General features: G+C 65.3%; 52 protein-coding genes (2 of these 52 only partly in view). 35 read left to right on the top strand and 17 right to left on the bottom strand.

The annotated features are described in order from the left end of the window. The 3 genes in view from O3299_RS16460 to tsaE are tightly spaced (at most 14 nt apart) and all read right to left on the bottom strand, a layout consistent with a single transcriptional unit that may run on beyond the window. Positions 1–562: the 5' portion of a D-hexose-6-phosphate mutarotase gene (locus tag O3299_RS16460; protein WP_305053109.1), read on the bottom strand. The gene continues 275 nt to the left of window position 1, outside the view; the window shows 562 of its 837 coding nt (coding positions 1–562); it begins with the start codon at positions 560–562; its stop codon lies beyond the left edge, outside the window. A 14-nt stretch (positions 563–576) separates the two neighbouring features. Beyond that, positions 577–1,977, bottom strand: coding sequence for an N-acetylmuramoyl-L-alanine amidase (locus O3299_RS16455; RefSeq protein WP_289903617.1), 1,401 nt, complete (start codon positions 1,975–1,977; stop codon positions 577–579). After that, the gene (tsaE, locus tag O3299_RS16450; RefSeq protein ID WP_034780043.1) at positions 1,941–2,429 is read right to left on the bottom strand and encodes a tRNA (adenosine(37)-N6)-threonylcarbamoyltransferase complex ATPase subunit type 1 TsaE; all 489 of its coding nucleotides are present in this window, start codon (positions 2,427–2,429) and stop codon (positions 1,941–1,943) included. The genes O3299_RS16455 and tsaE overlap by 37 nt, the downstream gene beginning before the upstream one ends. A 78-nt stretch (positions 2,430–2,507) precedes the next feature. Here tsaE and queG point away from each other — a divergent pair, with 78 nt between their 5' ends. Next, the gene (queG, locus tag O3299_RS16445) at positions 2,508–3,599 is read left to right on the top strand and encodes a tRNA epoxyqueuosine(34) reductase QueG (protein ID WP_305053108.1); all 1,092 of its coding nucleotides are present in this window, start codon (positions 2,508–2,510) and stop codon (positions 3,597–3,599) included. 7 nt (positions 3,600–3,606) lie between these two features. Here queG and O3299_RS16440 read toward each other — a convergent pair whose 3' ends face one another. Beyond that, a complete protein-coding gene (locus O3299_RS16440; RefSeq protein WP_180278693.1) occupies positions 3,607–3,951 on the bottom strand; it encodes a DUF3052 family protein in 345 nt (114 codons plus the stop codon). 146 nt (positions 3,952–4,097) lie between these two features. Here O3299_RS16440 and O3299_RS16435 point away from each other — a divergent pair, with 146 nt between their 5' ends. After that, on the top strand, positions 4,098–4,754 hold the full coding sequence (locus O3299_RS16435) for a PadR family transcriptional regulator (RefSeq protein WP_099666601.1): 657 nt from the start codon (positions 4,098–4,100) through the stop codon (positions 4,752–4,754). A gap of 22 nt (positions 4,755–4,776) precedes the next feature. After that, positions 4,777–5,604 (top strand): siderophore-interacting protein, encoded by an 828-nt coding sequence (locus O3299_RS16430; RefSeq protein ID WP_305053107.1) that lies wholly within the window; start codon positions 4,777–4,779, stop codon positions 5,602–5,604. A gap of 46 nt (positions 5,605–5,650) precedes the next feature. On the opposite strand, the gene O3299_RS16425 is transcribed toward O3299_RS16430, so the two are convergent. Together O3299_RS16425 and O3299_RS16420 are read right to left on the bottom strand one after the other, a co-directional pair. Then, entirely contained in the window at positions 5,651–6,235 is a 585-nt protein-coding gene (locus O3299_RS16425) for a response regulator transcription factor (protein ID WP_305053106.1), read from the bottom strand. 32 nt (positions 6,236–6,267) lie between these two features. Continuing rightward, positions 6,268–8,286, bottom strand: coding sequence for a PAS domain S-box protein (locus O3299_RS16420; RefSeq protein WP_257218862.1), 2,019 nt, complete (start codon positions 8,284–8,286; stop codon positions 6,268–6,270). 145 nt (positions 8,287–8,431) lie between these two features. Between O3299_RS16420 and O3299_RS16415 the strand changes: the two genes are divergently transcribed. The 6 genes from O3299_RS16415 (at position 8,432) to O3299_RS16390 (ending at position 13,536) form a co-directional block, all read left to right on the top strand. Beyond that, positions 8,432–9,424, top strand: coding sequence for a TRAP transporter substrate-binding protein (locus tag O3299_RS16415; protein ID WP_099668371.1), 993 nt, complete (start codon positions 8,432–8,434; stop codon positions 9,422–9,424). A 123-nt stretch (positions 9,425–9,547) separates the two neighbouring features. Then, positions 9,548–10,120, top strand: coding sequence for a TRAP transporter small permease (locus tag O3299_RS16410; RefSeq protein ID WP_251351765.1), 573 nt, complete (start codon positions 9,548–9,550; stop codon positions 10,118–10,120). After that, a complete protein-coding gene (locus O3299_RS16405) occupies positions 10,117–11,397 on the top strand; it encodes a TRAP transporter large permease (RefSeq protein ID WP_099666605.1) in 1,281 nt (426 codons plus the stop codon). The genes O3299_RS16410 and O3299_RS16405 overlap by 4 nt, the downstream gene beginning before the upstream one ends. Before the next feature lie 425 nt (positions 11,398–11,822). After that, on the top strand, positions 11,823–12,335 hold the full coding sequence (locus O3299_RS16400; protein WP_305053105.1) for a methylated-DNA--[protein]-cysteine S-methyltransferase: 513 nt from the start codon (positions 11,823–11,825) through the stop codon (positions 12,333–12,335). After that, on the top strand, positions 12,332–13,249 hold the full coding sequence (xerD, locus tag O3299_RS16395) for a site-specific tyrosine recombinase XerD (RefSeq protein ID WP_305053104.1): 918 nt from the start codon (positions 12,332–12,334) through the stop codon (positions 13,247–13,249). Before O3299_RS16400 ends, xerD begins: the two co-directional genes overlap by 4 nt. Positions 13,250–13,329: 80 nt before the next feature. Then, positions 13,330–13,536, top strand: a complete 207-nt coding sequence (locus tag O3299_RS16390; RefSeq protein ID WP_070257461.1) for a hypothetical protein — start codon at positions 13,330–13,332, stop codon at positions 13,534–13,536. Between the two features lie 65 nt (positions 13,537–13,601). Here the strand turns inward: O3299_RS16390 and O3299_RS16385 are convergent, their stop codons facing one another. The 3 genes from O3299_RS16385 to O3299_RS16375 are packed head-to-tail and all read right to left on the bottom strand — an operon-like array spanning position 13,602 to position 19,087. Continuing rightward, the gene (locus O3299_RS16385; RefSeq protein ID WP_305053103.1) at positions 13,602–14,879 is read right to left on the bottom strand and encodes a TolC family protein; all 1,278 of its coding nucleotides are present in this window, start codon (positions 14,877–14,879) and stop codon (positions 13,602–13,604) included. Then, on the bottom strand, positions 14,866–17,970 hold the full coding sequence (locus tag O3299_RS16380) for an efflux RND transporter permease subunit (protein WP_305062730.1): 3,105 nt from the start codon (positions 17,968–17,970) through the stop codon (positions 14,866–14,868). Before O3299_RS16380 ends, O3299_RS16385 begins: the two co-directional genes overlap by 14 nt. Next, the gene (locus O3299_RS16375; protein ID WP_305053101.1) at positions 17,963–19,087 is read right to left on the bottom strand and encodes an efflux RND transporter periplasmic adaptor subunit; all 1,125 of its coding nucleotides are present in this window, start codon (positions 19,085–19,087) and stop codon (positions 17,963–17,965) included. The genes O3299_RS16380 and O3299_RS16375 overlap by 8 nt, the downstream gene beginning before the upstream one ends. 235 nt (positions 19,088–19,322) lie before the next feature. Here O3299_RS16375 and O3299_RS16370 point away from each other — a divergent pair, with 235 nt between their 5' ends. After that, a complete protein-coding gene (locus tag O3299_RS16370; protein WP_305053100.1) occupies positions 19,323–20,003 on the top strand; it encodes a response regulator transcription factor in 681 nt (226 codons plus the stop codon). Continuing rightward, positions 19,996–21,393 (top strand): cell wall metabolism sensor histidine kinase WalK, encoded by a 1,398-nt coding sequence (locus O3299_RS16365; RefSeq protein ID WP_305062729.1) that lies wholly within the window; start codon positions 19,996–19,998, stop codon positions 21,391–21,393. The genes O3299_RS16370 and O3299_RS16365 overlap by 8 nt, the downstream gene beginning before the upstream one ends. On the opposite strand, the gene O3299_RS16360 is transcribed toward O3299_RS16365, so the two are convergent. The 4 genes from O3299_RS16360 to O3299_RS16345 all read right to left on the bottom strand — a co-directional run bounded on the left by O3299_RS16360 (position 21,385) and on the right by O3299_RS16345 (position 27,131). After that, the gene (locus O3299_RS16360; protein ID WP_305062728.1) at positions 21,385–21,693 is read right to left on the bottom strand and encodes a hypothetical protein; all 309 of its coding nucleotides are present in this window, start codon (positions 21,691–21,693) and stop codon (positions 21,385–21,387) included. The genes O3299_RS16365 and O3299_RS16360 overlap by 9 nt on opposite strands. Positions 21,694–21,695: 2 nt before the next feature. Next, a complete protein-coding gene (locus tag O3299_RS16355; protein ID WP_305053097.1) occupies positions 21,696–22,418 on the bottom strand; it encodes an MgtC/SapB family protein in 723 nt (240 codons plus the stop codon). Between the two features lie 360 nt (positions 22,419–22,778). After that, entirely contained in the window at positions 22,779–25,895 is a 3,117-nt protein-coding gene (locus O3299_RS16350) for an efflux RND transporter permease subunit (protein WP_305062727.1), read from the bottom strand. A gap of 3 nt (positions 25,896–25,898) precedes the next feature. Next, a complete protein-coding gene (locus O3299_RS16345) occupies positions 25,899–27,131 on the bottom strand; it encodes an efflux RND transporter periplasmic adaptor subunit (protein ID WP_305062726.1) in 1,233 nt (410 codons plus the stop codon). Positions 27,132–27,524: 393 nt separating this feature from the next. Between O3299_RS16345 and O3299_RS16340 the strand changes: the two genes are divergently transcribed. Continuing rightward, a complete protein-coding gene (locus O3299_RS16340) occupies positions 27,525–30,056 on the top strand; it encodes an EAL domain-containing protein (protein WP_305062725.1) in 2,532 nt (843 codons plus the stop codon). Between the two features lie 8 nt (positions 30,057–30,064). Here O3299_RS16340 and O3299_RS16335 read toward each other — a convergent pair whose 3' ends face one another. Continuing rightward, positions 30,065–31,027, bottom strand: a complete 963-nt coding sequence (locus tag O3299_RS16335) for an endonuclease/exonuclease/phosphatase family protein (RefSeq protein WP_305058675.1) — start codon at positions 31,025–31,027, stop codon at positions 30,065–30,067. Between the two features lie 37 nt (positions 31,028–31,064). On the opposite strand from O3299_RS16335, the gene ybaK reads away from it, so the two are divergent. The 21 genes from ybaK to eutC all read left to right on the top strand — a co-directional run bounded on the left by ybaK (position 31,065) and on the right by eutC (position 52,361). Next, a complete protein-coding gene (gene ybaK / locus O3299_RS16330; RefSeq protein ID WP_251351753.1) occupies positions 31,065–31,556 on the top strand; it encodes a Cys-tRNA(Pro) deacylase in 492 nt (163 codons plus the stop codon). A gap of 105 nt (positions 31,557–31,661) precedes the next feature. Then, the gene (gene plsY / locus O3299_RS16325) at positions 31,662–32,306 is read left to right on the top strand and encodes a glycerol-3-phosphate 1-O-acyltransferase PlsY (RefSeq protein WP_257218863.1); all 645 of its coding nucleotides are present in this window, start codon (positions 31,662–31,664) and stop codon (positions 32,304–32,306) included. A 90-nt stretch (positions 32,307–32,396) separates the two neighbouring features. Further along, on the top strand, positions 32,397–33,062 hold the full coding sequence (locus tag O3299_RS16320; RefSeq protein WP_099666618.1) for a DsbA family oxidoreductase: 666 nt from the start codon (positions 32,397–32,399) through the stop codon (positions 33,060–33,062). A 70-nt stretch (positions 33,063–33,132) separates the two neighbouring features. Next, complete coding sequence (locus tag O3299_RS16315) at positions 33,133–33,423, top strand: DUF427 domain-containing protein (RefSeq protein WP_099666619.1); 291 nt, start codon at positions 33,133–33,135, stop codon at positions 33,421–33,423. Between the two features lie 35 nt (positions 33,424–33,458). Then, entirely contained in the window at positions 33,459–34,424 is a 966-nt protein-coding gene (locus O3299_RS16310; protein ID WP_289911400.1) for a DUF2157 domain-containing protein, read from the top strand. Further along, positions 34,421–36,082 (top strand): GDYXXLXY domain-containing protein, encoded by a 1,662-nt coding sequence (locus tag O3299_RS16305; protein ID WP_305062724.1) that lies wholly within the window; start codon positions 34,421–34,423, stop codon positions 36,080–36,082. The genes O3299_RS16310 and O3299_RS16305 overlap by 4 nt, the downstream gene beginning before the upstream one ends. A 61-nt stretch (positions 36,083–36,143) precedes the next feature. Continuing rightward, complete coding sequence (locus O3299_RS16300) at positions 36,144–37,388, top strand: metal-dependent hydrolase (protein WP_305062723.1); 1,245 nt, start codon at positions 36,144–36,146, stop codon at positions 37,386–37,388. Positions 37,389–37,493: 105 nt separating this feature from the next. Then, a complete protein-coding gene (locus tag O3299_RS16295; protein WP_099666623.1) occupies positions 37,494–39,245 on the top strand; it encodes a cation:proton antiporter in 1,752 nt (583 codons plus the stop codon). A 92-nt stretch (positions 39,246–39,337) separates the two neighbouring features. Beyond that, on the top strand, positions 39,338–40,246 hold the full coding sequence (locus O3299_RS16290; protein WP_099666624.1) for an ion transporter: 909 nt from the start codon (positions 39,338–39,340) through the stop codon (positions 40,244–40,246). A 49-nt stretch (positions 40,247–40,295) separates the two neighbouring features. Further along, positions 40,296–41,276, top strand: coding sequence for a 3-oxoacyl-[acyl-carrier-protein] synthase III C-terminal domain-containing protein (locus tag O3299_RS16285; RefSeq protein WP_099666625.1), 981 nt, complete (start codon positions 40,296–40,298; stop codon positions 41,274–41,276). A 10-nt stretch (positions 41,277–41,286) separates the two neighbouring features. Then, complete coding sequence (locus O3299_RS16280; protein ID WP_305062722.1) at positions 41,287–42,324, top strand: NAD(P)-dependent oxidoreductase; 1,038 nt, start codon at positions 41,287–41,289, stop codon at positions 42,322–42,324. Beyond that, positions 42,317–43,147, top strand: coding sequence for an MBL fold metallo-hydrolase (locus tag O3299_RS16275; protein WP_305062721.1), 831 nt, complete (start codon positions 42,317–42,319; stop codon positions 43,145–43,147). Before O3299_RS16280 ends, O3299_RS16275 begins: the two co-directional genes overlap by 8 nt. Then, positions 43,144–44,448, top strand: coding sequence for a F390 synthetase-related protein (locus tag O3299_RS16270; RefSeq protein WP_305062720.1), 1,305 nt, complete (start codon positions 43,144–43,146; stop codon positions 44,446–44,448). Before O3299_RS16275 ends, O3299_RS16270 begins: the two co-directional genes overlap by 4 nt. After that, positions 44,445–45,083, top strand: coding sequence for a phosphatase PAP2 family protein (locus O3299_RS16265; protein ID WP_305062719.1), 639 nt, complete (start codon positions 44,445–44,447; stop codon positions 45,081–45,083). Before O3299_RS16270 ends, O3299_RS16265 begins: the two co-directional genes overlap by 4 nt. Next, a complete protein-coding gene (locus O3299_RS16260) occupies positions 45,080–46,195 on the top strand; it encodes a sterol desaturase family protein (RefSeq protein ID WP_305055874.1) in 1,116 nt (371 codons plus the stop codon). The genes O3299_RS16265 and O3299_RS16260 overlap by 4 nt, the downstream gene beginning before the upstream one ends. After that, positions 46,192–47,310, top strand: a complete 1,119-nt coding sequence (locus tag O3299_RS16255; RefSeq protein WP_305062718.1) for an acyl-CoA desaturase — start codon at positions 46,192–46,194, stop codon at positions 47,308–47,310. Before O3299_RS16260 ends, O3299_RS16255 begins: the two co-directional genes overlap by 4 nt. Before the next feature lie 186 nt (positions 47,311–47,496). Further along, complete coding sequence (locus O3299_RS16250; RefSeq protein ID WP_257218865.1) at positions 47,497–48,057, top strand: GbsR/MarR family transcriptional regulator; 561 nt, start codon at positions 47,497–47,499, stop codon at positions 48,055–48,057. Continuing rightward, on the top strand, positions 48,054–48,695 hold the full coding sequence (locus O3299_RS16245; protein WP_305062717.1) for a DUF4166 domain-containing protein: 642 nt from the start codon (positions 48,054–48,056) through the stop codon (positions 48,693–48,695). Before O3299_RS16250 ends, O3299_RS16245 begins: the two co-directional genes overlap by 4 nt. Next, the gene (locus O3299_RS16240) at positions 48,692–50,155 is read left to right on the top strand and encodes a TIGR01777 family oxidoreductase (RefSeq protein WP_305062716.1); all 1,464 of its coding nucleotides are present in this window, start codon (positions 48,692–48,694) and stop codon (positions 50,153–50,155) included. The genes O3299_RS16245 and O3299_RS16240 overlap by 4 nt, the downstream gene beginning before the upstream one ends. A 34-nt stretch (positions 50,156–50,189) precedes the next feature. Then, complete coding sequence (locus tag O3299_RS16235; protein ID WP_305062715.1) at positions 50,190–51,578, top strand: ethanolamine ammonia-lyase subunit EutB; 1,389 nt, start codon at positions 50,190–50,192, stop codon at positions 51,576–51,578. 9 nt (positions 51,579–51,587) lie between these two features. Further along, positions 51,588–52,361: an ethanolamine ammonia-lyase subunit EutC gene (eutC, locus tag O3299_RS16230; protein ID WP_305062714.1), complete on the top strand. Its 774-nt coding sequence runs from the start codon at positions 51,588–51,590 to the stop codon at positions 52,359–52,361. Here eutC and tsaD read toward each other — a convergent pair whose 3' ends face one another. Further along, the gene (gene tsaD, locus O3299_RS16225; RefSeq protein ID WP_251351735.1) at positions 52,362–53,402 is read right to left on the bottom strand and encodes a tRNA (adenosine(37)-N6)-threonylcarbamoyltransferase complex transferase subunit TsaD; all 1,041 of its coding nucleotides are present in this window, start codon (positions 53,400–53,402) and stop codon (positions 52,362–52,364) included. 209 nt (positions 53,403–53,611) lie between these two features. On the opposite strand from tsaD, the gene O3299_RS16220 reads away from it, so the two are divergent. Continuing rightward, positions 53,612–54,022, top strand: coding sequence for a nitrite reductase (NAD(P)H) small subunit (locus tag O3299_RS16220; protein ID WP_305062713.1), 411 nt, complete (start codon positions 53,612–53,614; stop codon positions 54,020–54,022). A 45-nt stretch (positions 54,023–54,067) separates the two neighbouring features. Here O3299_RS16220 and O3299_RS16215 read toward each other — a convergent pair whose 3' ends face one another. Next, the gene (locus tag O3299_RS16215; protein ID WP_099666639.1) at positions 54,068–55,129 is read right to left on the bottom strand and encodes a 3-deoxy-7-phosphoheptulonate synthase; all 1,062 of its coding nucleotides are present in this window, start codon (positions 55,127–55,129) and stop codon (positions 54,068–54,070) included. A 150-nt stretch (positions 55,130–55,279) separates the two neighbouring features. Continuing rightward, positions 55,280–55,957, bottom strand: coding sequence for a hypothetical protein (locus O3299_RS16210; protein WP_305062712.1), 678 nt, complete (start codon positions 55,955–55,957; stop codon positions 55,280–55,282). A 147-nt stretch (positions 55,958–56,104) separates the two neighbouring features. Between O3299_RS16210 and ybiB the strand changes: the two genes are divergently transcribed. Further along, positions 56,105–56,629: the 5' portion of a DNA-binding protein YbiB gene (gene ybiB / locus O3299_RS16205; RefSeq protein WP_305062711.1), read on the top strand. Its footprint extends 468 nt past the window's final position; the window shows 525 of its 993 coding nt (coding positions 1–525); its start codon is at positions 56,105–56,107; the stop codon falls past the right edge of the window.

Raw genomic sequence — 56,629 nt, 5'->3', positions numbered from 1 at the left:
CTTCCGCCTGCAAGGCGTCTTGCGGCGTCTCGTCCGAATAGCGCACGCGTTGCAGGCCGCCAATGCGCGCCTCGCTCAATTGATCAATCGCAAAATAGCTGTGCAGGGCGGCCGAGAACGGAAACGCCTGTTCGCCCGTGTTGTGCACGGACAGGTGCAGTTCCAGCGATTGCGCCTTGACGGCCACGCGCAGGTGCAGGGTGAAGGCATAAGGCCAGGCGGCGGCGATCGCTTCCGGCAAGTCAGCCTGGGTCAGGACAAATTGCGCCCAGGCTGCGCCATCGGCGTCGCCCGTCGATTCCAGCTGCCATGTCGCCACGCGCGCAAAGCCGTGGCGCATGCCCGTGCCGCGCGCGCCGAACTGGGGGAAGATCACGGGCACGCCGCCACGGATGGCGCGGCTACCATCGAGGCTCGATGCACGGCTGCAGAACAGGCGCTCCTGGCCATCGCTGGTCCGCCACGAGACCAGGTGGCCGCCGTACAGGGTGACGGTCGCCTGCGCGCCGTCGGCGGCGCGGATGGTCACGGCTGGTAGCTGGCCAAAAGTGCTGTTGCTCATGCTAGGCTTTCATGTCAGGTCAGGCGGCTTTTCGCCAGCGGCGGATTCTTGGCAAAGTAATTCTTGATGCCCGTGACGATGGCGTCGGCCATCTGGTCCTGGTAGCCGTTGTCGGTCAGCTTGGCTTCTTCTTCCGGGTTCGAGATGAACGCCGTCTCGATCAGGATGGAGGGAATGTCGGGCGCCTTCAGCACGGCGAAGCCGGCCTGCTCGACGGAACCCTTGTGCAGGCGGTTGATGCCGCCGATTTCGCGCAGCACGGCCTTGCCCAGCTTCATGCTGTCATTGATCTGCGCCGTCGTCGACAGGTCGAGCAGCACGCTGGCCAGCTGCTTGTCGTGGTTCTTCACGTTGACGCCGCCGATCAGGTCGGCCTGGTTTTCCTTGTTGGCCAGCCAGCGCGCGGCCGTCGAGGTGGCGCCCTTTTCGGACAGCACGAACACGGACGAGCCGCGCGCCGTCGGCTGGATGAAGGCGTCGGCGTGGATGGAGACGAACAGGTCGGCCTGCACCTTGCGCGCCTTTTCCACGCGCATGCCCAGCGGGACAAAGAAGTCGGCGTCGCGCGTGAGCATGACGCGCATGTTGGGCTGCAGTTCCAGCTTGGTCTTGAGGCGCTTGGCGATGGCCAGTACCACGTCTTTTTCGCGGCTGCCCCGGCTGCCCATGGCGCCCGGGTCTTCGCCGCCGTGGCCGGGATCGAGCGCGATGGTAATCATGCGCACCACTTTCTGGCCCGGCAGCGGGCGCGCTTCGGGGCGCTGCTCCGGACGGACGTCGGGTACGGGCGGCACGATGGGCGCTACCGGCGGCGCCACGGCGGCCACGGGCGGCTTGCCGCTCTCGGGCAGGGGCAGCGCGGGCGGCGGCGTATGCGTGCCGGCCATGGGCGGCTTGGCCGGGTCGCTCGACCAGTCGCCCTTTTCGATCATCTGCGCGATCAGGTCCGGCTCGCGCACGGGATACAGGTCGAAGATCAAACGGTGGTTGTAGGAGCCGGCCGGCGGCAGGGTAAACAGCTGCGGCGTGACTTCTTCCTTCAGGTCGAACACCAGGCGCACCACGTTGGGCCGGTTCTGGCCCACGCGCACCTGCTTGATATACGGGTCGTTCGACTGGATCTTCGCCACCAGGCCCTTCAGGGTGGGATTGAGTTCCAGGCCTTCGATGTCGACCACCAGCCGTTCCGGATCCTTGACGATGAAGTGGGTCGCCTTGAGGATGCTGTCATTTTCCAGGGTGACGCGGGTGTAGTCCTCGGCCGGCCAGACGCGCACGGCGAGAATTTGCGCCGCCATCGCCGACATGGGCGCGAACACGGACAACAGCAGGGTGCCGCCGGCCTTGAGCACCGTGCGCCGGGTGATGGGCGAGGAGATCAAAGGTTCGGGGCGAATTTGAGACGGTGAAGGCATGACAGACCCAATTCAGAAGACGCTTGCAATTCTACATCACGTCCTGTACCCGCAACGTTCAAATAAATATTCAGGTCCGCCGGCGGCAGCACCGGTTCGGCTTTCTCCGGCCATTCGACGATGCAGATATTGCGGCCGTCGAAGTCTTCGCGAAAACCGGCGTCGAGGAATTCCTCGGCGCTGCCCATGCGGTACAGGTCGAAGTGGATGACGTTGACGCTCTGGCCATCGAGCTGCACCGTGTACGGTTCGGACAAGGTGTAGGTGGGGCTTTTCACGTGGCCAGCATGGCCTGCCGCGTGCAGCAGCGCGCGCGTGAGGGCCGTCTTGCCGGCGCCCAGGTCGCCGTGCAGGTAGATCGCCAGGCCCGGCGCCAGCGCGCGCGCCAGCGCGGCACCCAGCGCGGCGGTGCCGGCTTCGTCGTGGAGGTGGGCTTTGAAGTGTTCGGTCATTATCTTCTGTATCGCATAAAATGGAGGCTGCTGTCATTGTAACCGCCCGCGCGCCTGCCGTTTTCCGTAAAGTCCCCTATGTCCGCCACCGTCACCGATCTCGCCTCCTTGGCGCGCACCATTAAAGAATGGGGGCGCGAGCTGGGTTTTGCCGAGGTGCGCATCGCCGACGTGGACCTGTCGCACATGGAAGCGCCCTTGCAAGCCTGGCTCGATGCAGGGTATCACGGCGAAATGGATTACATGGCCAGCCACGGCATGAAGCGCGCCCGCCCGGCCGAACTGGTGCCGGGCACGGTGCGCGCCATCAGCGCGCGCATGAATTATTTGCCACCGGCGCTGGGGCCCGACTGGCGCGAACGCGAGGCGGCGCGCGACGCCGATCCCGCGGCGGCCGTGATCTCCGTGTATGCGCGGGGCCGCGACTACCACAAGGTGATGCGTTCGCGCCTGCAGCAGCTGGCCGAGCGCATCAAGGGCGAAATCGGCGACTTCGGCTACCGCGTCTTCAGCGATTCGGCGCCCGTGATGGAAGTCGAGCTGGCGCAAAAGGGCGGCTTGGGTTGGCGCGGCAAGCACACCTTGCTGATCAACCGCCAGGGCGGCTCCTTCTTTTTCCTTGGCGAGATCCTCATCGACGTGCCGCTGCCCGTGGATCCGCCGGAAACGCCGCGCTGCGGCCAGTGCTCGGCATGCATCACGGTGTGCCCGACGCAAGCCATCCTGGGGCCGCACAAGCTCGATGCGCGCCGCTGCATCTCCTACCTGACCATCGAATTGAAGGGCGCCATTCCCGTGGAGATGCGGCCTTTGATCGGCAACAAGGTGTACGGCTGCGACGATTGCCAGACCGTCTGCCCGTGGAACAAGTTCGCTCAGCGCGCCGTGGTGCCCGATTTCGACGAGCGCCACAGCCTGGGCAGCGCCGGCATGGTGGAGCTGTTCGCCTGGACGGAAGAAGAATTCAACCGCCGCATGGAAGGCAGCGCGATTCGCCGCATCGGCCACGAACGCTGGCTGCGCAACCTGGCCGTCGGCATGGGCAACGCGGCCGCCAAGGCCCGGGGCCAGGCCGACATCGTCGCGGCCCTGCTGTCGCGCCGCGAGCACCCATCGGCCATCGTGCGGGAGCACGTCGAGTGGGCGCTGGCCTTGCACGGCGTCGTTTAACCCCCTATCAAGCCTGCTTCAGGCGCAGCGCCGACCAGTTTGCATCGATGGCGATCATTGCCACGCTGTCGAGTCCCATGGTTTGCGCAAAATTGCGGATATCGTCGCGGTGGATGTCGCTGCCCGCCTTCACGCCACCCTTGCGGTACGCCACCCAGACCGCGCCGCCGGGCGCCAGGCGCGCCTGCGCCACCGGCAGGAACCGTTCCAGTTCCGCGCGGCTGCGCGCGAACAGCACGATCCAGTCGGCGCTTTCTCCTTCACTCACCCGCCGCTCGGCCGGCAGCTGCGCCAGCAGGGCATCGTGCTCGCCGCCGTCATTTAGCACGGCCAGGGCTTGGGCATTTTTCACATACATTTTGTCAGCGGTGGTTTTGTCAGGCATGGCAGGGACGTGTCGATTGAAGAAAGACGAGCATAACAAATTTCTCCTTGACTTATCGATATATCGTTATAAAATGGCGATACCTACTAACGATATATCTTTAAAGAGAAAACATGAGAAACTCACACCACGCAGAACACGGCCACGGCGGCCACCATCATCATCACGGTCATTGTGGCCAGCACCACCATCACGGCGAACACCGCCACGAACACTACCTGCACGGCCGCGGTCCGCGTGGCTTCGACGAGCGCGGCGACGGCATGGGCCCTGGCGGCCCCGGTGGCCGGGGCGGGCGCGGCGAACGGGCCGAGCGCGTCTTCGGCCGCGGCGACCTGCCCCTGATCGTGCTGGCGCTGATCGAGATCAGCCCCCGCCACGGCTATGAAATCATCAAGGCCATCGAAGAGCGTTGCGGCGGCGCCTATGCCCCCAGCCCGGGCGCCGTGTATCCGACCCTGACCCTGCTGGAAGAGCAGGACCACGTGACGTCCTCCGAAAGCGCCAGCGGCAAGAAGCTCTACACGATCACGGACCTGGGCCGCGCTTACCTCGACGAGAACCGCGCCCAGGTGGACGGCATCCTGGCGCGCCTCGACATGTTTGCCCGCGTCCAGGCGCGCAACGCCTTGCCCGAGCGCGTGCGCCAGGCCATGCACACCCTCAAGCATGCGCTGTTGCTGAACAAGACCAACTGGAGCGACGCGGAAGCCGAGCGCGTCTCGGCCGTGCTGGAACAGGCGGCCAACGCCATCGTCGACGGCCACTGAGCCTACTTTACAAGGATAAGCCATGACTACTGCATCACCAGCAACACCACGCCCGCATGTCATCGAGCGCGTGCGGCATGACTTGAAACTGCGCGTGCTCACCGTCGTGCGCACCGAGCAGCTGACGCCGCACATGCGCCGCATCACCCTGGCCGGCGACGACCTGGACGGCTTTGTCTCGCCGGCGCACGACGACCACGTGAAGCTGTTCTTCCCCGCCTCCGGCGAAACGGTGCCCGTGTTTCCCGTGCTGGGCAATGGTTCGAATCCCATCCAGTACGCGGAAGGCGCGCGTCCCATCGCTCGCAACTACACGCCGCGCCGCTACGACGCGGCGCGGCGCGAGCTGGAAATCGACTTCGTGCTGCATGGCGACGGCCCCGCAGCCAGCTGGGCGGCGCAAGCTGCACCCGGCCAGACCCTGGGCGTGGGCGGACCGCGCGGCTCGATGCTGGTGCCGCTTGATTTCGACTGGTATGTGCTGGTGGGCGACCAGACGGCCTTGCCGGCCATTGCCCGCCGCCTGGAGCAGCTGCCGGCCACGGCGCGCGCGACGGCCGTGATCGAGATCGTCGAAGACGGCGAACAGATCGCGTTGGAGTGCGCGGCGCAGCTGGATGTGCGCTGGGTGGCGCGCCATGGCCGCAAGGGACCGCTGCTGCTGGAAGCGTTGGCGCAGGTCGCCTTGCCGCAGGATGGCGATGGCTATGTGTGGGTGGCGTGCGAGCATGCGCAGGTGCAGGGCTTGCGCGGGCATTTCATCGACGCCGGGGTGCCGAAGCAGCATCTGCACGTGGCCAGCTACTGGAAGCATGGCGTGGAAGAGCACCATGAGCATCACGACGACTGATTAGATACTTGAAACCTCGATCCGGGGTCTGACCCCGGATTTCAGTCTACTTCAACAACCCCGCAAGCTCCACCGCCGTCTTGACCTGCATCTTGTCGAAGATATGCGCGCGGTGGACTTCCACGGTGCGCATGCTGATGCCCAGCTTGTCGGCCACCACCTTGTTCATCTTCCCCGCCAGAATCAGGTCCAGCACTTCGCGCTCGCGCGTCGACAGGGTGGCCAGGCGCGCGTGCACGGCAGCCAGTTCGCCTGCCTGGCGCGAGTTGGTCAGTCCCTGCTGCACGCGGTCCATCAGGTCGTTGTCGTTGAACGGCTTTTCAAAGAAATCGAAGGCGCCCCGTTTCAGGCTGTCGACGGCCATCGGCACGTCGCCGTGGCCGGTGAGGAAAATCACGGGCAGGCGCGCTGTCAGGTCGCGCTTGACCAGCTGGTCGAACAGGGCGATGCCGTTCATGTCGGGCATGCGCACGTCAAGCAGCACGCAGTCGCCGGCGGCGTCGAAGCTGCCGTCCAGGCTATCGAGGAATTGCTGGGCGCTGGCGTAGTTGCGCGCCTCAATGCTGCGCGAGGCGGCCAGCCAGGACAGGGAGTCGCGTACGACCTCTTCGTCGTCAATAATGTGCAGCATGGTGTCTCCGGATTGTCGTTATGCGTTATTCGTTAAGGCGAGTGCGGCGCGCGCGGCGCGGCCGGCACGCTGAATGTAAAGATCGTACCGCCAGCGGGGTTGGCGCCGAAGGTCAGCGCGCCGCCGTGAAATTCGATGGCGGTGCGGCAGATGTTCAGGCCCATGCCCATGCCTTCGGACTTGGTCGAGAAAAACGGCGAAAACAGCCGCTCGGCCACGTCCTGCGGGATGCCATGTCCATGGTCGATCACGTCCACCGTCACCATGCCTTGCTGCGCGTCGTGGCTGGCCCGCAGGCGCATGATACGCCGTCCCGGCGCCGCATCCTGCATAGCCTCGATGGCGTTGCGCGTCAGGTTCAGCAGCACTTGCTCGATCATCACGGGATCGGCACGCAGCAGCGGCAGGTCCGGCGGCAGCTCTTCCTGGATGGTGACATAGTATTTGCGCGCCTGCAGGTCGATCAGCGCGCGGATGCCGTCGATCAGGGTGCGGATGGCGATATCCTGGCGCTGCGGCTCGCTCTTGCGCACGAAATCGTGCACGCTGCGGATGATCTGGCCGGCCCGCTGCGCCTGCGCGCTGGCCTGTTCCAGCGCCGGCTTCAGGGTATTCGGCTCGACGGGCGCGCCGCTGTCGATGGCGCGGCGGATCAGGTTCAGCGCGCCCGTCGTGTAGCTGGAAATGGCCGCCAGCGGCTGATTTAATTCATGCGCCAGCATCGACGCCAGCTCGCCCATGGTGGCCAGGCGCGAGCTCGTTTGCAGCTTTTCCTGCTGCTGGCGATTCAGTTCCTCGACCCGCTTGCGGTCCGAGATGTCGAGCACGGAACCCATCCAGCCCGTCTGCTGGCCGTTCTTGTCCACCAGCGGGGCCTCGAAGATCAGCACGGGCACGCGCGTGCCGTCCGGGCGCTGGAAATAGGTCTCGAACTGCGGCGTGGGATTGCCGGCCAGCGCCTTGACGAAGCGCTGCTGATATTCTTCCAGCGCCTCGGGCACCCAGTAGGGCATGGGGGGCAGGCGCCCCAGGATTTCCTCGGGCGGATAGCCGACGATCTGGCAAAACGCGGGATTGACATAGGTGACGCGGCCTTCCAGGTCGCGCGCGCGCATGCCCGTCACCAGCGAGTTTTCCATCGCCGTGCGAAACAGCATCTGCTGGCGCAGCGCGCCTTCGGCCACCAGGCGGCGCGAGATGTGCCGCCACAGGGCCAGCAGACTCCATAATAAACCCAGCGACAGGGCGATGACGGAGCCGACCAGCAGATTGGGCAGCAGCTTGGGCTGGCTTTTCACGCTGTCGGTAAACAGGGTGATGGTGGCGCCGGGCACGTCGAGCGCGCGCTTGTGCGTGTACACGCCGTGGCCGGGACCGGCGGCGGCGCGCCGCGCCAGCACCTTGTCGTCGCGGTCGATCAGCGAAATCTGGTTATCCTGCGCAAACCACCACGGCACCATTTCATCGAGCAGGCTGCTGATCTGGTAGGTGGCCACCAGGCTGCCGACATAGCGCTGGCCGTCGAACAGGGGCTGGTGGTAATCCATCAGCATGGCGCCGGGCGGAGCGTCGGGAAAGCCGCTTTGCTGCGAAGGCTGGGCGTACTGTCCCCGGTGCAGGCGGCGCGCATTGTCGGCCGCCGTCAGAGAGGCCGGCGAAAACGACAACGCATGCGGCAGGCTGTTGTCGCTGGTAGCCAGCACCTTGCCGCTGGTGTCGAGCCACAGCACGCGCTGCAATTCGCGGCCATTGCGCAGCATCTGCTGCAGCCGTTCGTGCACTTTTTCCGCGCCCAGCGAGGCGCTGGCGATGTCCACGCCCAGGTTGAACAGGCTTTCCTCGTTGCGCGCCAGCTGGAAGCGGATGGTTTGCTCCACCCACAGGGTGTCGGCGATCAGCTGCTCCTGGCGTTCGTTGCTTTCCATCTGGCGCGCCTGCCAGGGCAGCCAGAACAGGATGGACAGGAACAGCAGCAGCAGGATGACGGGCAGCAGCCAGCGCATCGGGCTCGATAGCTTGAAGCGGCGCGCAAAGGTGGGGGGAGTCGGCATGGCTGGCAGGGTAGCGGCTTATCGGGAGCCGGCTATTGTGGTTAACCACAATAGCCGGAGTAGTTTCTTTGGCACAATATCCAAGTAGACAAAAAATAAAGTTTTTTAAAAAACCACTCAGGAGACAAAAATGCAACTGCCGCCAATGAAAACCCTGTTCGTCGCGCTGTGCGCCGCCATCGGCGCCACCGCTGGCGTCCACGCCTACGCGCAAGCGCCCATCGTCATCAAATTCAGCCACGTCGTGGCCACCGATACGCCGAAAGGCCAGGCCGCCGAGCGCTTCAAGCAGCTGGCCGAGAAAGCCACGAATGGCAAGGTCAAGGTCGAACTCTACCCGAACAGCCAGCTGTACAAGGACAAGGAAGAACTCGAAGCCCTGCAGCTGGGCGCCGTGCAGATGCTGGCGCCGTCGCTGGCCAAGTTCGGCCCCCTGGGCGTAAAGGAATTCGAAGCGTTCGACCTGCCCTACATCTTCCCCACCAAGACGGCGCTGTACAACGTCACCGAAGGCGAAATCGGCAAGAGCCTGCTGAAGAAACTGGAACCCAAGGGTATCACGGGCCTGGCCTACTGGGATAACGGCTTCAAGGTGATGTCGGCCAACAAGCCGCTGCATACGCCGGCCGATTTCAAGGGCCTGAAAATGCGCATCCAGTCGTCCAAGGTGCTCGACGCGCAGATGCGCGCGCTAGGCGCCAACCCGCAGGTGCTGGCCTTCTCGGAAGTGTATCAGGCGCTGCAGACGGGCGTGGTCGACGGTACGGAAAATCCGCCATCGAATATGTACACGCAAAAGATGCATGAAGTGCAAAAGCACGTGACCGTGTCGAACCACGGTTACCTGGGCTATGCCGTCATCGTCAACAAGAAATTCTGGGATGGCTTGCCGCCCGAAATCCGCGGCCAGCTGGAAAAAGCCATGCGCGAGGCGACCACGTTTGAAAAAGCCATCGCCCAGCGCGACAATGACCAGGCCCTCGACGCCATCAAGAAGGCGGGCAGGACGCAGATATATACCCTGACGGTGCAGGAGCAGGCCGAGTGGCGCAAGGCGCTGGCGCCCGTGCAGAAGGCCATGGAAGGGCGCATCGGCAAAGATCTGATCTCGGCCATCAACAAGGAAAGCGCGAAGTAAGCCGCAGGCTGTAGCGCGCCGCGCCGCCTGGCGCGGCAGGCAGGGCACCCTGCCAGTCCGTTTGAACGACTCCTGCGCGTCCTGCGCGGGAGTGCGTGTACCCGCATTCTTTGAAAGTCCACCATGAAATTTCTGGATCACCTGGAAGAGTGGCTGATCGCGACCCTGATGGGCGCGGCCACCTTCATCATCTTCGTCGCGGTCGTGCACCGCTATCTGGCCGGCTTGCCGATACCGGTCGTGCAAGACTTCCTGATTCAAATCAATACCAGCTGGGCCCAGGAACTGTGCATCTACATGTTCGTCTGGATGGCCAAGTTCGGCGCCGCGTACGGCGTGCGCACGGGCATCCACGTGGGCGTCGACGTCTTGATCAACCGCATGAATCCCCGCTGGCGCGACCGTTTCATCGTCTTCGGCCTGGGGGCCGGCGCCCTGTTTACGGGCATCGTGGGCACCCTGGGCGCCAGCTTCGTGTGGTCGATCGGCCACACGGACCAGACGTCGGCCGACATGGAAGTGCCGATGTGGCTGGTTTACCTGGCCGTCCCGCTGGGTTCCTACCTGATGTGCTTCCGCTTCCTGCAGGTGATGGTGCATTTCATCAAGACGGGCGCCTTGCCGAAACACGACCATTCGCATGTCGAGGGGCTGGAAGACGAATTGACGGCTGAAGAAAAAGGAGCCAAGGCATGAACGCGCTGATCATCTTTGTATTGCTGCTGGCGCTGATGCTGACCGGCATGCCCATTTCCATTTCGCTGGGCCTGACGGTACTGACGTTCCTGTTTACCATGACCAGCGTGCCCATCGAATCGGTGGCCCTGAAAATTTTCACGGGCATCGAAAAATTCGAAATCATGGCCATCCCGTTCTTCATTTTGGCGGGCAACTTCCTCACGCATGGCGGGGTGGCGCGGCGCATGATCAACTTCGCCAGCTCCATGGTGGGCCACTGGCATGGCGGCCTGGCGCTGGCCGGCGTGATGGCGTGCGCGCTGTTTGCCGCCGTCTCCGGTTCCAGCCCCGCCACCGTGGTGGCGATCGGTTCCATCATCCTGCCGGCCATGGTCAAGCAGGGCTATCCGCGCGGTTTCGGCGCCGGCGTCATCACCACCTCGGGCGCCCTGGGCATCTTGATACCGCCATCGATCGTGATGGTGATGTATTCCGTCAGCACCAACACGTCCGTTGGCAAACTGTTTATGGCGGGTGTGATTCCCGGCATGATGCTGGCCATGCTGCTGGGCCTGACCACGTGGTTCTTGGCGCGCAAGCACAATTATCCGCGCATGCAGAAGGCCAGCTGGGGCGAGCGCTTTGTGACGTTCAAGAAAAGCGCCTGGGGCTTGTTGCTGATCGTCATCGTCATGGGCGGCATCTATTCGGGCGCCTTCACGCCGACGGAAGCGGCCGCCATGGCCGCCGTGTACGCCTTCATCATCGCCGTCTTCGTCTACAAGGACTTGAAGATCAAGCAAGTGGGCAAGGTCTTGCTCGATTCGGCCGCCATGTCGGCGATGCTGTTGTACATCATCACGAATGCCGTGCTGTTCTCGTTCCTGATGACCAGCGAAAACATCCCGCAAGCGATGGCCGAATGGATCACAGGCAAGGGCCTGGGCGTGATCAGCTTCTTGTTGGTGGTCAACGTGCTGCTGTTGTTGGCTGGTAACGTCATGGAACCGTCGTCCATCGTGCTGATCATGGCGCCGATTCTGTTCCCCGTGGCCATGAAGCTGGGCATCGACCCTGTGCACTTCGGCATCTTGATCGTGGTCAACATGGAAGTGGGCATGTGCCATCCGCCCGTGGGCCTGAACCTGTACGTGGCGTCCGGCATCACGAAGATGGGCATCTCGGAGCTGACCGTGGCCGTGATGCCGTGGCTGCTGACGATGCTGGGCTTCCTCGTGCTGATTACCTACGTACCACAAATCTCGCTGTGGTTGCCAAATTTAATTTACAACTAAAACAGTTGTCCCCGTCATGGTGCAAAAAAAGTCGATCCGGCCGAATAAATGCGCTATGATGGGCAGCCTTAAGGGGAAACACGTATATGCATATGCGCCCTGGTAGCAAGGCTGAAATACAGAATTGGTAACAAGGTTAGTGGGGGAGTGGTCTATAAAAACGGTATTGATACCGGGGATATATTGAGGAGACACACGTTTCACAGAAGTTGTTGAGTCATAGCTGTCTGCGGCCACAAGCCGGCACCGGCGGACCCAAACGACCGGGAACGTGAAGCAATATTTGAAGCGCACCGACTGGTGCGCTTTTTTTTCGTGCGGGGGAAACGTCCGCCGGCACGCCCAAAGTCGGTGCATAATCACTAGGGCGCAGCCAGATGCGCCGGCAGGTTGTATATATGCCACACTTGAACTTTGATCAGCAGATGAAAAAACAACAGGGCAGTGAACTGTTCAGCGCCATCGTGGCCGCACCGTTCGGCGCCATGGGCGTGCGTGCGCAGGAGGGCCAGGTATGCGAACTGGTGTATTTGCCGTCGCACTTCGCGGAAAAAGATGCGCAGGATGCCGTCTCCGAGCGGGCGTGCCGGCAACTGGCGCGCTATTTCCTTGATCCCGATTATGTCTTCGACCTGCCACTGGCAGACGCGGGCAGCGCCTACCAGCAGCGCGTATGGGCGGCGATTGCCGGCATTCCGCGCGGCCAGGTGCGCACGTATGGCGACGTGGCGCGCCTGATCGGCTCGGCCCCGCGCGCCGTGGGCCAGGCTTGCGGCGCCAACTGGTTTCCCGTGGTGATCCCCTGCCACCGGGTCACAGCCGCGGGCGGCCTGGGCGGCTTTGCCCACCACGACGATGCGACAGGCTTCCACCTGGGCGTCAAGCGCTGGCTGCTGGCGCATGAAGGTGTCGAGAGCATGGGATGGTCCAAACGATGATGAACAGCCTGCTGGCGCCCGACAACACTACCCTGATCGATGAATTTTGCGACAGCCTGTGGCTGGAAGACGGCTTGTCGAAGAACTCGCTCGATGCCTACCGGCGCGACATGCGCTTGTTTGCGCGCTGGCTGGAAGTGGCGCGGCCCGGGCGCGAGGGCCTGTACGAAGTATCCACGGCCGATATCGACGCGTATTTCGCGGCCCGCCACGACGAGAGCAAGGCGACCTCGTCGAACCGGCGCTTGTCCGTGCTCAAGCGCTTTTACCAGCTGGCCTTGCGGCACAAGCATATCGCGGCCGATCCGTGCCTGAAGATGGTCTCGGCCAAGCAGCCGGCGCGCTTCGTGCACACCTTGAGCGAAGCGCAAGTGGAAGCCTTGCTGGCGGCGCCCGACGTCAGCACGCCGCTGGGCCTGCGCGAACGCACGATGCTGGAGCTCATGTATGCGAGCGGCTTGCGCGTGTCGGAGCTGGTGGACTTGAAATCGGTGGAACTGAGCCTGAACGATGGCGTGCTGCGCATCACGGGCAAGGGCAGCAAGACGCGCCTGGTGCCGTTCGGCGAGCAGGCGCGGCTGTGGATCGAGCGCTACCTGAAGGAAGCGCGCGGCGTCATCCTCGATGGCCAGATGGACGATGCCCTGTTCGTCACGCGGCGCGGCGGCGCCATGACGCGGCAAATGTTCTGGGTCATCATCAAGAAACATGCGTTGAGCGCCGGCATCACGGCACCGCTGTCGCCGCATACCTTGCGCCATGCGTTCGCCACGCATTTGCTCAACCATGGCGCGGACTTGCGTGTTGTGCAATTGTTACTGGGGCACTCCGATATTTCCACCACGCAGATTTACACGCATGTGGCCCGCGAACGGCTGAAACTGCTGCATGCGCAGCATCATCCGCGCGGCTAAAAATTTTGTATTTGCTCCAACTGCGTCATAATGTGCCCTATGTGCTTATCTGTAACAATAAAAAACTAAAGAGGTAGTAAATGGCCAAGACAAATTTCCAATACGAAAAACGGCAAAAAGAGCTGGAAAAGAAGAAGAAAGCCGAGGAAAAAGCCAGACGCAAGCTGGAAGCGAAGAACAATCCGAAGCCGGCCGACGGCGGCGAAGGCGATGAGCCGGAAGCGGACGACGCCGACGTCGATGCAGATCCGGCCGCCGAGGGCGACGCACCCGCCCAGCCCCAGTAACTCCCCGTTCCTGATGACCGGTGCGGCATCGCCGCGCCGGTATCTCCTCGTTTCCCCTTCCCCCGCTACAAGTGCGGCCGCTGGCCAAGCGCCAGTTGCAGCTGCGTGCTGGCCATGGCCGCATCGGCGCGCGCCTGCACATAGCCCTGGTACGCGTCATCGGCCGAGCGCTGCGCCGCCAGCCATTCCAGCAGCGAGGCATTGCCGCTGAAGTAAGACAGGCGCACGCCGTCGACTACCTTTTGCGCATCGACCAGCACGCCGTCGCGGTAGCGCGCCAGCCTGTCCTGCGCCGCATGCAGCTGCCGCTGCGCCGTGCGCACTTGCGTCTCCGCCTGTAATTCGGCCTGGCGCAGGGCCAGCATCGCTTGCGTGACCCCCGCTTCGGCCTGCACCACGTCGCCCTTGTCACGCCGCGACAGGGGAATCGGGATGGCCAGCGAGATGGACAGCGCACGGGAGCGGGGCGCGCCATCGACGGGATTGCCGCTGGCGTCGATGCCGTCATGGTAGCCGCGCGCGGCGGCCAGGCCCACGGTCACGGTCGGATCGACGGCGCGGTTGGCGCGCACCAGCGCCGCACCGTCGCGCAGGTTGTCCAGCGTGGCGCGGGCGATGCGCACGTCGTTGCGGGCCTCGAGCGCCTGCGGCACCAGCACGCCGGCGTCGCCGCCCTCGTACGCGGCGAAGTCGCACGCCAGCTGCGCTTGCGGAAACAAGCCATCGAACTGGCGCCCCAGCGGCGGCGACAGGGCCAGCATCGCGCTATCTGCCTCGCTGCGCGCCTGCGCCAGGTCGGCCTGGAACTGGTCGCGTTCCACGCGCGACTGCAGCAGCTCGATGCCGCCCACGTCGCCCGCCTTGCGCCGCACGGTATTCGCCTCGACTACCTTCGACAGGGCCGCCATGGTCTGTTCCTTGCGCGCGAGGACCTCGCGCGTGCGGCACGCTTCCGTGAACGCGGCGGCGGCCGTGCCATACAGTTCGCTCCTGAAGCCGGCCACCGTTTCCTCGGCCAGCGCGACATTGCTGTGCGCCGCCTTCAGGCGCGCGGCGCGCTTGCCGCCCGTCTCGATGGCCATGCTGATGGCAGGGTTCCACGTGACGGGACGGTGCTCGACGCTGCGCACCGTCTCGCGCGTGGCGCCCAGGGTGAACTCGGGATCGGGACGCAAGCCGGCGATGCCGATGCCGGCCTTGGCCGAGGTGATGCCCTGCTGCTGCGCCTGCAGTTCCAGGCTGTGGCTTTCCACGGCGGACAGATAGGTTTCAAAGCTTAAGGGCGCGGCAATGGCGCATGGAGCAATCAGCCAGGCCGCCAGCAGTACATTAAAACGTGTCATGGGTCTCTCCTTCGGTGTCGGTCCGGCGTTGTTGCAGGTGCGCCTCGATCAGGTAATACAGGGCCGGCAACAGCAGCAGGGTGAGCGCGGTTGCCGTCACCAGGCCGCCCACCACCACGGTGGCCAGCGGGCGTTGCACGTCGCTGCCCAGGCCTGTCGCCAGCATGGCCGGCGTCAGGCCCAGGGCGGCCACCGTGGCCGTCATCAGTACGGGACGCATGCGGTCGCGCGCGCCTTCCAGCACGGCCTCGCGCAAGCTTTTCCCCTCGTCGCTGCGCAAGCGGTTGATCTGCGCCAGCATCAGGACGGCATTCAGGACGGCCACGCCGAACAGGGCGATGAAGCCGACGGCGCTCGACACGTTCAAGGTCATGCCGCGCAGGTGCAGCGCGGCCAGGCCACCGAGCATGGCCAGCGGCACGGCCAGCAAGACCAGCGCGGGCTGGCGCAGGTTGCGGAACTGGCCAAACAGCAGCAGGAACATGGCGCCCAGGGTCATCGGCAGAATCAGCGCCAGACGGCTTTGCGCGCGCTGCAGGTTTTCGAACTGGCCGCCCCATTCGACGCTGATGCGCTGGTGCTCGTCGGCCACGGCTTGCGCCACCAGCGGACGCGCTTCGGCCAGGAAGCCGGCCAGGTCGCGCCCGCGGGCATTCAGGCGCACGATGATGTGGCGCCGTCCCATTTCGCGCACGATCACGCTTTCGCCCGAGGTGGTGCTGATGGTGGCCACCTGCGCCAGCGGAATCCTCGCACCGTTGGCGGCGTTGAGCTTCAAGTTGGCGATGGCGTCCGGGCTGGAACGCGTGGCCGGCGGGAAGCGCACGGCGATGTCGTAGCTTTTCTCGCCGACATACACCTGGCCGATGGGCGCGCCGCCGATGCCGGTGGCGATCAGGTCGGCCACGTCGGCCGCGTTGATGCCGTAGCGGGCCGCCTTTGCCCTGTCCAGTTCCACCTTCAGGTTGGGCAGCGGCGGCTCCACGTCCACCGCCACGTCGGAGGCGCCAGAGATAGTCTTCAGGACATTTGCCACCTTGCCGGCGATGCCGCGCACCTCGTCGAGGTCATTGCCGAAGATTTTCACCGTCAGGTCGCTGTGCGCGCCCGACAATTTATCCTGCACGCCGTCGATCATCGGTTGCATGAAAGCCACGGTGACTCCGGGCATGCTGGCGAAGCGCGCGTTCATTTTGGCGATCAACTGCTGCTTGCTCATGCCCGACTTCCAGCTCTTGTATGGATGCAGGCCCACGCTCGCTTCGATGTGCGACGGCGTCCAGTAATCGGTGCCGTCGTCGTTGCGCCCCGTCTGCGTGACGATGGTCGACACTTCGGGGAATTCCAGCGCGGCGTGCCGCAGTTCGCTGGCCATCTCGGATGCCTTGTCCAGGGTGATCCCGGGCGGCATCTGCACCTGCAACCACAAGGAGCCTTCATCGAGGTAGGGCAGGAAGTCGCGCCCGATGCTGCCGCCCAGCAGCGCCAGGCACGCCAGCGAGGTGGCGCACACCATCGCCACCCAGCGCTTCCTGCCCACCATGCGTTCGAGGAAACGCCCGTACGCGCCCGCCAGCTTGTCCAGCGCGCGGTTATGGAAGGTGCGGCGCGGCTTGCGCAAGGCCAGCCAGGCCAGGCCCGGGATCAGCACCAGCGCCACCACCAGCGCGCCCACCAGCGCCGCGCCCACCGCATACGCCATCGGCGAGAACAGCTTGTATTCGATGCGCTGGAAGGCGAACAGGGGTAAATAAGCGGCGATGATGACGGCCATGCCGAACATGATGGGACGTGCCACCTGCAGGGTCGCATCGATGGCGTCCTGCAGGGTGAGAGGCCGTTCCTGTTCCCGTTCGCGGCGGCGCAGCATGTTTTCCAGCACCACCACGGAACCGTCGACGAGGATGCCGAAGTCGATCGCCCCCAGCGACAGCAGGTTGGCGGGAATTTTAAAATGGTGCATGAAGATGAAGGCGATCAGCAGGGCCAGCGGAATCGTCAGCGCGACGATGGCGGCCGCGCGCGGGCTGCCCAGATACAGCAGCAGCACGAGGGCGACGAGCAGCATGCCTTCGCCCAGGGTGTAACTGACCGTGTGCAGGGTGGCGTCGATCAGCGAGCTGCGGTCCAGGTAGGGCACCACTTTCACATCCTTCGGCAGCACATTGGCATTCAAGTCATCCACGGCAGCATGGATGCCGGCCAGCGCTTCGGACGGATTGAAGTCCTTCAGCAGCAGGGTGATGCCTTCGATAGTGTCGGGATTGTCGTCCTTGCCCAGGATGCCGCGCCGCTCCACGTTGCCGTAGGCGAGCTTGCCCAGGTCCTTCACCAGCACAGGCACGCCATCCTTGCTGCTGACGACGACGTTGCCCATGTCATCGAGCGAATGCAGCAAGCCCACGCCGCGCACCACGTACGATTGCTGGCCGCGGTCGATGACGCTGCCGCCGCCGCTGATGTTGTTGGCGTTGATGGCGTCCTTGACCTGCGCCAGCGAGAAGCCGTAGCTGTCGAGTTTTGCGGGGTCGAGTTCCAGCATGAATTGCGTCGTCAAACCGCCGAAATTGCTCACATCGGCCGCGCCGCGCACCTGCTGCAGGCGCGGGATCACGGTCCAGAACTGCAGCTCGGACAGTTCGCGCAGGCTGCGGCTTTTCGATTCCAAGGTGTAGCGGTAGATCTCGCCCGTGGGCGAGGTATAGGGATCGAGTCCCGGCTTGGCGTCATACGGCAGGTTGACGCTGGCGAGGCGTTCCTGCAGCCGCTCGCGCGTGAAGTAGCCGTCGCTGCCATCCTCGAACACCACCGTGATCAGCGACAGGGCGAACAGACTGCGCGTGCGCAGCACGTGCATGCCGGGCGTGCCGAGCAGCGCGCGTTCGAGCGGAATGGTGATCTGCTGCTCGATTTCCTCGGCGCCCAGGCCCGGCACCTGCGTGACGATTTGCGAGGTGACGTCGGCGATGTCGGGATACGCTTCGATGGGCAGCTGCTTCCAGCAGTAGACGCCATAGGCGGCGACGAACAGCAGCACCAGCCAGACGATGCCGCGCCGCTGGCAGCAGGTGGCGATGAAACGGTCAATCATTGAGCAGCACTCCTTCCTTGACGACGATGCGTTCGCCCGCTTTCAGGCCGGAGACGATTTCCACCTGGTCGCCATGGCTGGCGCCCACTTCCACCGCGCGCGGCGAGAACACCAGCGCGCTGCGTTCGACCATCACGCGCGTCGAGGGCCCGCTTTGCAGCAGGGCGGACGCGGGCACGAGGAGGGCGCGGCGGCTGGCGCCGGCGAACCCCGCGTGGGCGAACATGCCGGGCTTGAAGGCGCCGCTGCGGTTGTCGATGGCCACGCGCACCCTCACCGTGCGCGTCTCGGGGTCGAGCACGGCGCCCACATACGCGACCTTGCCTTCGAAAGCCTTGCCGGGCCAGGCGTCGACGGTGATGCTGGTCGTTTGTCCCACGGCGACCTGCGCCAGGTCCCTTTCGGCCACGTTGGCCGACAGCCACACGGTGGACAGGTCGGCCACCGTCATGACGGGCGCGTTGATATCGTTCCAGTAGCCGCCCTGGGCGCCTTCCATGGCGATCACGGTGCCGGCGATCGGCGAACGCAGCACATAGTCGCGGCGCGACCCGCGCGCTCCTGCTCCGTACTGCGCCAGCTTGTCGGCGCTGGCCTGGGCGTCGCTGCCGGCTTGCGCAAAACTGGCCTGCGCCGCTTCGTACTCCTTGCGCGCGGCGATTTCCGCCTCGAACAGGGTTTTCTGGCGTTCCAGTTCCTGGCGTGCCTGCAGCAGGGCGGACCTGGCTTTGCTGTCGTCCGCGTAGGCGGCGCTCAGTTCCGCCGAGTCCAGCGTGAACAGCGGATCGCCCGCCTTCACGCTGTCGCCCAGGGCGCGCTGCAAGCGCGTGATGCGCCCGGCCAGGGGCGGCGTGATCTTCACCAGCTTCTCCGGCATGGCCTCGATGCTGCCCGGCGCCTCCGTCTGCGTGGCGATGTTCTGTTCCAGTACGGCGGCGATCTGCAGGCGCTGGCGCAGCGGCGACATCTTGTCGACGGCGATGCTGCCGTCGTCCTGATGCATCGATTGGGCGACAGGCGTGGCTGCCGCCGTCGGCTTGGCGCAGCCGGCCAGGGCCGAGCAGGCGAGAGCGAGGGCGCAGCTGGCGCCCAGGGCGTTGCGGGTGGTCGTGTTCATCCCGTGTTTCCTTGTTATTGATGGTGAAGGGGCATGCATGGATGCCGTGCCCAGGCGGGCAATGAGAGGGGCGCAGGTGGCGCAGGCAGCGTCACAACAGCGCCGGGAAAGCATAGCAATGTGGTCCTGAAGAAGCGCCCAAGAACGCCTGAATCATTCTTCAGGTTCCGTGCGCGTACGGTGCGGCGCGGTAAAATGCCAGCATGGAAAACACGGCGCAATGCGAAAGGCAGGCATGAGAATCCTCCTGGTGGAAGACGACCGCAAGGCGGCGCGCCTGCTGGCGCGCGGCTTGCAGGAAGAAGGCTTTGTCGTCGACGTGGCCCACAGCGCGGAAGAAGGCGAAGAGGAAAGCTACGCCGTCGATTACGACCTGATCGTGCTGGACTGGATGTTGCCGGGCAAGCAGGGCATCGATTTTTGCCGCGACTTGCGCGCGCGCGGCATCCAGACGCCCGTGCTGATGCTCACGGCGCGCGACGCCACGGCCGACCGGGTGACGGGCCTGAACACGGGCGCCGACGATTACCTGACCAAGCCGTTCGAATTCGAGGAGCTGTTGGCGCGCATTCGCGCCCTGTTGCGCCGCTCCGACATCAGCCGCCCGCTGGTGCTGGCGCTGGCCGACCTGACGCTCGATCCCGTCAGCCACCAGGCAACGCGGGCTGGCGTGCCGCTGGTGCTCACGCCCAAGGAATACGCGATCCTGCTGATCCTGCTGCGCCAGGCGGGCGAAGTGGTCAGCCGCGCGCGCCTGGCCGAGCAGATATGGCAGGCGGACCTGATCGGCATTGACAACCTGATCGACGTCCACGTGCGCAACCTGCGGGGGAAAGTGGATGCGCCGGGCTTACCGCCATTGATACACACGGTGCGCGGACGCGGCTTCCGCCTGGCGGAAAACAACGGTGGCTAGCTTTCGCAAGCGATTGCTGCTGGTGCACCTGGCCGTCATCCTCGCCATCGTCGCCTGTACGGCGCTGGCCGGTTACTGGGGCCTGTCGCGCGCCGTGCACGGCCAGCTCGATGCGGCCCTGCTGGCGCTGGCCGAGACGGAAATGGCCATGCTGCCGGCTGCGCCGCGCCAGCCCGTGCAGGTGCACGAGGTGGCGCCGGGCCTGGCGCCGCCGTCGTTGACGCGCCTGGACCGCCTGGTGCAGATCATCGATGGCGAAGGCCGCGTGCTGGCGCGCAGCCGCAACCTGGAGGCGGCGCAATTGCCGGCGCCTCCCGCCTTGCTGGCGCGCCTGGCGGCCGGCGAGACCATTTTCGAGACCCTGCCGAAGTTCGGCGAAGAGCCGCTGCGCATGGTCTCGATTCCCCTGCCTTCGTCCGGCGCGCGCCTGGCGGTGCAGGTGGCCGGTTCGCTCGACGATACCAATCACGTGCTGGCCGCGGCCACCGTGCTGTTTGGCGCCATGGCGCTGGCCCTGCTGGCGGCCGTGGGCCTGGCCGGCGAAATGCTCACGCGCCGCGTGCTGGGCGCCATCGACGACGTGGTGGACCAGGCGCATTCGATCGGCGAAGCCAGTTTGCACCAGCGCCTGCCCCATCCCGGTACGCAAGACGAGATCGGCCGCCTGGTCGATACCCTGAACGCCATGCTGGACCGCCTGGAACACGGCTACGATGCGCAGCGCCGCTTCACGGCTGACGCTTCGCACGAATTGCGCTCGCCCCTGTCGCGCCTGCGCACGGAAATCGAAATCACCCTGCGCCGCCCGCGCGAGTCGCCCGAGTATGTCGATGCGCTGGCATCGTGCCTCGATGAAGTGCAGCGCCTGACGACCCTGGTGGAAGAGCTCTTGATGCTCACGCGTCTGGACGTGGGCCAGGAGCGCAACGCGGTGGAAACCATCGAGCTCAATCCGCTCGTGCGGGCGGCAGCGCAGCGCCTGGAAAAGGCGGCAGCGCAGCGCGGCATCCGCATCGTCTTCGATGCAAGTGCAGACGTGCAGGCCAGGGTGGCGGCCGGCCCGGTCGACCTGGTGCTGGCCAATTTGCTGGATAACGCCGTGAAGTTCTCGCCTCCCGACAGCGTCATCAGCGTGCACGTGGCGCGCGATGGCGCGCATGCGATCGTCGGCGTGGCCGATGCGGGGCCGGGTATCGGCGTGGAAGACTTGCCGCACCTGTTCGAGCGGTTTTACAGGGGCGCCCAGGCGCGCGCGGGCGAGGCGCCCGGTTTCGGCCTGGGCCTGGCCCTGTCGCAAGCCATCGTGCACGCGTATGGCGGCAGCATCGAGGCGCAGAACCGCCCGCAAGGCGGCGCGCTGTTCCTCATGCGCCTGCCCGCCTCAAGCTGAAGGCGCGACGCCTTCCCAGCGCACTTGCCGCACCTGCGGCCAGGCGCCCGCGCGGTTGACGAAGCGCACCAGCACGGCGCGCTGCACGGCCTGGCACAGCACCGTGGCGATCAGCTGCACCACCTGCCTGGCCGCGTCCCAGCTGCGCAGCATTTGCGACGGCGCCAGGCCCGCGCCCTTGAGTTCGGCCAGCAGCAGGCGCACGACGTGGTCGGCCTGCGCTGCGGGGCAGGTGACGGTCAGGCGGTAGGTGGCGACAGCCGGACCACGTTTGACAAACCACAGCATCCATTTTTTCATCATCACACTCCCCGTTCGGCGACAAATTCCGCGTTGTTCACCAGCGCCCAGCGCACGGCCGAGACGCTGCCTTCCAGGCTGACCTGGCTGACGATCTGCTCCAGCAATCCCAGGCTGGACAGGGGCGTGAGCAGGTCGGCCCGCACTTCGATGCGTCCGGCGTGCGCGGTATCCTCGCTGTGCAAGGATTGCAGCATCAGGGCCGGCATGCCGCTGATCATGCGCAGCATCAGGTTGCGCACGAGGATTTCCTGCTCCGCCTCGCATACGGCCGTCACGCGGTAGATGCTTTCCGTCTCGATGCCCGCTTCGCCGCCGTGCGCGTTGATGCGTTGCGCCAGGTGGCGCAGCACCAGGTTGGCCACCAGGACAAATCCCGTGCCGATGGCCGCTTCCAGCGCGAACCCCAGGCCGCACAGGATGCCGATGGCGGCCGAGCACCACAGGGTGGCGGCCGTGTTCAGGCCGCGCACCGTCATGCCTTCGCGCATGATGACGCCGGCGCCCAGGAAGCCGATGCCGGAGACCACCTGCGCGGCGATGCGCATATGGCCGGCGCTATCGCCTTCGAGCACGGAAACCATCACGAACAGCGAGGCGCCGACGGACACCAGCGCGTTCGTGCGCAGGCCCGCCATGCGCTGGCGCAGCTGGCGTTCGGCGCCGATCATGGCGCCCAGGGTCAATGCCGCGGCAACGCGCAGCGCAAAGTCAAATACCACCATCAGTTTCTCCCGGCTGGGGAGGAACAGGCGAGTGCGGGGGCGAAGACAATTCGCCCCGAAAGGGGGCAGCAGACGATAACGGTGGAACGATGAGGAGGGAAGTGGCGGCGAGAGAGTACTGCCGCTGATAAAACCGCACCTTGCCATGGGCAGGGCGGGCGGAATGCGCGCGTCTTGCCTAAGGCCGATCGCCGATGGTCAATCGACTACTGTCACTGGAACAAGCACCCACGAGTCACTCCATATCATTGATAACGGGGACAGTCTAGCCAGTGGGGCAGCTTTGGTCAACTGAAGCTCTCTTCAGGAAGCCGCCGCGTCGTCCCCGCCAATGCGGGGACGGTGAAGGCGACCGGTCAATCAGTGGGCGTGTGCCTTGCCGTCGTCGGCGGATTCGGCGTGCTCGCCGCTGCCGCCGAAAAAGCGCGCGGCGCGCTTGCCCAGGCTGTCGAGGTAGGTGTAGGCGACGGGCACCACCACCAAGGTCAACAGGGTCGAGGTGATCACGCCGCCGATGACGGCGCGGCCCATCGGCGCCTGCGATTCGCCGCCGTCGCCCATGCCGATGGCCATCGGCAGCATGCCGAAGACCATGGCCAGTGTCGTCATCAGGATGGGCCGCAAGCGCACTTGCCCCGCTTCCATCAGCGCCTCGAACTGGCCCAGGCCTTCGCGCTGGCGCTGGTTGGTGAAGTCCACCAGCAAGATCGCATTTTTGGTGACTAAGCCCATCAGCATGATGAAGCCGATCACGGAGAAGATGTTCAGGGTGCTGCCAGTAATGAGCAGGGCGGCCAGCACGCCGATCAGCGACAGCGGCAGGGACACCATGATGGCGATCGGCTGCAAAAAGCTGCCGAACTGCGACGCCAGCACCAGGTAGATGAAGATCACGGCGATCCCCAGCGCCATCATCGCGCCGCCCATGGTTTCGGCCATCTGCTGCGCATTGCCGGCCACGTCGAAGCGCACGCCGGGCGGCAGGTCGATGGACTTGATGGCTTTCTGCACGTCGGCGTCGACGTCGCCTGCAGGGCGGCCCTGCGTGCCTGCATAGATGGCGACCCTGCGCTGCAAGGCCTGGCGCTTCAGCACCTGCGGGCTCGATGACGGCACGAAGTCGACCACCTGGCGCAGCGGGATCATGACGGGCTTGCCGTTCGCGTCAAGCTTGCTCGAGGCCAGCGACAGGTCGGCCAGGTCGGCCACCTTTTGCCGGCCCGACTTGGGCAGCTGCACGTTGACGTCGTAGTTTTGCCCGTCGCCGGCCAGCCAGTGGCTGACCGTGTCGCCCGCCACGAACGGGCGCAGGGCGTTGCCGATCTGCTGCACCGACAAACCCAGGTCGCTGGCCAGTTCGTTATTGATCTTCACGGTGGTCGACGGATTGGCGCCTTCCTGGCTGTACTCCATGTCGGCCAGGCCCTTGATGCCGCGCATCTTGTCCATCAGGGTGTGCGCCACCGCATCGAGCTTGCCTTCGTCCGTGCCGAGGATGGCGATGAAGATGGGGCGCTGTCCGACGGACAGGGTGATGCCGGCAATCGGCGCCAGGCGTTCGCGGATCAGCTTTTCCAGCTCCTGCTGCGAGCGACGCTTGTGCTTCTTGATGTCCGTCAGCTTCAGGTTCACCTCGGCCGTGTTGCGCCCGTCCTGCGTGCCGACATTGGCCACCAGGCTGTCGATTTCAGGGAATTCCTTCAGCGCCGTTTCGATCTGGCGTACCTTGGTATCCGTGTATTCGAGGCTGGAGCCGACGGGCGTCTTGAAGCGCAGGTTGACCCATCCCTGGTCCGTTTCCGGGAACATCTCGCCGCCGATCATCGGCACGAGCATCAGGCTGCCCGCGAACAGGGCGACGGCCGTAGCCAGGGTCGTCTTGCGCCAGCGCAAAGCGACAGCCAGCACCTTGCCATACCATACATGCAGGCGGTCGATGCCCGTCTCGATCCAGGCCATGAAGCGGCCCAGCCACGGCGCGTACTTGAAGCGGTCCTTGACGGGGTCGCGCCAGACGGACGACAGCATGGGGTCGAGCGTGAAGCTGACGAACAGGGAGACGAGAACGGCGACGGCCACGGTGATGCCGAACTGCAGGAAGAAGCGGCCGATGATGCCGTCCATGAAGGCGACGGGGACGAACACGGCGACGATGGCGAAGGTGGTGGCCATCACGGCCAGGCCGATTTCATTGGTGCCGTCGTTGGCCGCCTTGTAGTGGTTCTTGCCCATGCCCAGGTGGCGCACGATGTTTTCGCGCACGACGATGGCGTCATCGATCAACAGGCCGATGCACAGCGACAGCGCCATCAAGGTGAGGAAGTTCAGGGTGAAGCCGAAGGCCTTCATGGCGATGAAGCTGGCCAGCACGGAGATCGGCAGGGTCAAGCCCGTGATGATGGTCGAGCGCCACGAATGCAGGAACAGGAAGACGATCACCATGGTCAGCACGGCGCCTTCGATGATGGTGCGCTTGACGTTATCGAGCTGGCTTTGCACGCGCTCCGATTCGTCGTCCAGCACGCGCAGGGTGATATCGGGCGGCAGGGTCTTTTGCAGGTCCGCCGCCACTTTCAGGATGCCGGTACCCACTTCGACCACGTTGGCATCCTGCACCTTGGTGATTTCCATGGTCACGGCTTGCTGGCCGTTCATGCGCGAGATCGACAATTCTTCCTGTTCGCCGTCGACCACGGTGGCCACCTGGTCCAGGTAGACGGGACCGATGGCGCGGCGCGCGACGATGATCTTGCCGAATTCGCGCGCATCCTTGATCTTGCCTTCCACGCGCACCAGCTGTTCGGCCGCGCCATGGCTGATGGAGCCGGCCGGCAAATTGGTATTCGTCGCCTGGATGGCGCGGATTACTTCATCGACGCCGATGCCCTGGGCATTGAGTTCGATCGGCTTCATGCTGATGAGGATCTGGCGCGCGCGCAGGCCGCGCAGCTTGACTTGCCCCACGCCGGCCACGCCCTGGAAGCGCTTGCTGATGATCTGTTCCGTCATGGTCGACAGCGAGCGCAGGTCATGCCCGGTGGACGTCAGCACGATGGTGGCGATGGGGCGCTCGTTGTCGCCCTCGGCACGGGCGATGAACGGGTCCTTGGCTTCCTTCGGGAAGCGGGGACGCACCAGGGCCACCTTGTCGCGCAAGTCCTGCATGGCCTTGTCCATGTTCGTCGACAGCTCGAATTCCAGGTAGACGCCGGCGCGTCCTTCCCACGAGTTGGCGCGGATGGTCTTGATGCCGCTGACGGTGTTGACGGCATCCTCGATGGGGCGCGTGATGTCGTTTTCCACGGCTTCGGGCGAGGCGCCCGGGTAGTTCACTTCAATGGCGGCGAACGGGAACTGCACGCTGGGCATGCTTTCCACGCCCAGGCCCCGGTAGGAGAAGATGCCCAGCACCACCAGCGCCACCATGACCATGGTGGCGAAGACGGGGTTCTGGATACTGACTTTGGTCATCCACATGGCTTAATCCTTCCGTGCCAGTACGGCTGCCGGCGCGGCAGGGGCGGCGGCGGGTGCGGCGAAAGTCACGCCATGGCCCGGCTTGACGCCATCGAGCCTGGCGATGATGACTTTCGTGCCCGGCACCAGGCCGGACGTCACTTCCGCATAGCCTTCATCCTCGTTGCGCAGCCCCAAGGTGACGGGCTGGGCGACCACCTTGTTGTTCACCAGCGCGTACACGACGGGGCCCTGCTTTTCGTTGCGCACGGCCGTCAGGGGCACCAGCGGCGCCACGTTTGACCGTTCGGTGACGATGCTGCCCTTGGCGAACATGCCGCCGCGCAGCGCGCCATCGCCATTGTCGACGGCGATGTAGACCAGCATGGCGCGCGAGCCGCTCTCGGTGGTGGGGTTGATGCGCGTGACCTTGCCGGCGAAGTCGCGCGCGCCGAAGCCGTCGACCTTGAAGTGGACATCCTGGCCCAGCTTGATGCGGGGGATTTCCGCGCTGGGCACGGGCGCTTCCAGGGTCAGCTGCGCCAGGTTGACGATGGTGTAGACGGGCATGTCGGGCGAGACTTTTTCCCCGGCCTGCAGGTGGCGCTTGCTGACGATGCCGGCCATCGGCGCGCGGATCACCGCATCGGCCAGCGCGATGCGGGCGATATCGACCATGGCGGCGGCGGACTTGACGTTGGCGCGCGCCAGCTCGACCGAGTTTTGCGTCGTGTCGTACGCCGTCTGCGAGATGTATTTTTGCTTGAGCAAGGCCTGGCTGTTCGCTTCATTCTTGCTGGCCATCGACAGGCGCGCCTGCGCTTCGTCGAGCATGGCTTGCTGCTGCGTCAGGCGGGCGCGCAGGTCGGCCGCGTCCAGGCGCACGAGGATTTGCCCATTCGCCACTTGCTGGCCTTCCTGCAAGGTCGTTTCCTGGATCACGCCGGAAACCTTGGCCTTGATGGTGGCCTGGGTCACGGGCGCCAGCGAGCCGGACAGGGGCAAGCTGATGCTGAGCGCGCGCGCCGCGATGGCGGCCACGTCGCCCTGCGCCAGTTCATGCACGGGCGTCTTGGCCTGCTCCTTCTTCTTGCTCGCTTGCAGTTCGGCTGCCTTGGCGGCTTGTTGCTTCGATTGCATCACCGTCCAGCCGCCGCCGGCCAGGCCCAGCACGACCAGGATCAGCACGGGGGTGCGCCAGCGCCGACGGCGCGTGGCTGCAAGGGGAGAGGCGGGGGGCAGGGTCTCGTTTTTCATAGGTATTTTTGGTCAGGAGCGGCGCAGGGGTTCGGCGCCAGGTCTCGGTGCGGACCCGGCCTGTCGCTGGCCGGGGGAATTCGGGTAGCGCATCACCGTGGCGGCCGCAGACAACACGCCTGCCGCTGCAGCCGTTCACGGCGATGCGCATGTTGCCACTTTAGGAAGAATCCAGCCCGGCCGCCATCGCCGTGCGACAGATTGCACAAAATCGGGGCTGGAATGCAAAAAACGGCGACCAAAGACACTGCCGGCATCGACGCCTTGCACGTCACGATGCTTGCGCATCCTCAAGAAGCCGATTCGCCGGCGCGCAAGAATGGGTGGGATGGTTGCGCCACCGGACAGGCCATTCGCCCGCCGGTTGCCGTGCGGCCGCGCCACGGGGGGCTGATGTCTGAACGGATTGCCGGAGCCGCCCCGTCGCCGGGCCGTTTGCTGGCCGCTGCCGAACCGCAGGCGGGAGCGGCCGGCAAGGCGCTCGATCTGCTGGCCATCATCGTCGCCGCCGTCGAGCAGGCACCGGGCCTGGCCGTGCGCGGCATCGACCGCGATGGCATCGTGCGCTACTGGAGCTTGGGTGCGGCGCGCCTGTATGGCGTCACGGCCGAGCTGGCGCTGGGCCAGCCGTGGGCCAGGGTGGCCGCCTCGCTGCCGGATGCCACCCTGGCCGAGGAGGTTGCCGGCGAACTGGCGGCCGTGTGGGACAGCGGCAAGGCGCGCAGCACGCGCCTGTGGAAGCTCGGCGCCGATGGGGCCGCGCCGCGCTGCATCTGTTCCACCGTGTTTCCTGTCATCCAGTCCGGGCGAGTGCGGCAAGTGGTCTGCATCGACGTCGACATCACGGCCAGCGGCCAGGATGGCGCCGCGCAGGGCGCCTTGTTGCTGATGGGCGACAATTTCCGCCAGTTGTACGAGAAATCCGCCGATGCCATCCTGCTGCTGCGTGACGAGCATATCGCCGACGCCAATCCCGCCGCCATCGTCCTGTTTCAATGCGAGGACCGGCCACGGCTGCTGGGGCGCCGCCTCAGCGATTTTTCGCCCTTGCGCCAGCCCGATGGCGAATTGTCAGCGTTGCGCGGCACGCAACTGGCGGCGCAGGCCCACGCGGACGGCAATTGCCGCTACGACTGGCGCTACCAGACGTGCGCGGGCGAGCTGTTCTGGGGCGAAGTGCTGCTCACTTCCGTCACGCTCGACCACACCTATCTGTTTTACGCCGTGATCCGGGATATTTCCTCGCGCAAACTTGCCGAGCGGGCCCTGTACCTGTCGGCGCAGGTGGTCGAGCATGCGCGCGAAGCCATCGTCGTGCTCGATCCGCAGCAGCGCGTGGTCAGCATGAATCCCGCGTACAGCGAGATCAGCGGCTACAGCCTGGACGACATGCTGGGCAAGCCCTTCGTCCTGCACGGCGCGGAGCCGGACGCGCCAGCGTTTTTCGATCACGTGTGGGACGAAGTCGGGGACAACGGATATTGGCAAGGCGACATCGTTGGCCAGCGCAAGGCGGGCGGGCGCTACCCGGCCTGGCTGTCGCTGACGGCCATCCGCGATTCGCAGGGGCAATTGAGCAATTACCTGGCCATCCTCAGCGATATCAGCGAGCGCAAGAAAAACGAGGAACACACGCGCCACCTGGCCGAGCACGATTTCCTCACCGACTTGCCGAACCGGGTGCTGTTGCTGGACCGGCTGTCGCTGGCGCTGGCGGCCGCGCGGCGCAAGCTGAGCATGCTGGCCATTTTGTACCTGGACCTCGACCATTTCAAGCACATCAACGACAGCATGGGCCACCACGTGGGCGACTTGCTGCTCAAGGAAGTGGCGCGGCGCCTGGTGCGCTGCGTGCGCGGCGTCGATACCGTCAGCCGGCATGGCGGCGACGAGTTCGTCATTATCCTGGCCGAGGTGGGCGGCATCGACCAGGTGGCCCACGTGGCGTCCAGCCTGCTGCATGCCGTCACGCAGCCCTATCAGCTGGGCGAATACGAATTGCATGTGTCCACCTCGATCGGCGTGGCCATCTTTCCCAGCGATGGCGACAGCATCGATAGCCTCGTGCATAACGCCGACATCGCCATGTACCACGCCAAGGAAAGCGGGCGCAACAATTTCCAGTTTTTCAATGCCGAGATGAATGCGCAAATCGTCGAGCGGGCCAGCCTGGAGCAAGGCTTGCGCGAGGCGCTGGGTCGCGAGGAATTCGTGCTGGAATTCCAGCCTGCGCTCGATGTCGCCAGCGGGCAGATCGTCGGCGCCGAAGCGCTGTTGCGCTGGCGCCACCCGCAACTGGGCGTGCTGCCGCCCGAGCGCTTCATCGCCGTGGCCGAGGAGTGCGGCTTGATGGTGTCGATCGGCAACTGGGTGCTGCGCCACGCCTGCCTGCGCGCGCGTGCCTGGCACGACGCGGGCCATGCCTGGCGCGTGGCCGTGAATCTGTCGCCGGCGCAATGTCTGCACAATAACTTGTTGCTCAGCGTACAAGAGGCGCTGGCCGTGTCGGGCTTGCCTGCCGGCTGCCTGGAACTGGAAGTGACGGAGTCCTTGCTGATGAAGGGAGGTGCGCGCCTGGCCGGCGTGCTGGCGCAACTGCGCGCGCTGGGCGCCAGGCTGGCCATCGACGACTTCGGCACCGGCTATTCGCGCCTGGCCAATCTGCGCCATTACCCGGTGGATAAGCTCAAGATCGACCCCTCGTTCCTGCCCGCTGCCGCGGACGGCGCGGCAACCGAGTCCGACACGGCCGTGGCCGCCACAATCATCGCCATGGCGCGCGAGCTGCAATTGACGGTGATCGCCGAAGGCGTGGAAACGGCGCAGCAGCTGGCGTATCTGCGGGGGCAGGGCTGCCAGCAATACCAGGGGCGCTATGCCAGCGCGCAAGTGGAGGGCAGCGCGCTGGCGAAGTTGCTTAATTAGCAGCTTATTTAGTCAATATTTCCCAGCAGCTTGATGCGTGCCAGCACCTGGCCATGGTCGGAGGCGTGCCGCAAGCCCAGCAGCAGATGGTCGTTGAGATAGGTTACTTCCTGCAGCACGCCGATGGCGCGCGGCGAGGCGGGGTGGAAATGTTCGGACACGAGGATGTGGTCGATCGTCATGTAGGCGCTGTCGTGGATATTCGTGTAGCCCACGTGGCGCAGGGCGTCCTGGCGCTGCTGGATGGCGTTGGCGTCGTACAGGCGTTCGCGCATCTCGGCACCCGCTTCGCACGGCGCGCCCGCCCCCATGACGATGGCCGTGGTGACGGCATTGGCGATGTCGTTGAAGTCGCCCAGCACGATGCGGGGACGGCCGCTGTGGCCCAGTTCGCTTGCCAGCACGCGCAGGGCCACGGCTTCTGCGCCGCGCCGCTGCAGCGAGCGCAGGTTGGCCAGCGCGTAGGCGGTGGCATCGTTGCCGTCGCCATGGCGGTAGTCGGGGCGGCGCGATTTCAAATGCACCACGACCACATCCGTGAGTTGTCCACCAGGCAAGATGACCTGGACATGCAGCGGCGCTCGGGCGAAGCGGCCAGCATCGTCGTCGGCAGGCACGCTCACGCCGGCGGGAAAATTCGCCCAGGCAACACCTGCACCAGCCAGCGGCAAGCGCGACACGAGCGCCACAGTGGGCAGCATGCGTCCGGCGGCATCGATGGCATCGTAGCCGGCCAGGGTGGCTGCGCGGTAATGGCGCGTGCGCGACAGCACGTCGCGCAGGGCCGCTTGCGAGAAAATTTCCTGGAAACCGATCACGTCGGCGTCGAGCAGGTCGATTTGCCGCGCCGTCCATTCCGCCTTGGCTTCGTATTGCGCCGGGCTCAACGGTTCCAGGTTGTCATACAATTTCGCCCCGGCGGGGGCAAGGTTGCAGACATTGAATGTGGCAAAGCGGATTTCTTCCTGCATAATTAGCACTCCTCACTGAACGATCAGCGTATCACGCATGGCTAAAAAAGAGCATATTTCCGAAACCCAGGCGACGCAGTTGCTGCGCAAGCATCAAGTTTCCTTCGAAGAACATCCGTATCCCTACGAGGAGCACGGCGGCACCAGCGTCTCGGCGCGCGAATTGAACGTGCCCGAACATGCGGTGATCAAGACCCTGGTGATGCAGGACGAGGCGGCCAAGCCGATGATCGTGCTCATGCATGGCGATTGCAAGGTGTCGACCAAGAATCTGGCGCGTGGCATCGGCTGCAAGTCCGTCGAGCCGTGCAAGCCCGAAGTGGCGCAGCGCCATTCCGGCTACATGATCGGCGGCACCTCGCCCTTCGGCACGAAGAAGGCCATGCCCGTGTACGTGGAGCAATCGATCCTCGCGCTCGAGCGCATCTATATCAATGGCGGGCGGCGCGGTTTCCTCGTCTCGCTGGCGCCGCAGGTGCTCGTTGATTTGTTGCAAGCCAAACCGGTGCAGTGCGCCTTGCAGGATTAAGAGAGCAAGAAAGCGGGGCTCCGCCCTGTCCCTGGACGGGGCGCTGGTGTATATTCTGCTGCGCCAGCCTCGATGCTGGTGCAATAAACACAATAAAGGGAAGAAATGAATCCAGTAATCACAACCGTGGCAATGACAGTGGCCGCTTACTTGCTCGGCTCGATATCGTTTGCCGTGGTGATGAGCAAGGTCTACGGCATTGCCGATCCGCGCACCTATGGCTCGAAAAATCCGGGCGCCACCAACGTGCTGCGTAGCGGCAACAAGGGCGCCGCCATCATGACCCTGCTGGGCGATGGCGCCAAGGGCTGGCTGGCCGTGTTCCTGGCCGACCATTTTGCCACGGCGCTGGGCGTGGGCGACACGGCCGTGGCCCTGGTGGCCATCGCCGTCTTCCTCGGCCATCTGTGGCCCGTGTTCTTCCGCTTCGTCGGCGGCAAGGGCGTGGCCACGGCCCTCGGCGTGTTGCTGGGCATCAATCCCTGGCTGGGCCTGGCGACCCTGGCCACCTGGCTGATCATCGCCTATGCCTTCCGCTATTCCTCGCTGGCAGCCCTGGTGGCGGCCCTGTTCGCGCCGTTCTACTATGGCTTGCTGTTCGGTGTCGATCCCATCTTGCTGGCCGTCATCGTCATGAGCGTGCTGCTCGCTTACCGCCACAGCCAGAACATCGCGAACTTGCTTTCTGGCAAGGAAAGCAAGATCGGCGGCAAGAAGGATGGGGCCAAGGCGCCCGCCAAGAAAAAGTAAGCGCTTGATTTCCCGCGGGCCGCACGCATATGCTGTGCTTGCGGCGCCGCGCGGTGCGGCCGCCACCGACTCGCGCAAAGGCTGCCCACCATGAGTTCCACTCCCGCCACACCTACCCCCATCCGTATCGATTTCGTTTCCGACGTTTCCTGCCCCTGGTGCGTGGTCGGCCTGAAATCGCTGGAGCAGGCGCTGGACACGCTGCAAGACACCGTCCAGGCCGATATCCACTTCCAGCCCTTCGAGCTGAACGCCAACATGCCGCCCGAAGGCGAGGATGTCGGCGAACACATCGCCCGCAAATACGGCTCCACCCCGGAACAGATGGCGCAATCGCGCGAAGCCATTCGCGCGCGCGGCGAACAGCTGGGCTTTACCTTTGCCATGGACAAGCGCGGCCGCATCTACAACACGTTTGACGCGCACCGTCTGCTGCACTGGGCCGGACTGGAAGGGCGCCAGAAGGCATTGAAAATGGCGCTGTTCGATGCGTATTTCACGCAGGGACAGGATCCGTCCTCGCACGCGGTGCTGCTGGCCGTGGCCGGCAAGGTGGGGCTCGATGGCGTGAAAGCGGCCGAGGTGCTGGCCTCCGGCGCGTATGCGGACGAGGTGCGCGCGCAGGAACAGTTCTACCAGCAGAACGGCATCAATTCGGTGCCCGCCGTCATCATCAACGAGCGTCACCTGATTTCCGGCGGCCAACCTCCCGAAGTGTTCGAACAAGCCTTGCGCCAGATCATCGCCGGCGCTTGAGCGGGGCGCCAATGGCGCGCGCCATGGCGGACTTTTTGCGCTACACTCGGCGCAGAAGGAGGATAGTCAAATGCCAACAGCCAGCTGGAATGGCGCCGTCATCGCGCAAGCCACCGATGCGCAGGTGCAAGTCGTTGAAAACAATGTATATTTTCCTTTAGCTACCGTGACGCAGGAATACCTGCGTCCCAGCAGCCACACGAGCATCTGCCCATGGAAGGGCACGGCCAGCTATTACGACCTCGTCGTCGATGGCGCGGTCAATGCCAACGCGGCCTGGTATTACCCCCAGCCCAAGGATGCCGCCAAGCAAATTGCCGGCCACGTCGCCTTCTGGCGCGGCGTCAGCGTCGAGCGCTGACGCTTTCTTACGACCAATCAACCTGAAAGCAGACGATGGATTTACGCCTCGCCGTGTACCAACTCGCCTCGGACTATGCGCTCGATGCCCAACAAACCCGGCAGTTGCAGGAAGTGGCCGGCTTCCAGCGCGAACCGGCGCGCCTGGCCTACTGGCTGCCGCGTGGCGTGGCCGTGCTGGGCGCCGTGTTGCTGGGCATGGGTTTGATTTGCTGGGTGGCCGCTAACTGGGAAGACCTGGGCCGCATGGGCCGCTTTGCCCTGCTGCAAGGCGTGCTGGCGGCCGCCTGCGTGGGCGCGTTTGCCGTGCCGAAAGCGCGCGTGCCCTTGTTGCTGCTGGCCTTGCTGGCCATCGGCGGCCTGTTCGCGTATTTCGGCCAGACGTACCAGACGGGCGCCGATCCGTGGCAGCTGTTCGCCCTGTGGGCCGCGCTGGCCTTGCCCCTGTGTCTGGTGGCGCGCAGCGACGTGCTGTGGACGCCGTGGATGCTGATACTGTCGACGGCCGCCACCCTGTGGATGCAGGCGCATGCGCACAACAGCTGGCGCGTCGATTCGGCCGATCTGCCCATTTTCATCGGCGGCTGGCTGGCCGTGCTGGCTGGCTGTGCGTTCGTCTCGCCCCTGCTGGCGCGCTGGACGGGGGCGGGCAGCTGGGCCTTGCGTCTGGGTCTGGTGCTGGCCACCTTCCTCATCACGGGCACGGCCGTCAGCGCCCTGTTCGGCAGCGAGATCGAATCGCCGTACTGGGCCGGTCTCGGCTTGCTGGCCGTCGCCGGCGTCCTGCTGGCCACGCGCCAGTTCTTTGACGTGTTCGGCCTGAGCGCCGTCGCGCTGGGCCTGAACACCTTGCTGGTGTGGGGGCTGGGGCACGTGCTGTTCCATGGCGGCGGCAATGGCGATGGCATCGGCAGGCTGGTGATGCTGGGCTTGTTCGCGGCCGTGCTGCTGGCGCTCACCGTGCAAGGCATTTTGTGGCGCACGCGCCGGGAGGCGGCATGAGCCATATCAATAGTCAGCGAGCCGATGCGCTCGCCACCCTGATCGACGACGCCACGCGCGCCGGCCTGTTGCCGTCCGGCGCCGCCCGTCCCGTGCAGGATGTACGGCCGTGGCCGCTGGTACTGATGACGGCCCTTGGCGCCTGGCTGGCCGCCATCCCCCTGGTCCTGGCGCTGGGCGCGGGACTGGAAAGCGTCGTGCGCCACGGCCCCGGCGCGTATGTCGTGGCCGCCATCGTGCTGGTGGTGGCCGTGCTGCTGATCCGCACGCGCGGCGTGGCATTGTTTGTCGAGCAACTGGCCGTGCCATGCCTGCTGGTGGGCGGCAGCCTGCTCGGCTATGCCCTGTTCCGCGACTATGCCACGCAGACGGCGTCGCTGCTGATGTGCCTGGCGTGCCTGCTGACGGCCGCCGCCCTGCCGCGCGACTGGCTGCGCGTGCTGCTGGGACTGGTCGCCTGCGGCTTGCTGGGGCTGGGCATCATCGATAGCACGCGCGACTGGATTTTCGAGAACGACCCCACGCAGCTGTACAGCGCCTGGATGCTGGCCCTGGCATTCTGGCTGGGCGCCCACTGGCTGCAAAAGCAGGCGTTCAACGATGGCCGCGGCGCGTCCATCGCCGCCTTCCTGGAATCGCTGTCGACGGGGTGGGTCCTGGCAATCTTGCTGGGGCTGGTTTTCTGGTCCGGCATGACCTTCATGCTGGGCGGCGCGCTGGGCGGCGGTATTGTCGGCGACGTGGCGCGCGAAGCGACCCGGCACCAGGCCGTTGCCTGGTATGCGCAAGTGTTGAATGGGGTGTCGCTCGTGCTGGCCACGGCGGCCGCCGCTTGGGCGGGATGGCGCTGGCCGGCGCTGCGCCAGTTGCCCGCCATCGGTGTGGCGCTGGTGCTGATCGTGCTGGCGTGGTTCATGCCGGCGCTGGGGCCCGTGCTGCTGATCCTCGCGTATTGTTTGACGAGCGGGCGTTCGCGCGTGGCCGTGGCGGCCGCGCTGGCGGCGGCGTGGATACTCGGCAGCTTTTATTATCAGCTGGCCTGGCCGCTGGCCAGCAAGGCGGCGTTGCTGGCCATGGCCGGCGCGCTGCTGTGCGCCCTGTCGTGGCTGGCCACGCGGGGCGCCGTGCTGCACCTGGTGGAAAGCAAGCCGGCGGGCGTGGTTCTTGAGCACCGCGCCGCGCGCCTGGGCGTGCTGGGGGGCTTGCTGCTGGTGTTGCTGGTCGCCAATGGCGGCATCTGGCAAAAAGAGCAGCTGATTGCCAAAGGACAAGCGATCTTCGTGGCGCTGGAACCCGTCGATCCCCGCTCGCTGATGCAGGGCGACTACATGCGCCTCAATTTCGTCAACCTGGGCGTCCTGTCCACCCTGGCCAGCGTGGACCGGGCGCCTGGCCGGCCCCTTGTGGTGGCGATGCGCGATGCGCGCGGCGTGGCGGAATTGCTGCGCCCGTACACCCAAGAGGCGCTGGCGCCCGGCGAATTCCTGCTCGAATTGACGCCGAAGGATGGGAACTGGGTGCTCGTCAGCGATGCCTGGTTCTTCAAGGAAGGCGATGCGGCGCGCTGGGAAAAGGCCCGCTATGGCGAGTTCCGCGTGCTGCCCGACGGCCGCGCCTTGCTGGTGGGCATGCGTGGCCCGGAGCTGGAGAAGCTGTAGCTTTGTCGCGCAGGCAGTCGTGCAAGAGCACGCCAGGGCGGGCATCCTGTAAAATTGCCCTATGGATAATATTACGCATTCGGTCATCGGCCTCGGGGTCGGCGAACTGGTACACCGCAGCCTGCCGCCCGAGCCGCAGGCCCCCGCACAGCGCACCCGGCGCGCGCTGTTTTTATTTTCGGCATGGTTTGCCAGCAACGCGCCCGACCTCGACCTGGTGCTGACCAGGCTGTTGCCGCGCCCGTTCGGCTACATGCTGCACCACCGCGGCCACACGCACACCTTGCTGCTGGCCTTGCCGCAGGCGCTGCTGTTGCTGGCCTTGCTGTGGCTGCTGTGGCCCGGCGCGCGCCGGCTGCTGAAAAGCAGCGTGCCCGCCCGCATCGGCCTGGCCGCTTGTCTGCTGCTGGGCTTTTGCTTGCACATGGGCATGGATTTCCTCAATTCCTATGGCTTGCACCCGTTCTATCCGTTTGACAGCCGCTGGCTGTATGGCGACATGGTCTTCATTGTCGAGCCCATGTTCTGGGTGCTGCTGGGCGTGCCCGTGATCATGTCCTTGCACTACGGCATCGTCAAAAGCGTGCTGCTGGCGGGGTTGACGGCGGCCTTGTGTTTCTTCACCTATAAAACCTATCTGGCGCCCGCTTCGCTGGTCATCCTGCTGGGGCTGGGCGTGATCCTGGCCGTGCTGCAGGGACGGGCCGGCGAGCGGGGGCGCGGACCGCTGCTGCTGGCCTTCGCACTGGCCGCCACGTTTATCGGCACGCAGGGCGTGGCGTCGGCCCTCGGCCGTGCGCGCATCGAGGCGGCCGTGCAGCGCCTCGATCCCGGCACGCGCGTGTGGGACGTGGCGATGACGGCGTTTCCCAGCAATCCGCTGTGCTGGATCTATGTCTCGCTCGACAGCAAGACGGACGTGTACACCTTGCGGCGCGGCACCCTGAGCCTGCTGCCGGATGCGCTGGCGCCCGCCGCCTGTCCGGCCGGCCTGGTGGAAACGGGTAGGCAAGGCCAGCAGCTGGCGCCCGGCATCGCCGTGTCGGCCAAGGCGGAGGGCAGCCTGGCCGCCTTGCGCGCGCTGCAGGAAGACAATTGCTATGTGGACGCCTGGTTCCGCTTTGCCCGCATGCCCAGGTTGAATGCGGACAAGCTGACGGATGTGCGCTTCAACCCCGGCATGCTGCCCAATTTCACGACCGTCGAACTGCAGCAGTTCCGCAACCGGCCGTGTCCCGCCTACGTGCCGGGCTGGGGCCGCCCCCGCGCGGACATGCTGGCGCCGCCGCAAGCGGTACGTCCGTAGCGAATTTGTTGCCTTGTGGCAAAATATCGTGTGTGCACTTACTTCGCCATGGCCGAGCATGCGACACGACCAATTCAGCATGAATGATATTTAGTTAGGATTATTTTGGAAGAGCAACACGCCTTACCGTATTTGCGGGAAACCCTGCTGTTTCTCGCCCTGGCCGGGATTTTTATTCCGTTATTGCAACGCCTGAAGGTCAACCAGGTCCTCGGTTTCCTGGCCGTCGGCGCCCTGTTCGGCCCGTTCGGCTTCGGCCTGTGGGCGGGCGACTTCACGTGGCTGACGTATTTCTCGTTCGTGCGTGCCGAGCAGGTCAGCGGCCTGGCCGAGCTGGGCGTGATGTTTTTGATGTTCATGATCGGCCTGGAACTGTCGACGGAACGGCTGTGGGCGCTGCGGCGCTGGGTATTTGGCGCGGGCGTGGGGCAGGTGGCCGTCAGCGCCTGCCTGATCGGCGGCGTCGCGTATTACTTTGGCCTGTCGCTGGAAGCGTCCATCGTGCTGGGCCTGGTGCTGTCGCTGTCGTCGACGGCCGTGGTGATGCAGCTGCTGACGGACCAGCGCTCGCTGCAGACGCCGGCCGGCCAGGCGGGTTTTTCCATTTTGATGTTCCAGGATTTGATGGTGGTGCCGCTGTTCATCCTGATCGACGTGTTCGCCAGCGGGCGCAGCGACGATCTCGCGTATCTGCTCAGCTTTGCGGCCGTGAAATCGGCCGGCGCCATCCTGCTGATCTATCTGCTGGGGCGCCGCGTGATTCGTCCGCTGTTCCAGTTTTTCGTCAAGAAACGCCAGCCCGACGTGTTCATGGCCTTGACCCTGCTCAGCACCCTGGGCATCGCGGGCTTGACCTACCTGGCGGGCCTGTCGATGGCGCTGGGCGCCTTGCTGGCCGGCCTGCTGCTGGCGGAAACGGAATTTCGCCACGAAGTGGAAGTGACGATCGAGCCCTTCAAGGGCTTGCTGATGGGCTTGTTCTTCATGTCGGTGGGCATGCAGATCGACGTGCGCGAAATCCTCAAGTCGCCGGTGTTGATCCCGTTGGCTGTGCTGAGCCTGTTTGCGCTGAAAACCCTCGTCATCAGCGTGATTTTCCGCATCGGCGGCTTTCATTGGGGGCGCGCCGTGGAAACGGGCGTGCTGCTGGGGCAGGGCGGCGAATTCGCCTTCATCGTCGTCGCGTATGCGCTGGGTACCAAGCTGATCGGCCCGCAGGTGGCGCAGTTCGTCATGCTGGTGGTGGGTCTGAGCCTGTTTGCCACGCCGGCGCTGGCCAAGGCGGCGCGCGCTTTCGGCAACTGGTGGGAGCAGCGCCACCACCATCAGCTGGCCGACCTGGCGCACGGCGCGCCGCCGCCCCAAGGCAGCACCGTCATCATCGCCGGGTTTGGCCGGGTGGGGCAGTTGCTGGCCAAGGTGCTGACGGAGCAGGATATCGCGTATGTGGCGATTGAAAATGATGCGCGACTGGTGACGACCCTGCATCCGCGCGGCTTCCCCGTGTATTTCGGCGATGCGTCGCGCGCGGAATTGTTGCAAAAGGTCAATGCGGACCGGGCTGCCGCCGTGGTGCTGACGATGGACCATGCGGCGTCCGTGCTGCATGCCGTGAAATCGATCCGCCGCGAATATCCGCAGCTGCCCGTGTATGCGCGGGCGCGCGACGAGGCGCATGCCGTGGCCCTGATACAGGCGGGCGCTACCCTGGTCGTGCCCGAGGCGCTGGAATCGGCGCTGCAGCTGACCGCCACCGTGCTGCACACGGTGGGCCTCTCGGAAGCGCGCACGGCGGACATCGTGCAAGCTGAGCGCGACCGGCGCAATGCCGTGCTGCTGGCGAAAAAGCTGTCGTAGTGTTGCTGTAGTGAAACCTGTAGCGCAACCGTGCGTGTCGCCGTGCTTTGTCAATTATCTATACAATAATAGTATATGAGCACATTACCCACATGAAAGCCGCGACGAAGAGCGGAGCGGCGCCCTTGACGCCGCAGCAACTGGCGGCGCAGGAAACGCAGCAGAAATATGGCAAGCCCGAGCGGGGCTGGCGCGAGCAGGTGTACACCGTCATTTTCGAGGCGGAAACGCGCACTGGCCGCGCCTTCGATTTGCTGCTGATCGCTGCCATCCTGATCAGCGTGACGGTGGTCGTGCTCAGCAGTGTCGCCTCCGTGGCCGAGCGCTATGGCACCTGGCTGACGGCGCTGGAATGGTTTTTCACCATTTTGTTTACCATCGAATATTTCGCCCGCCTGTCTTGCCTGCAGCATCCGGTGCGCTATGCCAAGAGTTTTTTCGGCATTATCGATTTGCTGGCCATCGTGCCCACCTACATCGGCTTGCTGCTGCCGGGCGCGCACGTGCTGATTGACGTGCGCATTTTGCGCCTGCTGCGCATGTTCCGTATCCTCAAGCTCACGTCGTATGTGCATGAATACACGGTGCTAGGGCGGGCCTTGCTGGCCAGCCGGCGCAAAATCCTCATTTTCTTGTCTTTTGTCATGATGGTGGTCTTTCTGTTGGGTACTGTGATGTACGTGGTGGAAGGACCGGAGAACGGTTACAGCAGCATCCCCACGTCGATTTACTGGGCCATCAGCACCATGACCACCGTGGGTTTCGGCGATATCACGCCGAGGACCGACATCGGGCGCACCATCGCTTCCCTGATGATGTTGCTCGGCTGGGGCATCCTGGCAGTGCCTACCGGCATTATCAGCGCGGAAATGACGGTACAGCGCAGTTCCAAGCTGGTCACCACGCGTACTTGCCCCACGTGCCTGAAGGAAGGGCTCGATGACGATGCCAGTTTCTGCAAGAACTGCGGCGTTGCATTGCCGCCATTGGCACGCGATTAGCGCATAGACCCTTCATCAACCGTATTTATTTTATTTTGTTAAGGCCAACATGATTCCAGTTCGCCTGATCGCGACGGGCAAGGCCGTGCCGTCGCAGAGTGTGACTTCCGCCAGCCTGGACCTGACTTTGGGCCATCCGGCTGGCTATACCCTGCGCAAGAGCGGCGTGCTGTCGCGCTTTGTCGCCGCGCCCGATGAATCGCAAAGCCAGCTGGGCGCCGCCGCCCTGCTCGACGCGCTGAAGAATGCCAGCCTGCGTCCGGCCGACATCGACTTGTTGATCTGCGCCAACGGCGTGCCCGAGCAAGCGTTGCCGAATACGGCTTGCTTCGTGGCCGAACATGCGGGATTGCCGCCAGGCACGCAAAGCTTCGACGTCAACGCCAGCTGCCTCAGCTTTATGGCCGCCTTCCGCGTGGCCGCGTCCATGCTGGCGGGCAGCGCCTACCGGCGCATCGCCATCGTTTCGTCCGACCTCGCCTCGCGCGGCGTCGACTGGAGCGAGCCGGAAGCGTCGATGATCTTTGGCGACGGCGCCGCCGCCGTCATCGTCGAGCGCGGCGATGGCAGCGCCGGCATCCGCGCCTACAAGATGGGTACGTATCCGGAAGGGCGGCGCTACTGCGAAATCCGCGGCGGCGGCACCGAGCGCAACCCGCGCAATGGCTGCGAGCCGGGCGACTACCTGTTCCGCATGGATGGCAAGGCCGTGTTCCGCCTGGCCGTCAAGGTGATGCCGGATTTCCTGGCGGAACTAATGCAGGAATCGGGTGCGGGACTGGAAAAAGTCGACGTGGTCGTGCCGCACCAGGCCAGTCCATTGGGACTCGCGCATGCGGCGCGCATCCTCGACGTTCCCGATGCTAAAATCATCAAGATCTTTGAAACGCATGGCAACCAGGTGGCCGCGTCCTTGCCCACCGCCCTGCACGAGGCGGTGATGACGGGGCGGGCCGTGGCAGGCCAGCGTTTGCTGATGATGGGCACGGCCGCAGGCCTGACCATCGGCGGCATGATTCTTGACCTGTGAAGGTGGTGTGATGAGGCGGATACTGGTCACGGGAGCGACGGGCGGCTTGGGGCGCAATGCCGTGCGCACCCTGCTGGCGCAGGGCGTGGAAGTGCGCGCCACGGGCCGCAACGCCGCCGTCGGCCGCGAACTGGAACGCATGGGCGCGCAATTCGTCGCGCTCGACCTGGCACAGGCATCGCCACGCCAGGTCGATGAACTGGTGCGCGGCATGGACACCGTCTGGCACTGCGCCGCGCTGTCGTCGCCGTGGGGGCCGGAACGCGACTTCGTCGCCGCCAACGTCACGGCCACGGGCCAATTGCTGCGCGCGGCCGCCAGCCTGCACGTGGCGCGCTTCGTGCACATCTCCACCCCGGCCATCTATTTCGACTACCGCAACCACCTCGACGTGCCGGAAACCTTCCGCCCCGATGCCTTCGTCAACGCGTATGCGCGCAGCAAGGCGATGGCGGAAAAGCTGGTGCAGGATTGCGTCGACCGCCACCGCGGCATGACGTGCGTGATCCTGCGCCCGCGCGCCATCTTCGGCCCGCACGACCAGGTCCTGATCCCGCGCCTGGCGCGGGTGCTGCAGGAGCGCGGCGGCAAGCTGCCCCTGCCCAACGGCGGCGCGGCCACCATCGACATCACCTATGTCGACAATGTCGTGCACGCGATGTGGCTGGCCACCGTGCACAAGACCATCGCTTCCGGCGCCGCCTTCAACATCACGAATGGCGAACCGGCGCGCCTGTGCGACATCTTGCGCACCCTGTTCTGCGATCATCTGCAGCAGCCGTTCGAGATCGTCAGCGTGCCTTACCGCGTGCTGGCGCTGGTCGCGCGCCTGATGCAGTTCGCCTCGCGCTTTACCCGCCGCGAACCGTCGTTGACGCCCTACAGCATCGGCGCGCTCAGTTTCGACATGACGCTCGATAATGCCAAGGCGCGCAAGGTGCTCGGCTACCGTCCCATCGTCAGCCTGCAGGAAGGCATCGCCCTGACGGCGCAGTGGATGCGCCAGGAAGCGGCGGCGCACAAGGTGGGCAAGGAGCGCAATGGCTAGCATCACCGCGTTTCGCGTCGGCCACTGCACCCATCCTTCGTGCATGGTCTTGAAAGGCAGCGGGCTGGCCAGCCGCTGCTTCCCCTCGCGCGCCTACCTGATCGAAACGCGCGCGGGCCTGTACCTGTGGGACACGGGCTACGCCGAGCACTTCCGCGCCGCCACGTCGAAGGGCGTGTACCGCATGTATGCATGGGTGACGCCGATTTCCTTCGATGAGAGTGAGTCTTTGCAGGGGCAGTTGCGCGCGCATGGCGTGGCGCCCGGCGATATCCACGCCTTGCTGCTGTCGCACTTCCACGCCGACCATATCGCGGGCCTGCGCGACTTTCCCGGCGCGCGGCTGATGGCCTCCCAAACGGGCTGGGACGCCGTGCGTCGCTTGTCCGGCGTGGCCGCCGTGCGCCAGGCCTTCGTGCCCGAGCTGCTGCCGAATGACATCGCCGACCGCCTGGATTTCGTGGAAAGCGTGCCCGAGACGGCCTTGCCGGCGGCCTTGCTGCCATTCACGCACGGGCGCGACGTCAGCGGCACGGGCGAAATCTACATCGTCGACTTGCCCGGCCACGCCATCGGCCACCTGGGCGCCTTCGTGCTGCAGGATAGTGGCTGGACCTTGCTGGCGTCGGACGCGGCCTGGGTGCCGGAAAGCTTCCAGCAGCTGCGCGGACCGTCCGAACTGTCGTTCCTCATCCAGCACAAGCGCGCGCCGTATTACGCCACCTTGAACCGTCTGCACCAGCTGCACCAGTCGGGCAATGCGCACATCCGCATCACGCATGAAGACACGGCGGACTATGTTCCTGTGGCGGGCCGCCCGTGAAGCGTCTTTTCTGGCTGTTATTGTCGTACTGGCGCACGCGCCGCCTGCGGTTCACAAGCCGCGCGCAGCTGGGCGCCTACCAGAACAAGCAACTGGCGCGCTTCACCGAGGTGCTGTGCGCGCGCAGCACCTACTTTGCGCCGTTCCGCGATCTGCCCCTGGCGCAGTGGCCGACGATGAACAAGGCGCTGATGCTTGAGCATTTCGACGCCATGAACACGCAAGGCATCACGTTGGCGCAGGCGATGGGCGCGGCCATGGCGGCCGAACAGAGCCGCGATTTTACCCCCGCCGTGGGCGACATCACGGTGGGCCTGTCGTCGGGCACCTCGTCGCGGCGCGCCGTGTTTACCGTCAGCCCCCGCGAAAAGGCGCAATGGGCGGGCGTGATGCTGGCCAAGGCGCTGCCCGACGGCCTGTTTTCCGGCGAGCGGGTGGCGCTGTTCCTGCGCGCGAACAGCAATCTGTACACGGCCGTGCGCTCGCCGTGGCTGACCTTTGCCTTCTACGATTTGTTCGAACCGTTCGACAGCCTGTGCGCGCGGCTTGCGCAATATCAACCTTCCGTCATCGTCGCGCCGGCCCAGGTGCTGCGCCAGCTGGCCTTGCGCGTCATCGATGGCAGCCTGGCGCTGGCGCCGAAAAAAGTCATCTCGGTGGCCGAAGTGCTGGAAGCGCAGGACCGCGCGCTGATCGTGCAGGCGTTTGGCGCCGTGCATGAAATCTACCAGGCCACCGAGGGTTTCCTCGCCAGCAGCTGCGAGCATGGCGTGCTGCACTTGAACGAAGAGTACGTGCACATCGAGCCGCAGTGGCTGGACGCTGAACAGAGGCGCTTCGTGCCCGTGATTACGGACTTCACGCGCATCACGCAGCCCATCGTGCGCTACCGCCTCGACGACATCCTGCTCGCGCGCGCCACGCCATGCCCGTGCGGCCGCGCCACGCGCGCCATCGACGGCATCGAAGGGCGCTGCGACGACATGCTGTTCTTGCCATCCTTGCCATCGGCGAACGGCGGCGCCCCCGTCGCCGTGTTTGCCGACGTATTGACGCGCGCGTTTGCGCAAGCCTTGCCGCCGCACGCCGATTACCGCCTGGTGCAGTCGGGCGACGCCTCCTTGCAGCTGCACGCGGCTCTGGATGCTGCCGGCCTGTCCGCCCTGCGGGCGCACCTGGCAGCGGTGCTGCGCGGCTTGGGCGTGGCCGTCGACGGCCTGGCCTGGACGGTGAGCGGCGAACTGCCTCCCTTTGACCCCACCATGAAACGGCGCCGCATCCGGCGCCTCGCGACCGCATGAATCCTTCTTCCATGACCGTACGCGGCCGCCTGCTGCACCTGCTGGCCGGCTGGGGCAGCGTCGGCCTCGTGTATTTTTCCAGCGACCTGCTGCAAGGGCAGGGGGCGCTCTTGCCTGAAACGGCCATCGACCGCGCCATCCCCTACACGGATGCCGCCATCTGGCTGTACCTGTCCTTCTTCATCCTTATTCCCTACGCCTACCTGGCGGCCGATGCGGCGCGGGTGCGCTGGCTGGCGCGCGCCATGGCGCTTTCCGCGCTGGCCTGCGGCGTGGTCTTCCTGCTGTACCCGACCACCCTCGCGTATCCGCCCGTGGGCGAGGGCAGCGCCTGGAGCACGCAGGCGCTGCGCCTGCTGCAGGCGGCGGATTCCACGCAAAACTGCCTGCCGTCGCTGCACGGCGCCCTGACATTGCTGTGCGTGTGGGCCTTGTGCGGCAGGCGCCACCTGCTGCGTTCCGCGCTGGCCGTGGTGCTGGGCGTGGCCATCTGCTATGCCATCATCGCCCTGCGCCGGCACGTGAGCATCGACCTGGCCGCCGGCCTGGCCGTTGGCATCGCTGGCGGCATCCTGGCGAAAATGCAGGTATCCTTGGCTGCCCGCCGCGCCGTTTCCATAAAAACCGCATCATGATGAATCCCTTTGCCCTGTCGTTTTTGATCATGCTGGCCTTCGTGCTGGCCGAACTGCTGATCCTCAAATGGGTGCGCAAGACGCCCGTGCCGTGGAAGGACGTGATCTTCAACCTCAATTCCGGCCATATCCTGATGTGGGTGTTCCGCGGGGTGGAGGTGGCGGCGTTCGCCCTGCTGCTGCGCCATGCGAACCTGCACCTCGTCGACCAGTGGCCCGTGGCGGCGCAATGGGTCTTCGCGTTTTTTGCCTGGGATTTGTGCTTTTACTGGATGCACCGGCTGCACCACAAAATCCCCCTGCTGTGGGCCGTGCACGTGGTGCACCACCAGGGCGAGCATTTCAACCTGTCGCTGGGCGTGCGCAATTCCTGGTATTCGTCGCTGACGAATTTCCCCTTCATCGCCATCCTGGCCGTGCTGGGCGTGCCGCTGGAAATCTTCCTCGTCGTCTCGTCCCTGCATTACACGGTGCAGTTCTACAACCACAATGCGCTGGTGAACAAGTCCGGCATCCTCGATAGCTTCATGGTCACGCCGTCGCACCACCGCGTGCACCACGGCACCGATAAACGCTACATCAACCGCAATTTCGGCGGCACGCTGTTGATCTGGGACAAACTGTTCGGCAGCTTTCAGCCCGAACTCGAGGGCGTGGAAATGCGTTATGGCGTGAAGGGCATGACACCCACGCACAACCCGCTGTTGGCCAGCAATGGCAAACTGTTCAAGTGGCTGCGCGCGCGTTTCCCCCACTGGCAGTCGCGCGGCACTTTCCACGTGCCCGAGCTGTTCATCGGCACCGGCGGCGTGATCCTGTTTGGCCTGGTGATCTATTACGTCAACCATGAAGCGCTGCTGGCGGGCGCGCAGCAAGCCATCCTGTTCGCGCTGATCTTCGGCGGCACCCTGGCGCTGGGCGGCTTGTCGGATGCGCGCCGCTGGGGCGCCATCGCCTGGGTCGCCATCGCGCTGGCCATGCCGGCCCTGTATCTGGGCTGGTATGGCGCGCGCGATGCGTGGGGCATGGTTTTCCTGGCCGCGCTGCTGGCGCATGGCCTCGACGGCGCGCGCCGCCTGTGGTGGCCGGCAGCGGCGGGGACGCGCGCGTGACGCAGCCTGTACCTTCGCTGCCGCCGCTGCGCTTCCAGCCCGCACGCGATTCCGCCTTCCGCCGCGAATTGCGCGCGCGCGCCGACGCCTACCTGGCGGACGAAGGAAAACACCGCTTCGGCGACGCGCGCCTGCATGCGAAAACCGTGTTCCTCGCCGCGCTGACGGTGGGGCTGTATGCGCTGGCGCTGCGCGCCGAAAGCACCTGGCCGTTTGTCGCCAGCTACGTGGCTTGCCTGGTTGCGGCCATGACCTTGGCCATGAATACCCTGCACGATGCGGCCCATAGCGCCATCTTCCGCCAGGGAGCCTGGAACCGCGTGCTGATCCGCCTGGTGGGCTTGCCCGTGGGCGTGGATACGGATTTCTGGACCATCCGCCACGTGCATTTCCATCACACGTATGCCAACGTGGAGGGCTATGACCTCGACACGGAACCGAATCCGTTTTTGCGCCAGACGCCGTTCCAACGCTGGTCGCCGCAGTACCGCTATCAATACCTGTACTGGCCAGTGGTGGCGGCCCTGTCGCTGCCCTATTTGAACTGGTATGGCGACTGGCTGGACCGCTTCGGCAAGACGCCCGTGGCGGCGCACAGCCGGCTGCAGGGATGGCGCGGCTGGCTGTCCTTCCTGGGCTGGAAGCTGGGCCACGTGGCGCTGGTGCTGGCGCTGCCCATGTGGGTGCTGCAGCAGCACGGCATCGGCTGGGGCGTGGTGCTGGGTGCGTATTTCGTGGGCCAGATGATCGCCTCGTGCGCGCTGGTGGCGCTGATCCTGGGCACGCACTGGGCCGAAGTCGAGTTTTTCCAGCCGGGCGCGGACGGTACGCTGCCGCACGACTGGTACCAGCACACGTTTTACACGGCTTGCGACTGGACGCCGCAGCCGCGCCGCCTGCGCTGGCTCGGTTACTGGCTCGGCGGCTTGAATCTGCACCTGACGCACCACTTGTTCCCCACCTGGAACCACCGCCACTACCCGGCGCTGGCGCGCATCCTGGCCGAACTGGCGCCGCGCCACGGTCTCGTGTACCGCGAACTCGGTTACGGCCAACTGCACGCGTCGCAGCAGCAATTCCTGCGCGCCATGGGCCAGCCGCCCGCAAAGTCCTGACGAATCGCACTTGACTCGGTTTCCGTTCCGTCTTACATTTCTGTAACGACAGAAATAAGAGAAAATCATGAAATCAAGAACGCCTGACAGAACCGTAGCGAGCGGCAGTGATTTGTGGCCGAGAAGCGCAGCTGTGCTTGAGCACAGTGAGCATCGCAGACCGCAAAGCGCGACGGGGAGTAGATTATGGTAGGCGTTCTGAGTCCCACCACGCAAAAATACATTCTCCACTGGGGCGAAATGGGTACCCGCTGGGGCGTCAACCGCACGGTGGCGCAAATCCATGCGCTGCTGTTCCTGGCCAACGAACCCTTGACGGCGGAAGACATCGCGGCCAGCCTGAACGTGGCCAGGTCCAACGTCAGCAACAGCCTGAAGGAATTGCAAAGCTGGGGCCTGGCGCGCATCACGCACGTGATGGGGGACCGGCGCGACCATTTCGTGGCATTGCAGGATGTGTGGGAAATCTTCCGCGTCATCATGGAAGAGCGCAAGCGGCGCGAGATCGACCCCACCCTGACGGTGCTGCGCGAATGCGCGATCGAGGGCGAGCACGATGCGGCGATACCGCCGGCGACGCTCGAGCGCATGGGCGAAGTGCTGGCGTTTCTGGAAATGCTCAGCAGCACCTACAGCGACTATAAAAACCTGCCGCCGGCGACCCTGCAGCGCATGCTGTCGATGGGCGGCAAGGTGGCCAAGTTCCTCAGCCCGGAAGACAAACCGGGCAAGCGCGGGGAATCATGAACGGCCCCTCGGAAGGAGAACTGTTCAAGAAGGTGATGGGCGAGCAGTGGCTGACCCTGCACCCGGACATCCGCCGCCGCTTCGAGAAAAATCCCGCGCCGGGCCAGCCCCTGTACTACCGCGGTGAACTCCGTGAACTCAGCAGCTCGCGCCTGGGGAAATGCCTCGGCTGGCTGACGCGCCCCTTCATCGATGGCGCCCTGATCCCGTACGACGACGCGGATTTTCCCGTGGATATCGAAGTCTATTCGCGCCCCGGCTGCCCCTTCATCTTCAAGCAGCGCACCTACCGCCTGCACGGACGCGCGCCGATCCGCTTCACCTCCTATATGGCCGAAAGCGCAAAGGGCGAAGTGCTCGAATACGTGGGCATGGGCCTGGGCATGAAGCTGCTGCTCCACGTCGAGGATGGCAACCTGCACTTCACCAGCGACGGCTATTTTTGGGACCTGTTCGGCTGGCGCATGCCGCTGCCCGGCGTGCTCACGCCCGGCAAGACCTATCTGTGCCACCGCAACGAGACGCCGCAGCAGTTCAACATCCGCATCGAGATTCGCCACGCGCTGTTCGGCACCACGTTCACCCAGGCGGGCGTGTTTCGCGAGTCCGCCGCACCGGAAATGAAGGAAACACCATGAATACGCATCTGCTGGCCCTGCAACTGATGGCGGCGCAAGGCTGCCTGGGCGCCTTCGACACCATCTACCACCATGAAATCACGGAGGCGCTGCCGCAAAAGGCCTCCGCAAGGCTGGAACTGACCATCCATGCGACGCGCGCCCTGATCTACAGCCTGCTGTTCGTGGGCCTGGCCGCCTGGGAGTGGCATGGCGCCTGGGCCTGGGTGCTGGTCATCGTGTTTGGCGTGGAAATCGTGCTGACCCTGTGGGATTTCGTCGTGGAAGACCAGACCCGTCTCTTGCCCGCCACGGAGCGGGTCACGCACACGGTACTGGCGATTAACGCGGGCGCCTTCATCGCCTTGCTGGCCCTGAACAGCAGCGAGTGGGCCACGTTGCCGACGGCCCTCGTGTGGCAGCCGTATGGCTGGCTCAGCGTCTTCCTCGCCCTGTGCGGCGTGGGCGTGGGCTTGTCCGGCTTGCGCGACGCGTATGCCGTGTGGCAGCTGGGCCGGCGCAAGGTGCAGGAAAAGCAAGAGCAGGAAGAGCACCTGCGCTTTGCCGCCGCGCCGCAGTCCGTGCTGGTGACGGGCGCCACGGGTTTCATCGGCCAGCAACTGGTCAGCGCCTTGCTGGCCGATGGCCACGCGGTGACGGTGCTGACGCGCCAGCCGAAACAGGCCGCGTGGACCTTCGATGGCCAGGTGCGCTGCATCGATTCGCTGGACGCATTGGCGGATGCGCAGCGCATCGACATGGTGGTCAACCTGGCCGGCGCGCGCATCGTCGGGCGGCGCTGGACGGAGGCGCGCAAGGCGGCGCTGCGCCGCAGCCGGGTGGCGCTGACGCAGGAACTGGTGGCGTGGATCGCCCGCGCGCAGCACAAGCCGCGCGTACTGCTGTCGGCGTCGGCCATCGGCTATTACGGCGTGCAGCCGCAGGGCGACGCGACGGAGTTGACGGAGGAGAGCGCGCCGCAAGCCATCTTCATGTCGCAGCTGTGCCAGGAATGGGAAGCGGCCGCGCGCCAGGCGGAGGCATTTGGCGTGCAGGTGGGCTGCATGCGCTTTGGCCTCGTCTTCGGCCACCAGGGGTCGCTGCCGCAGATGCTCTTGCCGATCCGCTTCGGCGTGGGCGGCCCGCTGGGCAGCGGCAAGCAGTGGGTCACGTGGGTGCATGTGCGCGACGTGATCCGCGGCATCGCCCACCTGGCGCGCCGCAGCGAAGAGCACGCGGTGAGCGGCGCGTATAACTTCTGCGCGCCGGAAGCCATCGAGCAGCGTCGCTTCGCCCAAGTGGCGGGCGCCGTGCTGCACCGCCCCAGCTTCCTGCCCACGCCGGCCTTCGTCATGCGCGCCATGCTGGGCGAGCAGGCCGACTTGCTGGTGGAAGGCCAGCGGGTCGCGCCGCGCCGGCTGCTGGGCGAAGGCTTTGCCTTCCGCTACCCACAGCTGGAAGGGGCGCTGCGCAGTTTATAAGTTGGCGTAAGATGGGGATGGGAGGAACCGAACCATGCCCCGCTTCAGCCATACGATAGACAGCCATACCTATGCCTTCGCCAGCCTGAAGGAGCTGCTGGCGAAGGCCACGCCGCCCCGTTCGGGCGATGTGCTGGCCGGCGTGGCGGCAGCCAGCGCGCGCGAACGGGTGGCGGCGCAGCTGGCGCTGGCGGACGTGCCCTTGTTGACCTTTCTCAATGAGGCGCTGGTGCCGTACGAAGACGATGAAGTCACGCGCCTGATCATCGACAGCCACGAGCGCGCCGCCCTGGCGCCGATTTCCCACCTGTGCGTGGGCGATTTCCGCGACTGGCTGCTCGACGACGCGACGGATACGCCAACGCTGTCCCAGGTCGCCGCCGGCATCACGCCAGAAATGGCGGCCGCCGTCTCAAAAATCATGCGCCTGCAGGACCTGGTGCTGGTGGCCCGCAAGTGCAAGGTCGTCACGGCCTTTCGCAATACCCTGGGCCTGGAAGGCCGCCTCTCCACGCGCTTGCAGCCGAACCACCCGACGGATGACGCCACGGGCATTGCCGCCTCCATCCTCGATGGCCTGCTGCTGGGCAGCGGCGACGCCGTGATCGGCATCAATCCGGCCACCGACAATGTGGCGCAGGTGGTGGCGCTGCTGCACTTGCTCGACGCCGTCATTGATCAATATCAGATTCCCACGCAGTCGTGCGTGCTCACCCACATCACCAACACGCTCGAGGCGATACGCCGCGGCGCGCCCGTCGATCTGGTATTCCAGTCGGTGGCGGGCACGCAGGCGGCCAACCGCAGCTTCGGCATCGACTTGTCCCTGCTGGCCGAGGGCCAGGCGGCGGCCCTGTCGCTGGGGCGCGGCACGGTGGGCAACAACGTCATGTATTTCGAGACGGGGCAGGGCAGCGCCCTGTCGGCCGGCGCGCACCACGGCATGGACCAGCAAACGTGCGAGGCGCGCGCGTATGCGGTGGCGCGCGCCTTCCGGCCGCTGCTGGTCAATTCCGTAGTGGGCTTCATCGGCCCGGAATACCTGTACGACGGCAAGCAGATCCTGCGTGCGGGGCTGGAAGACCATTTCTGCGCCAAGCTGCTTGGGCTGCCCATGGGCTGCGACGTGTGCTACACCAACCACGCGGAAGCGGATCAGGACGACATGGACGCCTTGCTGACCATGCTGGGCGTGGCCGGCTGCAATTTCATCATGGGCGTGCCGGGCGCGGACGACATCATGCTCGGCTACCAGAGCACCTCGTTCCACGACGCCCTGTATGCGCGCCGCGTGCTGGACTTGCGTCCCGCGCCCGAATTCGAAGCCTGGCTGGCGCGCATGCGGATCACGGATGCGCAGGGCCTTTTGCACACGGCGCTGGCGCCCGCCTTCCAGGCGGCCCTGCTGCGCCTGGACGGCTAGGGAGGATACATGGACGAGAAAAGCCCGTGGCAGGCGCTGCGCGCGCATACGGCGGCGCGCATCGCGCTGGGGCGCCGCGGCGTGAGCGTGCCGACCAGCGCGCAGCTGGCGTTCCAGCTGGCCCACGCGCAGGCGCGCGACGCCGTGCACCTGGCGCTCGATGGCGATGCCCTGGCGCAGACGCTGACAGAACAGGGGCAAGCCTGCGTGCAGCTGCACAGCGCGGCCGCCACGCGTGCCGTCTACCTGCAGCGTCCCGACCTAGGCCGCCGGCTCGACGATGCTTCGCGCGCGCGGCTGGCGGCCTTGCCGCAAGGCGTGGATCTGGCGCTGGTGGCGGCCGATGGCCTGTCGGCGCTGGCCGTGCAGCGCCACGCGGCGCCGTTCCTGGCCGCCTTGCGCGCACGGCTGGCGCTGGAAGCGTGGACGCTGTCGCCGCTGCACATCGTGGCGCAGGGGCGGGTGGCCATCGGCGACGAAATAGGGGAGTTGCTGAAGGCGCGCGCCGTGCTGGTGCTGATCGGCGAGCGGCCGGGCCTCAGTTCCCCGGACAGTCTGGGCCTGTACCTGACGTGGGCGCCAAAAACAGGCTTGCTGGACGAGCGCCGCAACTGCATCTCGAACGTGCGCCCCGAAGGGCTGGCGTATGCGCAGGCGGCGTACCGGCTGCATTATCTGCTGTCGCAGGCGTTCAGCCGGCAGCTGTCGGGCGTGGGCTTGAAGGATGAAACGGTGGCGGAAGGCGCGGCCCTGGCGGGCGCGCGCAACTTCCTGCTGGAGTGATCAGACTTCGCGGATTTCGTCCAGCGGCCAGCGCGGGCGCACATTGAACGAGTAATCGTGCTTGGCCGCCTGCGGGTTGATTTGCAGGCGCATGGCGCCGGCAAAGGCGATCATGGCGCCGTTATCGGTACAGAATTCCAGCTCCGGGTAATACACTTTGAAGCGCTTCTTGGCGGCGGCCGCGTTGAGCGAGGCGCGCAATTGCGCGTTGGCGCCCACGCCGCCGGCGATCACCAGGCGTTTCAAGCCCGTGTGCTTGAGGGCCGCCACGCATTTGGCCGTCAGCACGTCGACGATGGCGTCGACGAAGCCGCGCGCGATGTTCGCCTTGTCCTGTTCGCAGATATTCGCGATGACTTTTTCTTCATGATTCTTGACCACGGTCAGCACGGCCGTCTTCAAACCGGAGAAACTGAAATTGAAATCCTTCGAGTGCAGCATGGGACGCGGCAGTTTATAGGCCAGCGGGTCGCCGAATTCGGCCAGGCGCGAAATGGCGGGGCCGCCCGGATAGCCGAGTCCCAGCAGCTTGGCCGACTTGTCGAACGCTTCGCCGGCCGCGTCATCGAGCGTTTCGCCCAGCATCGTGTACTGGCCCACGCCATCGACGCGCATCAGCTGCGTATGGCCGCCGGACACCAGCAGGGCGATGAAGGGGAATTCCGGCGGCTCCGATGCCAGCAATGGCGACAGCAGATGGCCTTCCAGGTGGTGGATGCCCAGCACCGGCTTGTTGATGGCCAGGCCCAGGCTGCAGGCGACGGACGACCCGACCAGCAGCGCGCCGGCGAGGCCGGGCCCCTGCGTATAGGCGATGGCGTCGATCTCGGGCAGGGTGATGCCGGCCTTGGCCAGGGTTTCATCGAGCAGCGGGATGGCGCGGCGGATATGGTCGCGCGACGCCAGTTCCGGCACCACGCCGCCATATTGCTCGTGCATGGCTACTTGCGAGTAGAGGGCGTGCGACAGCAGGCCGCGTTGCGTGTCGTACAAGGCCAGGCCGGTTTCGTCACAGGAGGATTCGACGCCAAGAACAATCATGAAGGTACTGAATAGGGAGGAGTAATCCGCCATTGTAAAGGAAAGCCGGCTGGTCCACCGTGCGGCGGGCGCACCATTTCGGCGGCAGTGTGCACTTGCGCAGTGCGCCGCGGCGGGTTTTCCCCCCGCATTTTGGCCATTTTTCGCCTGTGCGGCACTGGCACCGCTCTTGCTTAGAGAGGCGTGTGCCTTTCTCAAGGGAGCTAGCGATGTCGGAACAATGGAAAATGATTTGCCGCTTGAAGGACATGCCGCCGGCGGGCGCGCGCATGGTGCAACGGGGCCTGGCGTGGCAGGATTTGCCGGGCGTGGCGCTGTTTCGCGCCCTGGATGACACGGTGTACGCGTTGCTCGACACGGTGCCATGCCTGGGCGGCCCGCTGGCGCACGGGGTGCTGATGGAGAAAAACCTGATGGGACCGAAGAACAGCTGGATCATCGAACTCGATTCGGGCCGCCTGGTGGCGCCCGTGCAGGGCATGGCGCGCACGTACGCCGTGCGCATCCTGGACGGGCGCATCTACCTGGACATCAATGAACTCAATATCCCGGCCAGCAAGGCGGAACAGGCGCTGGCGGGATCGTTCGCCGTGCTGCCGCATGTGCAGATGGCAGTGTGAAAAAAAACGGCGCACAGGGCGCCGTTTTTCGTCTCCGCGAGAGGCTTACGCCGGGCGGTTCAACAAGTGCGCATGCGCATCGCGCAGCATGGTCGCCGTCGTGTCCCAGTCGATGCAGCCGTCGGTGACGGAGCAGCCGTAGGTCAGTTGCGACAGGTCTTGCGGGATCTTCTGATTGCCGCCGACGATGTTCGATTCGATCATCACGCCCACCAGCGAGCGGTTGCCCTGGCGGATCTGGTTGACCACGTCGGCCATCACCAGCGGCTGCAGTTCCGGTTTCTTGTAGCTGTTCGCGTGCGAGCAGTCGACCACCAGGTTGGCGGGCAGCTTGGCCTTGGCCAGTGCCTGTTCGGCGATGGCGATCGACACGGAATCGTAGTTCGGACGGCCGTCGCCGCCGCGCAGCACGACGTGGCCGTACGCGTTGCCGCGCGTGCGCACGATGGCCACGTTGCCTTCGCCGTTAATGCCCAGGAAGGAGTGCGGGTGCGCCGACGACAGGATGGCGTTGACGGCGATGCTGATGTCGCCATCGGTGCCGTTCTTGAAGCCGACGGGCGTCGACAGGCCGGACGACATTTCTCGGTGCGTCTGCGATTCCGTGGTGCGCGCGCCGATGGCCGTCCAGGCGATCAGGTCGCCCAGGTATTGCGGCGAGATGGGGTCCAGCGCTTCGGTGGCGGTGGGCAGGCCCAGTTCGCACACGTCGAGCAGGAACTGGCGCGCCTTTTCCATGCCTTCGTTGACCTTGAACGAGTCGTCCATGTACGGGTCGTTGATATAGCCCTTCCAGCCCGTGGTGGTACGCGGTTTTTCGAAATACACGCGCATCACCAGCAGCATCGTGTCCTTGACTTCCTCTTGCAGCGCTTTCAGGCGGCGCGCGTAATCGAGGCCGGCGACGGGGTCGTGGATCGAGCACGGGCCGACGACGACGAACAGGCGCTGGTCCTTGCGGTCGATGATGTTGCGCAGCGCTTCGCGGCCGCGGCTGACGGTGTCGAAGGCGCTTTCCGACAGGGGCAGCTTGGCGTGCAGTTCGGCCGGTGTCGGCATGGGCGCGAAAGAGGTGACGTTGATATTTTCGATGTCTGGCGTATTCATGATTCTGGCTCGGCTTTCGCTATTGCGTTCTTTAAGAGGCAATAGTGTAGCGGAAATGCGGCCTGGCGGCGGGGATGGGGCCAAAACGGGAATGGCTGAGTTGTTTTTATGGCAGGGCCGGCACGCCGCCGGCCCCTTGCTTCGGGGCGCTCAACGACCGCCGGCCAGGCTGGCGCCAACGCTGTAGCGGGCGATGCGCGGGTAGTTGCCGGCCAGCTCGGGCGGCCGGGACAGGCCGGGATGGCGCCGCACATGCGCAAGTATGGCGCTTTCGTGCTGGCGTATCTGCGTATCGAGGCAGGCGATCTGCTGGCGCAGCAATTGATGCAGCGCAATCTGGCCCGCATGGAAATGGGTTTCCAGGCGCGCCATTTCCTGCTGGCGCAGCTGCCGCACGGCTTGCAGGCGGCGCAGCCACTGGCGCAGCTCCATGTAGGCGGGCGAAGGCGGCGTCCAGGGGACAGGGCGTGCCGCCGCGCAATACTTGGCCAGCACCACGGCGCCGCGCACCGCACCGCCGGGCAAGCCGCAGCCGCGCGCATACGCTTCCAGCCGGCCGGGCTCGGCATCGCAGACCAGCATGCCCATGCCGGCCAGCGCGCTGGCGGCCGCCTCGCTGTGCGGCTCGTTCACGCGCATGCAAACGCGCAAGCCCATGACGGACACGTCGTTCCTTTGCAGCCAGCTGCGCAGCCAGCGGTAGCCGGCCACGTCGTTTTCCAGCACCTTGCACAGCACTTCGCCGCCCGAGAGCAGCACGGCTTTCAGCAGCAGCTTGCTCGTTTCGATGCCGACGAAGGCCGTTTCCTGTTTGCTTGCGTGTTCCATGATGAGTCCTCCTGTGCAGTCTTATACGCAGCGGTGGCGCGTTTGGATGCAGTTCCATCCAAGAAATAGCTTGAAAGACTGTTGCATTGGCGTCCATTGCGGCTTCCAGCCCGTCTGCAAGGGGGAGAATCCGTGTAAACTGGCGCCATGACGACTGTTTCCATCCCCCATACCGATGTGGCCAGCGAGCCATTCCCCGCAGCACGTTTCATCAAGGAAATAGGACGCGGCAAGAACGGCGCGCGCAGCATGACGCGCGATGACGCCCGCGCCCTGTACCGCGCCATGCTCGAGGGCCGCGTGTCGGACCTGGAATTGGGCGGCATTTTGTTGTCGATGCGCATCAAAGGCGAATCCGTGGACGAGATCGCCGGCTTCCTCGACGCGGCCGAAGCGTCATTCGTCCCGCTGGCCGCGCCGGCCGGCGAATTCGCGCCCATCATCATTCCCAGCTACAACGGCGCCCGCAAGATGGCCAACCTGACGGCCTTGCTGGCGCTGCTGCTGGCGCGCGCGGGGGCGCCCGTGCTCGTGCATGGCGTGACGGGCGACCCGGGTCGCATCACGACGGCCGAAGTGCTGGCCGCGCTGGGCGTGCCCGCCTCGCCCGACCATGCGCAGGCCGAGGCCGCCATGGCGCGCGGGGAAGCCGCCTTCTTGCCCATCGCCGCG

The sequence above is a fragment of the Janthinobacterium sp. SUN176 genome, assembly GCF_030587335.1.
GTDB lineage: Bacteria > Pseudomonadota > Gammaproteobacteria > Burkholderiales > Burkholderiaceae_D > Janthinobacterium > Janthinobacterium kumbetense.
Note: the sequence above shows the minus strand (reverse complement) of the source record. Positions and strands in the feature narration are given on the sequence as shown.

Coding starts and splice junctions, on each gene's coding strand:
- O3299_RS16385 (WP_305053103.1), bottom strand. CDS start 14,879: ATGACACGTTTTAATGTACTGCTGGCGGCCTGGCTGATTGCTCCATGC.
- O3299_RS16220 (WP_305062713.1), top strand. CDS start 53,612: ATGTCGGAACAATGGAAAATGATTTGCCGCTTGAAGGACATGCCGCCG.
- O3299_RS16350 (WP_305062727.1), bottom strand. CDS start 25,895: ATGTGGATGACCAAAGTCAGTATCCAGAACCCCGTCTTCGCCACCATG.
- O3299_RS16360 (WP_305062728.1), bottom strand. CDS start 21,693: ATGAAAAAATGGATGCTGTGGTTTGTCAAACGTGGTCCGGCTGTCGCC.
- O3299_RS16290 (WP_099666624.1), top strand. CDS start 39,338: ATGAAAGCCGCGACGAAGAGCGGAGCGGCGCCCTTGACGCCGCAGCAA.
- O3299_RS16370 (WP_305053100.1), top strand. CDS start 19,323: ATGAGAATCCTCCTGGTGGAAGACGACCGCAAGGCGGCGCGCCTGCTG.
- O3299_RS16410 (WP_251351765.1), top strand. CDS start 9,548: ATGAAATTTCTGGATCACCTGGAAGAGTGGCTGATCGCGACCCTGATG.
- O3299_RS16320 (WP_099666618.1), top strand. CDS start 32,397: ATGAGTTCCACTCCCGCCACACCTACCCCCATCCGTATCGATTTCGTT.
- O3299_RS16285 (WP_099666625.1), top strand. CDS start 40,296: ATGATTCCAGTTCGCCTGATCGCGACGGGCAAGGCCGTGCCGTCGCAG.
- O3299_RS16380 (WP_305062730.1), bottom strand. CDS start 17,970: ATGATTGACCGTTTCATCGCCACCTGCTGCCAGCGGCGCGGCATCGTC.
- O3299_RS16315 (WP_099666619.1), top strand. CDS start 33,133: ATGCCAACAGCCAGCTGGAATGGCGCCGTCATCGCGCAAGCCACCGAT.
- O3299_RS16265 (WP_305062719.1), top strand. CDS start 44,445: ATGAATCCTTCTTCCATGACCGTACGCGGCCGCCTGCTGCACCTGCTG.
- O3299_RS16275 (WP_305062721.1), top strand. CDS start 42,317: ATGGCTAGCATCACCGCGTTTCGCGTCGGCCACTGCACCCATCCTTCG.
- O3299_RS16245 (WP_305062717.1), top strand. CDS start 48,054: ATGAACGGCCCCTCGGAAGGAGAACTGTTCAAGAAGGTGATGGGCGAG.
- O3299_RS16430 (WP_305053107.1), top strand. CDS start 4,777: ATGACTACTGCATCACCAGCAACACCACGCCCGCATGTCATCGAGCGC.
- queG (WP_305053108.1), top strand. CDS start 2,508: ATGTCCGCCACCGTCACCGATCTCGCCTCCTTGGCGCGCACCATTAAA.
- O3299_RS16355 (WP_305053097.1), bottom strand. CDS start 22,418: ATGGTGGTATTTGACTTTGCGCTGCGCGTTGCCGCGGCATTGACCCTG.
- O3299_RS16250 (WP_257218865.1), top strand. CDS start 47,497: ATGGTAGGCGTTCTGAGTCCCACCACGCAAAAATACATTCTCCACTGG.
- O3299_RS16210 (WP_305062712.1), bottom strand. CDS start 55,957: ATGGAACACGCAAGCAAACAGGAAACGGCCTTCGTCGGCATCGAAACG.
- O3299_RS16435 (WP_099666601.1), top strand. CDS start 4,098: ATGAGAAACTCACACCACGCAGAACACGGCCACGGCGGCCACCATCAT.
- tsaD (WP_251351735.1), bottom strand. CDS start 53,402: ATGATTGTTCTTGGCGTCGAATCCTCCTGTGACGAAACCGGCCTGGCC.
- O3299_RS16375 (WP_305053101.1), bottom strand. CDS start 19,087: ATGAACACGACCACCCGCAACGCCCTGGGCGCCAGCTGCGCCCTCGCT.
- O3299_RS16415 (WP_099668371.1), top strand. CDS start 8,432: ATGAAAACCCTGTTCGTCGCGCTGTGCGCCGCCATCGGCGCCACCGCT.
- O3299_RS16400 (WP_305053105.1), top strand. CDS start 11,823: ATGAAAAAACAACAGGGCAGTGAACTGTTCAGCGCCATCGTGGCCGCA.
- O3299_RS16240 (WP_305062716.1), top strand. CDS start 48,692: ATGAATACGCATCTGCTGGCCCTGCAACTGATGGCGGCGCAAGGCTGC.
- xerD (WP_305053104.1), top strand. CDS start 12,332: ATGATGAACAGCCTGCTGGCGCCCGACAACACTACCCTGATCGATGAA.
- O3299_RS16390 (WP_070257461.1), top strand. CDS start 13,330: ATGGCCAAGACAAATTTCCAATACGAAAAACGGCAAAAAGAGCTGGAA.
- plsY (WP_257218863.1), top strand. CDS start 31,662: ATGAATCCAGTAATCACAACCGTGGCAATGACAGTGGCCGCTTACTTG.
- O3299_RS16335 (WP_305058675.1), bottom strand. CDS start 31,027: ATGCAGGAAGAAATCCGCTTTGCCACATTCAATGTCTGCAACCTTGCC.
- O3299_RS16345 (WP_305062726.1), bottom strand. CDS start 27,131: ATGAAAAACGAGACCCTGCCCCCCGCCTCTCCCCTTGCAGCCACGCGC.
- eutC (WP_305062714.1), top strand. CDS start 51,588: ATGGACGAGAAAAGCCCGTGGCAGGCGCTGCGCGCGCATACGGCGGCG.
- O3299_RS16305 (WP_305062724.1), top strand. CDS start 34,421: ATGAGCCATATCAATAGTCAGCGAGCCGATGCGCTCGCCACCCTGATC.
- O3299_RS16280 (WP_305062722.1), top strand. CDS start 41,287: ATGAGGCGGATACTGGTCACGGGAGCGACGGGCGGCTTGGGGCGCAAT.
- O3299_RS16420 (WP_257218862.1), bottom strand. CDS start 8,286: ATGCCGACTCCCCCCACCTTTGCGCGCCGCTTCAAGCTATCGAGCCCG.
- O3299_RS16425 (WP_305053106.1), bottom strand. CDS start 6,235: ATGCTGCACATTATTGACGACGAAGAGGTCGTACGCGACTCCCTGTCC.
- O3299_RS16300 (WP_305062723.1), top strand. CDS start 36,144: ATGGATAATATTACGCATTCGGTCATCGGCCTCGGGGTCGGCGAACTG.
- O3299_RS16340 (WP_305062725.1), top strand. CDS start 27,525: ATGTCTGAACGGATTGCCGGAGCCGCCCCGTCGCCGGGCCGTTTGCTG.
- O3299_RS16405 (WP_099666605.1), top strand. CDS start 10,117: ATGAACGCGCTGATCATCTTTGTATTGCTGCTGGCGCTGATGCTGACC.
- ybaK (WP_251351753.1), top strand. CDS start 31,065: ATGGCTAAAAAAGAGCATATTTCCGAAACCCAGGCGACGCAGTTGCTG.
- O3299_RS16235 (WP_305062715.1), top strand. CDS start 50,190: ATGCCCCGCTTCAGCCATACGATAGACAGCCATACCTATGCCTTCGCC.
- O3299_RS16215 (WP_099666639.1), bottom strand. CDS start 55,129: ATGAATACGCCAGACATCGAAAATATCAACGTCACCTCTTTCGCGCCC.
- O3299_RS16260 (WP_305055874.1), top strand. CDS start 45,080: ATGATGAATCCCTTTGCCCTGTCGTTTTTGATCATGCTGGCCTTCGTG.
- O3299_RS16455 (WP_289903617.1), bottom strand. CDS start 1,977: ATGCCTTCACCGTCTCAAATTCGCCCCGAACCTTTGATCTCCTCGCCC.
- tsaE (WP_034780043.1), bottom strand. CDS start 2,429: ATGACCGAACACTTCAAAGCCCACCTCCACGACGAAGCCGGCACCGCC.
- O3299_RS16310 (WP_289911400.1), top strand. CDS start 33,459: ATGGATTTACGCCTCGCCGTGTACCAACTCGCCTCGGACTATGCGCTC.